Below are 53,885 nucleotides of genomic sequence, written 5' to 3' on the forward strand. Positions count from 1 at the left end.
GGGGCGCAGTCAGAATCAGGGTCGTCAGGATCAATCCCATGCCGCCCTGCTGCATCGCCTGACTGGTCATGCCGTCGCTGGACGCGCCCATCAGCGGGAACTTGTTCACAAGCGCTGTCACCCAGAACGAGGCGGACACGCGAATTACCATGTCCAGTGCGATCGACACCATGGCCGCCAGCACCGCCATCGAGAACATGGTTCCAATGCCGTAGAACAACCATCGCTGGAACAACTGCTTGGTCTGGTCGAAGAGGAGACAAAGAATGAACAAGGGCCCGAACCCAATGAACAACGCCATCGCAACTTCGTAAAGCAACAGCATTGAACCCGCAGTCACGGCTGGGCCACCCGTACCGAGACCAATGAACCACATGGCTCGTGTCTTCTCTTCCTGCAGCCCCGGATCCCCGAGGACCTTGATGCCATCGATGCTGGACAGCGCCACCTGCATCCAAGCCAGGCTCTTGTCGATCTGCTGCTCCGGCTTCTGATCCTTGCCAGTGACAACGTGGGTGATGAGTCCCTTTACATCCTCGGTCAGGAACTCATGAAGATCACGTCCAAACATGCCCATGCTCGTTGCCACAGCAACAATCAGAGCAGCGCGAGCCATGTTCGTCACAAGGATCATCATCGAGTCACGACTGCGCCCAGTGACGATGCGATAGCCTTGGATCAACACCCACAAGGTCATGAGGGTCAGGGCAATACCGCCAACCCACGCCATCATGTTGTCCATCAGGTCGAAACCAAACTTGCCGATCTTGTCCCGCAGGTAGTCCAGGATCAGTTTGAAGAACACGAAATCGCCGACCGACTGGACACGCACCGCGTGCTCCATCAAATCCTGGAAACCGCCCGAAAAATCAAAGTTGGCAATCGACCTGATCGTCATACCCACATTCCCTTGGTAATACCGCTATCGCATGAAGCACCACGCGGATTCGTGGTCCCCAGGTGCCCCATTCCACGCATCAGTCGATGGACAACGCCGTCTTCAGCGCTACCGTCTTGACCAGATCGCTAGCCAGGTTCTTCATCGGATCCCCCTTCAACGCTGCCTGCGCCACGACCTTCTGGTTTGCTTCCATCACCGAGATGTACGCGTCATATGCCTTGATACGCGCCTCAAAATTCTGAACCGACGCATTCATTTCATTGGCGGTCCGCAACGAGTCGTTTGCTACCGCCTCCATATCACCAAGGCGACTGCTACCAAACCGGATCTGGGCGATCGAATCCAGGCTCTTCATGATCGATGGGCCGGTCTTCTGCATGAAATCAACCGCATCGTTGTACTTGCGATTCTGCATCATGCGAATATTCACGCAGATCTGTGTCTGCTGATCCTTCCAGTCACCGTCAGGCTTGAACACGATCGACGTCATCAGGTCCTTGAGCTGGGCACCGGTTCCGCAGGTCTCGGCGATCAGGTATTTCGGAGGTACGGGCGTCAACGGCGTAGCTGCGGGCAGGCCGAAATCATTGACGATGCCCTGGACCCTCACGAGCATCTCGTTGTATTCCTTGATCGTCTGATTCCAGTCACGCAGCCACTGGGTATTCTCCTTCACGAACTGTGCCTTTTCCTGCACTTTGGACTGAAGAGTGTTGAACTGGTTCCAGATGTGCTGCCAAAGCGCAGGACCCGTTTCCTGCACCGGGCCGATGGCACCCGCATTGGTCGCTGAAAGGGCCAAGGCAACGCCGAGCACCTTGGCCATCGGCTTGAGTACCTTGCGGGCGCTGGCCCGACGCTTGACGTTGTTCATGGGGAAACTCCTGTTGTTCTGATTGACGTCCACTTGCCTGTCTCCTGCTCGCACGGCCATCACGCCGCGTCGGAACGGGGTTCCTTCCCCGATCCCTTCCGGTTCCTGTAGAAATCTTCCAGCCACTGCTCCGGGCTGAGCTCGTCGACAGTGACGCGATTGCGTACCGCTGCCGTCTGCAACACCCGATGCATGACATCAATGTTGTCGGTCGAGGCCGAGATCACCGACAGGATGTCGTCCATGCCACGAAGGTTGAGCTGGCAGACGCTGGACGCATGGCCCTGCTTGACCAGGAAGCAGCGCGAGCGCTCGTCCAGGGCGGTCACCACCCTGAACTCGGCCTCGGTCAATTTCAGGCCATCCATGTAGTCGCTCTTGCTGGCATTCGGGTTCGGCAGCAGGATGAGCGTTGCGGTCTGCTCGATCAGGGCGGCGGAGATATCGCTCTTCAGCGCATCTTCCGGGCTCTGCGTCGCGAAGATGCCGAGACCATTCTGCTTACGGATGGTCTTCTGCTTGTTCTTCGCGAATTCCTTCAGGCCACCCTCGCCGTCGAGGATCTTCCAGAACTCGTCCATGACGTAGATCAGCGGACGACCGTCGATCAGCGATTCCAGGCGGTGCAGCAAGTAATTGATCACCGGCACGCGCACTTCAGGATTGTCGATGATGTCGGTGTAGTCGAAGCCGATGATGTTGGCCTTGCTCAGGTCAACGGTATCCACGGGATTGTCGAACACCCAGCCCAACGAATTGCCCGATGTCCAACGGCGCATGCGCGCGTAGAGGCCATCGTCGCCCATGTTGGGCAGGCTCTTCTGGAAGTTGGTCATGCTGCGCAGGTGCATCGGCGTATCGAGCATGCTTTCCACGGCGCGGTAGATATCCTCTTCTTCGCGGGCGCTGTATTCACGCTTGCCGGCCAGCACCTTGATCAGGTCGGCAAGGAACTGCACATTGGCTTCGTTGTTCTCGCACTGGAACGGGTTGAAGCCGTTCGGCGCACCGTTCTCCAGGGCCAGGTAGTTGCCACCGCAGGCACGCACGAAGATCTCCGCGCCGCGGTCCTTGTCGAAGAAGAAGATGGTTGGCGCCGGCTCGTACTTCTGCACCTGACTGAGCAGGAAGTTGATCAGCGCGGTCTTACCGGTACCGGACTTGCCGATCACCATGGTGTTGGCGATCGCCTTCTCACCCAGCGAGTTCTCCGACGGGTGGGTCGCGTGGAAATTGAAGTAGTACGGCTGGCCGTTGGTGGTCTGCAGCGTGGTGACGCAGTCGCCCCACGGATTGTTGTGCTGCTTGCCGGTGGCGAAGTTGTGCAGTGGCGACAGGCCCAGGAAATTCAACGAGCTGACATTGGCCAGTCGGGTGCGGTAGCGCCAGTTGCCCGGCAGCTGCGAATAGAAGGACGAGGTGACCGCCAGGTCTTCCTTGGTCGACACGAAACCCGCGTTGGACAGCTCGGCGCGGGTCGAGGCGACGTTCTGCGAAAGCTTGGCCTGCGTGTCGCCGTAGACCGCCATGATGAAGTGGTATTCACCCAGCACGAAGTTGCCCGACGACAGCTGATCCATGGCCTGGTCCAGCTCGACGATCTGGCTGACCGCCTTGTCGCCGGAGGAGATCATCATGCCCTTGGTGCGGTCGAGCACCTTCAGCGCATCCTGACGCCCCATCGGGCTGAACGAATGGGTGATGACGTACTCGTAGTCCAGATATTTCAGACCGTTGAGGATGCCCGGGTAGGTCCCCTCGGCATACTCCTTGATGTTCAGGATGGCGCCGTAGTGATTGGCACCATTGGGGGTATTGATCGCGAAATCGCCCGTCTTGGCCGAGAACATATGGCGGCTGACCGGCAGGTAATCCTTGATCGGTGCCGACAGCACCGGCACCGGTTCGTCGATGCGATTAATCAGGTAGCCGAACAGCTCCAGCGTTTCCGAGAACACAACGCCGTTCTTGGCTTCATACATGCCCAGGCGGTAGGGCGCGTAGTCGCGGATCACCGCTTCGACGTTGCCGGCGAGTTCCATGAGCTTCTCGACCGCCTGCTCCTGCTCGGCGCGCAGCTTGTCCACGTTCGCCGACTTTTCGACGAAGCGTTTACCCGCCACCACCGGGCGGTAGATCATGGTCAGGTACAGCTCGTTCTGCATGATGCGCTGCGAGGACAGCATGCCCATGTACTGATCTGACACATCCTGGTTGAAACGCTGCTTGTAGCTGCTCTTGCCCTTCAGCGTGCGGCGGCGACGGATATCGTGCACCCAGAAGGCGACGTTGACAAAGTCCGGTGCACGCAGCGTCTGCAGCAGGCGGTTGAACGTATTGTGGCGGTGCTCGAGCTCCCACTCCTCACGGCCGACGAACGGCAGCCCTTCCAGATGCCAGGTCAGCAGGTAGTCACCGCCCGTGGTCTTGACCACGTTCGGGGCAACATGCGACGACAACGGAATGAACTCACTGATGGAGGTGTCAGGGCTGAACATACGACTGCTTCCAAAGAGGTACTGCCAAGGAGTTTCAAGAGACCCGGCGGGCGCGGACGCCCGCCAGGCCGGATCCGGACCTCAATCCATTCGGGCCGGCTTGTCGCGGTAATGGTTGGGGTTGAACACCCACATGCCATCGTGTTCCTGCACGTTGCGCACCTTCAGCTTGAACATCAGGCGCAGGCCCAGTAGCCGGAAGATCATTTCGTCACGCTTGGCCATGTGCCGCATGATGAAGACCGCCACCGGAATGGTGAGCAGGAACCAGAAGTTCGTGTACATGCTGAGCAGCAACAACCCACCTGCCACCATGAAAAATGGCAGGTAGGGGACGCCCAGGAACATCGCTGGACGCGTGCAGCCGCGGAACACGACGTTCTTATGCACTGTAGTACTGGATCACGTGGTTGATCAGGTAGGAGGTGCTGGTGCCACCACCGCACTTGCCGTCGCTGCCATCACCCAGCAGCATGCGCGCGATCTGGCCGGCGGCGCCGATCAGCACGCCACCGATCAGGATCGGGGCGACGTCAGCGATGCGCTTGTGCGCGAAGGCGATCTGATAACCGGCGAAGATCACCGCGATGGTGACCACGGCAATCGAGGCGATGTTCAGCAGGCCGTTGATGTTGTTGAAGAAGCCGCAGACCTTCTTGTCGGTGCCGCCGAAGTCGGTAGCACCGTTGGCGAAGACCTGCGGGGCGAACAGTGCGCCAACGAAGAGCGTGGCCATCAGCAGGGTTTTCAGCGTGCGCTGGGCCTGGACGAGGTCGAGATTGGATCGCTTCATGGATTGATTTCCTTGTTGATGGACTAACACAACTGAATCGGCCAGCCGGGGGACTGGCCGTACCACGACTTCGTCAGAACACGAAGGCCGCATCCCCTGCGGGAATCTGCTGCACCGGAGCGGCCTGCGCCGGTGCGTTGTATGAATTGCCATTGCCGGCCACCGGCAGATTCCGCTCGCTCCAAGGTCGCAACATCACCGGCCCCTCATTGCTTGCGCCGGCAGCACCCGGCAACTGCTGCGGCATGGCCATCGCCTGTGCGCCGCCCTGCTGAGGCAGCTGCTGCGGCATGCCAGGGGCCTGTTGCTGCGGATAGGCGGCGCCTTGGATCTGCTGTGCCTGCGGTTGCATCATCCGGTCCACCGAACCCAGCACCACCTTCGACAGCGCCTGGTCGGCGATGTTCAGCAGGCTGCCCCGCGCCATCGCACCGGTAGATGGGTACACGACATAGGCACGCGCCGGGTCTTCGGAGGGCACGTACACCGGACCACTCGACTGCGCAACGATGCGCGCCTGCGCCGGAGAGGCCAGCTGCGGATGATGCTCGACCTTTACGCTGCGGCGTTCGCCACGGCTGACCACGTCGATCGGCGCAGCCCCATTGCTGGCAAGCTGCTGCCCGCGGCGCATCGAGTCATAGACCTTCTGCACGTAGCCGTGACGGAAACCGGTCTCGAAATTGCCCGAGTAGTAGCAGCTGAACGACTTGCCCCAGTCACCACCGGAGCGCTTGTAGCACTCGGCCAGGATGCGCGAGCCCGCCTGCAGGTTCGGGCACTGCTGGAAGGCCTTCTCGTAGGAATCCAGGCCGTACTTGCCGAGGTTGTAGCGGTTGACCTGGGCCAGCCCGATGGAAAAGTTGTAGCCCTTCTCTTCCAGCATGCGCACCGTCGCCAGCGCTTCGTCCAATGCCTTGGGCTGGCGCACAAGCGCTCCGCCGACCACGCCGATGGCGTAGGGATTGCGCGACGATTCCACGTTGATGACATGTTGCATCACGTCCATCGATACGGCCATCTCCGGGCACGCCATCATCTCCAGTCCTGGCAGCATCCTTCAGCCCTCCTGCCCCTGGGCACGCCCAGGATTGAAGTCGATGCCGGTGATGTAGCGCGAACCGGCATGCGCCTTGATATGCACAACGATGTCGATGGTCATCATCAACAGTCGCTTGATCACGTTGAATTCCAGGCCCGAACCTTCGGTGGAGGCCTTCACCATGAGGGCCAACTGGTCCCAGGTCTGCTCCGGACTGCCCGCATGGCAGCTGGTGATCGAACCCGGGTGGCCCGATGCGCAGTTGCGGATGAAGTAGAACGCCTCGTCACCGCGCAGCTCGGCAAGGATGATGCGTTCGGGCTTCATGCGCAGGCAGGCTTCCATGCAGCTCTTTGCGCTGACGTTGCTGGTGCTCTGCCCACCCTTGGAGTACAGCAGGTGCACCACATTGGGTTGGGTCAGAAACAGCTCGCGTGCGTCCTCGATCGTGACCAGGCGTTCGTTGTCGGGGATATGATTGACCAGCGCTTTCATGAATGTGGTCTTGCCGCTACCGGTCGCACCGGATACCACGATGTTCTTGCGGTACATCACCGCGCGCCGGAAGAACTCGGCGTACTCGCGCTGCTGGCGCAGTTCCAGCAACTCTCGATCCTGCTCGCTGATGCTGCCATCGCTTTCCAGGATCTGATTGAAGAAGCCGTCTTCGTGATACTGGCTGAGCGACTTGGTGTGCTTGGACGGCAAACGGATGGTGATCGACACCTTCCCAGCGTCACACGCCGGCGGAATCACGAACTGCGCACGCTGGCCGGTGGGGAACGTGAGCGACACGACCGGATCGGCATCGGTGATGCGCTGGCCGGTGTTGCTCTCGTTCACCACAGCCGTGCAGAACTGCCGGGCCCGCTCGAAGGTCAGGCCCGGCACATCCACCCGCTGCCACCCCGCCCGGGTTTCCAGGTACAGCTCACCGGGACGGTTGATGCAGATTTCCGTCACTTCCGGGGAAGTCATGTACTCGGCGATGCCCAGCACTTCGTACTGATAGCGCAGGAAATCGCTGGAGACGAGGGCGAGGGGTGACACTTCAGCGTCCATGATCGTTCGTTGGGTTACCGGCGGGGGTGCAGCACGCTCGTGAAGTCGACGTCCTTGGCGACGTACACATTCACGATGGTGCCTTGGTTGATGGTCACGGTCGGCGGGCGACGCTGGCTGAGCGACTCGTTGGCCAAGCGCTCCATGGTGCGCGCCGTGGCGCTCTCATAAGGCGACTGGATGGTCGTGCCGTTGTTGGCCACCGTGGTGGTTTCCGGGCCATGTTCGGCGGCGGCGTACTTGAACGCGTCGGCCAACAGGCTGATCATCAGCGCCGAGGCGATACGGCTACCCCAGTGAGCGCTGTACTGGCCCGGATGGCCTGCGCCACCCAACTGATCAACGCCCGGGCTGGACATCGCCACGTCGATGCCATTCGGAGTGGTGATGCGGTCCCAGATCACTTCCACCCGCTTGCCGGTGGGACCACCGCCGTAGGCACCATAGATCTTGGAGCCCTTCGGCAGCAGCAGATTACGGCCGTTGATCGAGTACACCGGCTCTGTCACCAGGCACGAGGTGTAGCCCGCGATGTCGGTGATGATGCGGGTTTCCAGCACGCAGCGCAGATAGGTGCCACGCACCAGCAGCGCATCGGGGCTGCGGATGTAGCTGGCATTGGACACGTCATCCACGTCGGGGCCACGGCGCACGCGCGCGGGCGCTGCATTCTGCTGGCCGCCCATCATCTGGGCCTGCAGGCGCAGTGTGCGGGTCAACTCGTCTTCCTGCCCTCCCTGCCCTTCGCTGCCAGTGCCGTCGCCGGCGCCAACGAAACCATTCCCCGATGCCCCCATCCGGCGCTCAGCGAGCGTCGGACCGCGCGGTGCTTCACGCTCGCTCATGTTGAACGCAGGTTCCGCACGGGTCGGCTCCGAAGGCGGCGGCAACATCGGAATCGGGTCAACCGGCTGCATCGCCTGGGCCGGACCCGGATCGGTCTGGACAGCATCCGGCAGCGTTGGCGTGCTCGCGCGCGCGACATCCGGCACCTTCGGCGCATCGTCCTTGTCCTGGCCCTTGCGGAACAACAGGAAGCCCATCGCCACCAGCAGCACCACGATACCGCCCAGGAACAGCAGCGCCTTGCGGTTCAGCCGCTGCTCTTCGGCCGAGCGCAGCTGCGGCGCGGCCGCATCCAGATCCGGCGCAGGCTCGGCCTGGGTGGTGCCGAAGTACGGGTTCGACTGCGCGTCCGGGGCACCTTGTGCACCATAGGGGCTCTGGCTCTCGTCGCGTCCGTTGTTCGGGTCGTTTCCGGGAGTGTTCTGCTGGCTCATTTCTTCACGTTCCTTCGCAGGCCGACGACGAAGTCGCCGTGGCGGATGACCAGGTACGGGTAGGTCCCGTGCACGATCAGCGTATTGCCTTCAACCGTGGTGTTGACCACGAAGTCTTCACCGTATTCCGTTTCACGACCGAACACGGCCGGGAAGATGCCGGTCTTGTACTCCGGCGAGTTCGGTAGCTTCAGGTAGGTGAAGCGGCTGTCGTCGTAGGCGTTGACCGGGATCAGCCAGCCCATCTTCTTCGCCCTGCTGGTCGAATAGGAGTAGTTGAAGTTGTACTGGCGATCCTTGGCCAGCTCAGAGCTCAACAGCGGCTTGGCCTCTTCCTCGACCGCTTCCTGGGCGACGCCGAACACGGTGTCGTTCGGATAGACGAAGGCGATCTTGTACTGCACGCCTGCCCGGCGGGCCTGTTCCAGCTGGCGCCAGTCGGTGGCCACCACTTTCAGTTCGAAGATGTAGGAATGGGTCTCGGTGCGCACCATCATGTTGGTGTCGACGTCGACGTTCTTCGGCTTGAGATAGAACACGTTCTCGCGGCGCGTCAGCTCCCAGCCACTGCTGAAGCCGGTGCTGTAGTCGAGGATCTTCTCGTTCGGGCTCAACTCGATCTGGGTGGTCAGGCCCAGGCCGGTGCGAACCGGATAGATGCGGTCCTTCTCGTACTCGTAGTGGTCCACCGCCTGCGCCATCGCTGCTGCTGAAAACAACAGCGACAACATCGACAGCAGCGCCAGCGCGCTTCCCCTGATATTTCGACTACTCATCGGTTGCTTGCTCCATCAGCAGTTCCGGTGGAATTGTTCTGCGCCGGCCTCATGGCCGGCTGTCCGGGCATGGCGTGCCCCGGCGTTACTTGCCCCTGCACCGGCTGACCCGGCATGGGTTGACCCTGTACGGGCTGGCCCGGCATCGCCTGACCCGGCACCTGGCCGTTGACCGGAGCCGCGACCGGTTGGCCGGTGGCAGGATCGATCATCGTGGCCGCAGCCGGATTGTTCGGATCGTAGACGCCCTGTGCCTGCTGCGCGGCCTGTGCAGCCTGCTGCGCCTGCGCCTGCATGGCGCCGTCATCCGGCACCGGGACGCCACGGGAATAGTCGTTGTCGACGCGATACTCGGTGACCTGGAAGGCCAGCGGATTGAGGATACGATCCTGCTCGGACAGCGCGAGGTTCTGGTTGTAGCCGAAGCGCATCGTCACCAGCTGATTGTCCAGGTAGGTGGCAACGCCAGTGCGCTTGTCCAACAGGCTGCGCTGGATGCGCACCGACGCACCGCGGAAGCTGCCGTTCGGTTCGGCGCCCAGCGGCGTGATGCTGAGGATCTTGACCCGGATGGCGCGCTCGCGGCCATACATCACGAACGGGTTCTGCGGGTTGTTGCCGGCATAGCGCACGCGCATGGACTGCGCCACCGGATCGGTGGACATCACGAACACCAGCTCCCAGTCGCGCAGGCCCATTACCGCCGAGTCGTACGATTCACGTGCCAGCACGTACTGGGCGACATTGCTGCGATTGATCGCTTCGTTGCTGGTGATGGTCTCGCCCTGGAACGTGCCACTCAGGCGCGCGACCGTCGCGGTACCCGTATACGCGTCGGCCATCACCAGGAACGGCACCTTCTCTTTCAGCGGCAGCATGTAGTAGTAGCCGCCCGCCAGTGCGAGCGACATCAGCAACGAGCCCGTGGCGACCCACCACGCGCGCCGCTCGCTGCGACGCGCCATGTCGGCCACGGTGATCTCGTAGCTGACCGCCTTGGCGACCGACTGCTCGACCTTGGGACTGTTGCCGGGATCCTTCTTGCGGAACATGGATTCTTCCGTACTGCTGAAACATCAATGGGCATGGAGCCCCTGCGACAGGCGCGGGGAGCAGCACGTTCGATGGTTTCGAGGTGGACTCAGGTGCCGCTGTTGGAATCAGCGCCCTGCGCCGACGCGGTGGGCGTCGAGCCAGCGCTCTGCACAACGATCTGGTTGCCAACAATGGAGACGGAGATGCCTTGCGCCGAATACGCCGAAGTCAGATCGATCACAGCCTGCTGTGCATTGGTGGTGTCGATCTTCGAGACCGCGCCATACAGCGTGAAGTCCGAGTTGAGGCGGTAGTCCAGTGTTCGTCCGGAATCCTTGGCCCAGCGCTCGAGCATGGCTTTGAGCGTGCCATCCATCGGCGAGGCCTGGTAGACGTAGCTGGAGTACAGCGGGATCTCGGTCGTCGCCACGGCAAAGCGATTGACCGGCTTCCAGCGCCCACCGAAATCGGGGGCGGACTTGGTGGCACACCCTGCCACCATCAGCGCCGCGACTGCGGCGATGGAGATTTTCGCGATAAACGCCTGATTCATACGGGCTTCACTTTGACGTACGAAAAAGCAGTCCCGAGCGTTGGTTCCCTGGTCGTCCGGCGCTGCATGGCGCACGCCGGAATCGGGGAGACGCGCTGGCATGCAGCACACCTGCCCCGGCTCCCCTGCAGCCCGAAAGCTGCCAACCAGGTCGCGGGGCCGCCAGACGTTGCCGACGACACACCCGCACACCCTCACCAACGTCGAAACCATCCTTGTTTCCATGGCACAAACTCCTGGCCACCCTGCGTTACAACTTTTGCCATCCAGCACACACTTCTGGATGACGAACACAGAGTTACACAACCACGCGTCAATTCCATGTCAGACAAGTCTGAAAATCTATGAACAGATGCCGAATTTTTGACTCAGGTCACGATTTCATGTCAGTGAATATGAATCCACGTCACAAATTTAGCGACGTGAATTAGACGTTAAGCATCGGAACGTCGACCTTCGGCAGCAGCCTCGACGTGAAATAGCGATCCTTGTAATAGCGGATCTTGTCGCACTTCACCGGATGCGGTATGCCCTCGTAGAGGAATACTTCCTTGTCCGGCCCCATCGCCTTCAGCTCCTGAGGCAGCATCAGTGCGCGCCGCTCCTCGGTGAAGTTGTGGGTCTTCTCGCGGGCATGGGTGACGTTCTTCTTGCGGATGGTGGTGTAGCCCAGCATGTCCGAGTAGTCGTTGGCGTCCTGCTGCTCGCGCGGCGCGTACAGGATCTGCAGCGCGTGGTTGGTGATGATCGTGCGTGACACTTCCCGTCCGTAGGTGGCATCAAGCTGGGACATGCTCTGGATGATCGGCAGCAGGCGGATGTTGTAACCGGCCATGTAGGACACCGCCGAGGCGATGATCTCGACCTTGCCGATCGAGGTGAATTCGTCCATCAGCAACAGGCACTGGTACTTCAGGTCCGGGTTGGACTTGGGCAGTTCCTTGGTGTTGAGGTTGATCAGCTGGCTGAAGAACAGGTTGATGATCAGCCGGCTCTCGGCCAGCTTGTTCGGCTGGATGCCGATGTAGATGGTCATCTTCTTCCTGCGCACGTCGGTAAGCAGGAAGTCGTTGCTGCTGGTGGCCTTGTCCAGCACCGGGTTGATCCAGGGATTGAGCGGCTCCTTGAAGGTGCCGAGGATCGAAGCGAAGGTCTCGTCGGCCTGGGACAGCATGTTGGCGAACGCCGAACGCGCGTTGGCGCTGAGGAACGACCGCTCCGACAAAGCCTTGAGGTACTTCTTCAGGTCGGTGCCGTCGCCCGATGACAACCGGTAGACAGCGCCCAGCGTGGGCGTGCCCGAACCGCCCGGGAATCCGCTGCTGCGCTCGTCGTCCCAGTTCTCGAACAGATACAGGGTGAAGGCCATGAACGCGTTGCGCGCCTGGCTGACCCAGAATTTCTGGTCCTCGGCCCCATCCGGATACAGCATCGCGGCAATGCTCATCAGGTCCGAAACCCGGAACGCCGGATCATCGGACACATAGCTGAGCGGGTTCCAGCGGTGCGTGCGCCGATCTTCGGCGAAGGGATTGAACAGGTAGATCTCCTGGCCCTGGCTGGCGCGCCAGCCACTGGTCAGGTCGAAGTTCTCCTGCTTGATGTCCAGCACCACCAGCGATTCGCCGTACTCCAGCAGGTTCGGGATGACCACGCCCACGCCCTTTCCTGAACGGGTGGGTGCCGCAAGGATCACGAACTGCTGGCCGTCCAGCCGCACCAGCTTGCCGCCATGGCTGCCGACCACGATGCTCTGGCCGGTCTTCTTGAACATGCCGTGCTTGGACAGGTCGGCGCCGGTGGCGAAACGCGCGTCGCCATGCAGCGAGCGCTTGTCCTTCTTCAGCAGCAGCACCAGGCCGGTCACCAGCAGGGCCAGCAGCGGCAGACCGAAGCCCACGTAGCCAGCCCATTTGATCTTGCCCACGAAGGGCGCGACCTGTGGCTGGTCCAGCGCATTGAAGTACTGGTAATAGGTGTTCCAGGTGAACAGCTTGGTATCCAGACCCAGGAACAACAACGTCAGGTAGCCGGAAAACACGAAACCAAGCAGCAGGGTCGCCAGCGTGATGATGGCGATGAGCAGATACTTCTTACTGGGCAACACCCGAATCCTCCATGATGCGCACAAGGGCGCGACGGCCTAGCGGCGGCGCCAGCGCGACGCCTTCTTCCGCAGGTGGTTTTCGTTCTCCAGCCCGGGCTCTTCGCCCTCTTCACGCACCCGTTGCAACAGCAGTTGGCGCGCTTCGGCCAGTGATACCAGGTCGGTCAGACGATCCCCATCGTCGGCGACGACCGCATGGCCGACCACATCGCCCGGAGCGTACACCGGCGCGTAGGACACCGCTACCAGCTGATAGCGGCCACGCGTCTCCAGCACATGCCTGAACTCCTGCATCGACATCCTCCTTGTTCCAGCACTCCACAGCCCCTGCACGCCCATCATGCCGACCGCCGTGTCGTCATCACATGCAGGAGGCCGGCAACAGGGGGCCGCACGCGCTGCAGCACCGAGCCCATGCCCGGCGTGCCGCAATCCCATCGATCAAACACTGATTTACCCCCGGCGTGGCTGCTGCTGTTGCGGTGCAGCAGTACAATGCCCGGCTCCCCGCCCCCATCGCGCCCCCGCATGAGCCCCAACTCTTCCCTGGCTGCGCGGCTGACGCCCCGTCAGCGCACCTTGATCATTCTTGCCCTGTCCCTGGGCGGCTTCGCCATCGGCACCAGTGAATTTGCCAGCATGGGCCTGATGCTGGAGATCAGCCGCGGCCTGTCGATCTCCGAAACCCAGGTCGGTCACCTGATCAGCGCCTACGCCATCGGCGTGGTGGTCGGTGCGCCGATCCTCGCCTTCGTCGGCGCCAGCTTCCCGCGCCGCAAGCTGCTGCTGGCGCTGATGGGCTTCTATGCTGTCGGCAACCTGGCCAGCGCACTGGCACCGAACTACGGCACGATGCTGATCGCGCGTTTCGTCGCGGGCCTGCCGCATGGCGCCTACTTCGGCGTGGCGATGCTGGTGGCGGCGGCGATCAGCCCGGCCGGCCAGCGCGGCCAGGCGATGTCGCGGGTGCTGCTGGGCCTGTCGATTGCGATCCTGGTCGGCAATCCGCTGACCACCTGGCTGGGCCAGCAGCTGAGCTGGCGCACCGCCTTTGCCCTGGTCAGCCTGCTGGCCATCGCCACCGTGACGATGATCGCGCGCTTCCTGCTGCCGGACCCGGACGAAGTACGCACTTCGCCGATGCGCGAACTGCGTGCCTTCAACACCACCCAGGTGTGGCTGGCGCTGGCAATCGGCGCCGTTGGCTTCGCCGGCATGTTCTGCGTGTTCACCTACCTGGCGCCGACCCTGGTGCAGGTCACCGGCGTGGCCGAATCGTGGATGCCGCTGGCGGTGGGCGTATTCGGCATCGGCGCGATCATCGGCAACATCGCCGGTGGCTGGCTGGTGGACAAGTTCCACTTCAAGGCCGCCGCGGTGGTGCTGCTGTGGTCGATCGTGATGCTGCTGCTCTATCCGCTGGCCGCGCAATCGGTGTGGACCATCGGCCCGATGATCATCACCGTCGGCACCATGGGCGCGCTGGCGGCGGTGCTGCAGACACGCCTGATGGACGTGGCCGGCGAAGCACAGACACTGGCCGCCGCCTCCAACCACGCCGCCTTCAATACCGCCAATGCGCTCGGCCCGTGGCTGGGCGGCATGGCGATCAGCGCCGGCTTCAGCCCGGCCAGCACCGGCTATGTCGGTGCGGCCACCGCGATCGGCGGCCTGCTGCTGTGGTGGGTGGCGGTGATGCTGGACAGGAAGCGCAAAGCAGCCGGCGCGGGCAGCCGCTGACCTTCGCGCCGGATCGTCAGCTGCTGCCCGCGCGGCGGCGGCGATCCGGCCGCAGCAACGCTGTATCGCCGGCCGCCAACGTCGGTCGCGCCAACTCACCGCGCTGTACGCGGTCCAGCACCCGCCGCGAGTTGGCCGCGCAGTCGATGCCCTCCGGCCGTGCCTGGATGTCCTCGATCAGGGCCAGCAGATGGGCCCTGCTCTGTGCCAGCCGCAACTGCAGCGCCTCGATGTCGGCCACCTTCTGCTGCAGCATCGTGATCAATGCGTCGTGCTGCCACTGGCCCATGTCTGGCGGCAGCAGGGTGCGTATCTCCTCCAGGCTGAAGCCGGCGCGCTGTGCACCGGTAATCAGCTCCAGCAACAGCACCGCCTGCTCCGGGTAGTCGCGGTAGCCGTTAGCCTGCCGCTGGACCACCAGCAACCCGGCCTCTTCGTAGAAGCGGATGCGCGACGCCGCCAGGCCCGTGCGCCGGGCCAGCTCACCGATCTTCATCTGCCTGAATCCTCGACATCGGAACCTGTTGACCTTCAATCAAACTTGAAGGTTAGCGTAGCGCCATTCCCCTGTCCTGGAGCTGTCCGATGCCGCTGTTCTCGCCCTTGGCACTACCCTCCGGTGCCGTCATCCGCAACCGCATCGCCAAGGCGGCGATGGAGGAAAACATGGCCGACGCCGACCACGCCCCCTCTGAGGCGCTGCTGCAGTTGTACCAGCGCTGGGCCGACGGTGGCGCCGGACTGATCATCACCGGCAACGTGATGGTTGATGGGCGCGCCATGACCGGGCCGGGCGGCGTGGTACTGGAAGACGACCGTCACCTCGACCGCTTCACCGCCTGGGCGGACACTGCCCGCTCGCGGGGCGCGCAGATGTGGATGCAGATCAATCACCCGGGGCGGCAGATGCCTGCCGCACTCGGCCAACCCGCGCTCGCGCCGTCAGCCGTTGCTTTGCAGATGGGCGCGCTGTCCAAGCAGTTCGCACCGCCGAAGGCGATGACCGAGGACGACATCGACGCGGTGATCGCGCGCTTCATCCGCAGTGCCGAGCTGGCCGAGCGCGCCGGTTTCAGCGGGGTGGAGATCCATGCCGCGCACGGCTACCTGCTCAGCCAGTTCCTGTCGCCGCTGTCGAACCAACGCAATGACCGCTGGGGCGGCAGCCTGCACAACCGCGCGCGCCTGCTGCTGGAGATCGTGCAGGGTGTGCGCACGGCCGTGGCGCCCACCTTCGTGGTGGCGGTGAAGCTCAACTCCGCCGACTTCCAGCGGGGCGGCTTCTCGCCGGAGGACGCGCGCGCCGTGGTGGAGATGCTGGCGCCCCTCGGCGTGGATCTGGTCGAACTGTCCGGCGGCAGCTATGAAGCACCGGCCATGACCGGCGCCGCACGCGACGAACGCAGCGTGGCCCGCGAAGCGTACTTCCTCGAATTCGCACGCGAGATCGCCACGGTGGCAACGATGCCGCTGATGGTCACCGGCGGCATCCGCCGCCGCGAAGTGGCAGAACAGGTGCTGGCCAGCGGCGTGGCCATGGCCGGCATCGCCACCGCGCTGGCGATCGAGCCGGATCTGCCGCAGCACTGGCAGCAGGGCCGCGACCCGGTGCCGACACTGCGCAACATCAACTGGCGCAGCAAGCCGCTGGCGGCCAGCGCGCACATGGCCGCAGTGAAGTATCAGCTGGGCCGGTTGAGCCGGCACCGCCCCACCGCGCCCGGTATCTCACCGGCATGGGCACTGCTGCTGGCACAGGCGGCCGCAAAGTGCCGGACCCGCCGCTACCGGCGCTGGATCGGCGCCCGCGCCATCGCACATTGAGCCGCGCGGACTTCTCATCACCGCAGCGATGCTCCACCATCTGCAGGATCGGCGGCACTCCGCCGCCGGTCGCAACTTGGAGATGGAAGCCACGTGGCAGCAGGATCGACCAAGAACCGCGAGAAGCTGCTCGACGACCTGCTCTCGCTGGGCCGCAACTGGGCACTTGCCATCGCCATCGCCGGTGCCGGCGCGGCCGTCCACTACAACGAATCGGTCTACGAGGCCGGGCTCTGGCGTGGCCTGCTGCCCACGCTCTGCTTCCTGGTCGCGATCATCTGGATCGTGCTCAGCATCATCCGCTTCGACCTGACCCTCCAGCAGCACTTCGAGCGCAAGCGCACGCGCTGGCTCAGCCGCCTGCTCTACGTCGTGCTGCTCGGTACCGGCATCACCGCCGTGTTCTTTGTGACCGAACTGGCGTCCAACAACCACATCGCAAGAATGTGCGACGCCGTGGCCAACGAACCGGCCAGCCGGATCCACAGGTCCGCCGAGTGCCAGCGCCTGTATCAGCATCGGGCGGCCTACCGGCAACGGCTGGAGTCGGCCGAGGGCGAGTTCGACTGAAGCCTGCGCCGGCTGCGCATCGCGTGCGCGAAAAACACATGGCGTGGATATGCGGTCGGGCACAGTGGCTGCGCCTCCCTTGCAGCGAACGAACGCCGCCGACATGCACCACCCACCCGCCCCTGCCCGTCACGATGCCATCGCCCTTCAGGCCGGTGTACTCGGCAGTGTGTTGGGCGTGACGCTGTTCAAGGCGATCGCACTGTCCGCACTGGCGGGTGGATCCTTGATGGTGATCGGGCTGTGGCTGCTGGCCTGCGCGCTGCTGGCTGCCTGGGCACTGGCCGCCTGCCTGGCCTGCCTTGCGCTGAGCCGGCGCGTATTCGTGCTGATGCTGGCGCTGAGCATGATGCTGATGATCTGCGTCGCCTGACAGCAGCAGGCGCCGGACTATCGCGCATCTGTTACAGAATAACAAGTGCGATTGGGCGGATTGCGCGCGCCCGTGGTCACAGATTTGAATGCCATGGCCAGCCCGGCACCACCCGAGACCTCCCCATGAACCTGCAGCCCCTGCTTCGCGCCTCCCTCACCGCCGTTGCCCTGGCCTCGCTCAGCGCCTGTGCCACCTATGACGACAGCAACATGCATCAGGCCTGCCAGGAGTCGCCGCATCTGAAGGACCTGCCGCGCGAAGTGGCTGCCCGCGAGAGCCGCTGCAACAAGAGCATGGAAGTGTGGTCGAGCGAGCGCAAGGGCAGTGACAGGCCGATCGACCTGAGCGGCAAGAAGAAGGATCTGTAACCGCACCCGGCGCAGCCCACATCGGCTGCGCCTCCGCGCTGCGGTCAGCCAGCCTCCGGCAGTCCGAACCCACGCTGCAACGCTTGATGCAACCCTGCCTCATCGCCTCCCGCATCGCAGGCCCACGCAACAATTCCATCGGGCCTCACCAGTACCGCCCCCAGGCCCAGCGCATCGTCCACCGCCGAGGCAATGCGGGTGAACGGCTGCCGCCAACGGTCGACGGGGTTGTACGAAGCGCCGTTCTCATCGAGCACAAGCAACACGCCCTGCCCCGTCCTCAGCACCTCTCCCATGCGGCGACCATCGGCCAGCAGGAAGTCCGGCACGCTGCGACCGACCAGTGGATGGCCATCGCCCAGATCAAGCTGCTGCGACACGCCCCAGACTCGCTCGGCCAGATAGGTAGCGCCATCACGGGTGCCAGCCAGATCGGCCATCACCGCCGCCAACGCGCGCGAACCGGCTCCAGGACGCATCAATGCAACCTGCGCGCGCGACCAGTCCAGTACTTTGGCGCCCGTCGGATGCCGTTCCGCGTGATAGCTGTCCAGCAGCGCCACATCGGCATCACCGCGTACCACCCTGGCCAGTTTCCAACCCAGGTTCATCGCATCGCCAATGCCCAGATTCAGGCCCTGTCCGCCCAGTGGCGAATGCACATGCGCAGCGTCGCCTGCCAGCAGCACGCGGCCGTTGCGATAGGCGCTGGCCTGGCGCGCGCCATCGGTCCAGGTGCTGTGCAGATGCAGCGCGGTGATGGTCACGTTGCGGGCAGACACACGCCGCAGCAGGGCCTGCGCAGCGTCCAGATCGAGCTGCGTGCGATGACCGGCACCTCCGTCGAAATCGGCCAGCGCCAGCACGCCCGGCGGATTGAAATTGCACATGCCCTGCGCGGTGTACTGCCGGCCAGGTGTCAGCACCGACGGATCTTCCAGTTCAACCAGCAGCGAATGGCCGGTGAATTCCGGATCGGTGCCGACGAAGCTGAAACCACACTGCTTTCGCACGGTGCTGCGGCCACCGTCGCAGCCGACCAGCCAACGACCGCGCACGGCTCCGCCAGCAGTCTCAATGACCACCTCCGTCTCGCCGGCCTGTACCGCCTCTACCGCTCGCCCGCGTTCGATACAGACACCCAGCGCAATCGCACGTTCAGCCAATACCTTTTCCAGGGCCTGCAGCTCCACCGCCATCTGCGTGCCCACTGGCGTCGGCAGGCGCCAGCTCCAGCGCGTACGGTCGACGTCGTCCAACGCAAACGGAATGCCAGCGAAGTGGCCGCCCAACGCCCGCGGCTGTGCCAGCCAATGGGCGGTGCCGGGCGGCGGCGCGCCCTTGTCGGGCTTGAGCACCTGTGTCGCGGCGACCGCGTCCAACAGGCCGCGCCGATCCAGTGCCTCCAGCGTGGGGGCGTTCAGGCCGCGCAGCCCGAATGGCAGGCGCTTCAACGGCGAACCAGCGGACCCGGCCTGTTCCAGCACCAGCACCGAACACCCGGCCTGGGCCAGTTCGCAGGACAGGAACAAGCCAACCGGGCCAGCACCGGCAATGACGACGTCGTACAGCATGGAGATTCCTTGTGAGCGCCGGGTCGGCGCTCTGGCGGACCGAATGTTACACTCGGTGTACGTTTTCACAAGTGAACCGCCCATGACCCCGCCTCCTGGCCGTCGCGAGCAGCGCAAAGCCGAGACCCGACAAGCGATTTCGGACGTCGCCACCGAGCTGATCATCCGGCGGGGCTTCGAGGCCGTCTCCATGTCCGAGATCGCCGAAGCCGCGGGCGTCTCACGCAAGACAGTCTTCAACTACTTCGCCAGCAAGGAAGACCTGGTGTTCGATCGCGATGAGGAGGCGCGCACGCTGCTGCGCGAGGGCATGATGGCGCGCAGCGGAATGACTCCGCTGGCGGCCTTCCAGTCACTCGTGCGCGAGTTGCTGGAGGCTGGCCATCCACTGCTGCGCATCAATGCCGGCGCTGCCGCCTTCTGGGGCACCGTGGCGGAGAGCCCGGTACTGGTCGCGCACGCGCGACGGCTGCAGGCGCAGTTGACTGACGATCTGGCGCGATTGATGGCCGCCGCTGCCGGCCGGCCCGAACATGATGCCGAAGCGCGATTGGGCGCGGCCATGCTGCTGGCGTCAATGGTGGCGGCCTATGAGAAAGGATTGGCAAGCCAACTGCAGGGCAAGGACCCGCGCGAGGCCATGCTGCAGCTGATCGTGCGCGGCGCCACCGGGGTACTGGTGGCCTTGGCGGGCACCCCATATACGGACCCGGGCGCGCGTCCATAGCGCATTCGGGGGATAGGTTTCGAAGTGTTGCAAATGCTAATCTTTCTCATTTGCAGAAACATAAGCTCTCCCCAATGCCCCTTCCTACGCCCCTGCACCGCGCCCTGTACCTGGCACTGGCTCTGCCCTTGGCGCCCCTTGCCCATGCTGCCGAGCCCCCTACTGCCGCGCCCAAGGACCTGGACAAGGTCGAGGTTCGCGGGCGTGCACAGACGCTGTACCGGGTGGACGATGCCGCGGTCGGCACCCGCACGGATACACCGCTGGAGCTGGTCCCACAGTCGATCCAGGTCATCCCGCGTGAACTGATCGACGACCAGGCGGCGCGTCAGGTAACCGATCTCTATCGCAGCATCAGCGGCATCAGCTATTTCAGCTATGCCGGGGTGACCCTGCGCGGCTTCCGCCAGGAGAACGTGCTGTATGACGGTCTGCGCGGCGATCCCTATGCAGGCTTCTCGGTGCCGCAGCTGTTCAACATCGAGCGCGTGGAGGTGCTGAAGGGCCCGGCAGGTGCGCTGTATGGCGGGGGTGATGCGGGCGGTGTCATCAACTACGTGACCCGCAAGCCCAAAGCCGCTGCCGAGCGCCGCATCGAGGTCCAGCTGGGCGACAAGGACTTCCGTGCCGGATCGATCGAGGGTACCGGGCCGTTGAATGCCGCCGGCAGCGTGCGCTATCGCGCCGGGCTCTATGCCGACAATGAAAAGGGCGTGCGCTGGAACACCGACAGCGAGAGCGTGATCGGCGATGCCTCGCTGGCCTTCGACGTCGGCCAGACCGGCGAACTGGTGCTGCAGTTCACCGACATCACCCAGAACCTTGGTGGCAACCGTCTGCGCGGCGTGCCGGTCAACGATGCAGGCACGTTCCTGACCGACCGCCGCTGGAACCACAACGAGGCCAGCGACTTTCTCGACATGCGCGCCAAGGTGGCACTGGCGCAGTATCGCTTCGCGCCGCTCGACACGCTGGACCTGGACTTCGCCGCCCGCTGGTTCAGCAACAACGAACACCAGATGTACCACGAGCCGATGGGCCTGATCGATCGTGACCGCGATGGCGTGGCCGAGTGGATGACCCGCCAGCTGCGCAACCAGATCCGCGACAACGAAGCATTCACTGCCAACGGCAATGCAGTCTGGCGGGTGACCACCGGCGCGGTGGAGCACAAGGTGCTGTTCGGCGCCGATGTGTACCAGCTGGATGCGGATTTCACCGCACAGACCGCGAACAGCGCTGACCTTGCGCGTGGTGCCGGGCCGGTGCGCAGCATCGACCTGTTCAATCCCGTGTACGGCGCCAGTACCTGGCACGACTACAACCTGGCGGCCCTGCCCTGGCGCAGCACGTCCACCCGCAGCAAGCGCTATGGCGGCTACCTGCAGGACGAACTGGCACTGGGTACACGCTGGCATGTGCTGGCCGGACTGCGCTGGGATGGCTTCAAGGATGAGGACCGCATGGGTGGCAGCAGCGTGGATGGCAACGATCTCAGCTGGCGGCTGGGCAGCACGTTCACCGTGCGCGAGGGCCTGAATGTCTACGCCAACGTCGCCAGTGGTTTCGTGCCGCAGAGTGCCGCCAACCAGAACCCGGCCGCTGGCGGACCGTTCGATGCCGAACGCAGCAAACAGTGGGAAGTGGGCATGAAGTCCCTGCTGGCCGACCGTGTGACCTTGAACATGGCGGCCTACCGGATCGACCGCAGCAACATCGTGCAGGCCACCGGCGAGGTGATTGGTGGCGTGAACCAGTTGGCCGCGCTGGGCCTGGTACGCAGTACCGGCATGGAGCTGGACCTTCTGGCCGACCTCAGCGAGCGCTGGGTGCTGAACCTGACCTACGCCTACAACGATGCGCGGGTGAAGGACGCCGGCCCGAATGGCATCACCAACGCCGCCGGCGACCGATTCGCCAATGCGCCGCGCAACAAGCTGGGATTGTGGACGCGTTATGACCTGCCGGCGATCAACTCCGCCATCGGCTTGGGCGCGGATCATGTTGGCGAGCGCGTCAGCCTGGATGGGCAGACGGTCAAGGCCTACACCGTGTTCGACATGAGCTGGAAGACCACGTGGAGGCAGTGGCAGTTCCAGGCCAACGTCAAGAACCTGTTCGACAAGGTGTACGCGGCCAGTGGCTTCATCGAACGCAACGGGCATTTCCCGGGCGAGCCACGGCGGGTGTATGTGCAGGCGGCCTACAGCTTCTGACGTAGGGTTGCGAACCATGATGGCAGGGGGAGGTGGCAACCCACCTCCCCTCCCGGCATCAGTGCGAGCAGGCCACCAGCATCGAGCGGGTGGCCATCTGGGTGGAGGTGAAGCCGTTCTTGTTGCCCACCGCGATGGCGTTGCCGTCGTCGCCATCCTTGCTGAAGACCACATAGCCACCTGGGCACATCTGCCCGGCCTTTTCGTAGCAACCACTCCAGGAGCTGGAGCCGCTGCAGTCGATGGAGACACCGCGCCGGCCATCGGGGCTAACGGTCATCCTGGCGGTGGTACAGCCACTCAGCGCGGCCACGAACAACAACGGAACGAACAACTTCATGGGTACTCCAGGGGGTTGGGGATCAGCGGAAGGGCGCCAAGGCTGGAGTGCCCGGATTGCGCGAACCTTGCGCCCATGCGGTCTTTCCCGCGTCATTACAGCCTTGCGGGACATCGGGAAGGCACGCCATGTTCACGCAATGTTCCTGTAATACGGTGCCGGCGCGTGCCGAACCGCCCCGCCACGCCCCCTTCCTGCGCAAGCCCTGCCGATGCACATCCTGCTGATTGAAGACGAAGCCGAACTGGCCGCTACCCTGAAGTCCGCCCTGCAGCGCGAGCGCTACGTGGTGGATCTGGCCAACACGCTGGCGCTCGCCCGCGAAGCGGCCCTTTGCGGATCGCACGACCTGGTATTGCTGGACCGCACCCTGCCCGACGGCGACGGCCTGGGATTGATTCCGCTATTGCGTGAGCGCAACCCCGGGGTGCCGATCATCGTGCTGAGCGCGCTGGGGCAGCTGCCGGACCGCATCGCCGGCCTGGATGAGGGCGCGGACGACTATCTGGCCAAGCCCTTCGCACTCGAAGAGCTGTTCGCCCGCATCCGCGCTGCCGGGCGCCGGCCGAGCGGCATGCAGGTGGAACTGGTGAGCATCGGCCGGTTGGTGTTCGATCCGGCATCGGGCGAGGCCAGCGTGGGCGGGCAACGGCTGGAGCTGCCGCGCCGTGAGATACGTGTATTGGCCACGTTGGCCCGGCGGCTGGGCCGCACCGTACTGCGCGAGTCGATTGAGATGGCAGTGTATGGATTCGATGACGGCATCCATTCCAACACGCTCGATTCGCATGTCTCGCGCCTTCGCCGCAAGCTGGCCGATGCCGATGCAGGAGTAGAGATACACGCCATCCGCGGCGTCGGCTATCTGATGCGGGAAGCCAAGTAATGGCGCGTCGTCCATCGCTGAAGCGCCCGTTGATCGTCAAAACGCTGATCTATCAGCTGCTGGCGTTGCTGGTGGCGTTCTTCGCGCTGCTGATGGTGCTGATACGTGCCGACAGCGGTGGCTACTACACCATCCAGACCTTCGCGCCGGTGGCTGCCGACGCGGTGCACCGCGACCGCAATGGCGAACTGTACGTGCAGAACACGCCGGAACTGGCCGAACTGCTGAAGATCGTTCCCGGTGCATGGTTCATCGCCGAGGATGAGCACGGCCACCACGTAACGTTCGGGCCTGTGCCGCCGGCCTATGCCTCGCTGGTAGGCGCACTGGATGGCATCCCCTTTGGCGACCTGCGCGGGCGGGATCGCAGCGATGGCCTGGCAGTCGTGGTCCGCCAGCACAGCGGGCCGGCCGGCAAGCTGACCATCATGGCCCATGGCGAAACCGATACGCTGACCTGGCAGATGGCGCTGGCGGCACACATCATCACCCTGCCGATCTTCCTGCTGCTGGGCCTGGCCACCATCGTCCTGACACCGATCATCGTGAGACGGGCCCTGGCCGGGGTGGAGCGCATCGCCCAGGAAGCCCGCAACATCTCCGCCAGCCGCCGCGGTGTCCGCCTGACAGAAACCGCTGTGCCGGTGGAGATCGCTCCGTTGGTGACGGCGGTGAATGAAGCACTGGAGCGGCTGGACGAGGGGCACGAACGGCAACGCCGCTTCATCGCCGCCGCCGCGCATGAGCTGCGCACGCCCATTGCGATTCTGAGGGTGAAGGTCGATGCGGCCGACGACGCCACCTCGCGCAGCCTGGCCGTGGAAGTGGCGCGGTTGGCGACGCTGGCAGAGCAGCTGCTGGATCTGCACCGCATGGACGAAGACGGGCCGAAGGAAACCATCAACCTGGCGCGGGTGGCCAAACGGGTGGCCGCCGATCTGGCGCCGCTGTTGATCCAGTCGGACAAGACCGTAGCCGTCGCGGTGGAATCGCATTTCCCGGTGCTCGGCGAGACCGGCGCAGTGGAGCGGGTAATTTCCAACCTGGTACTGAATGCTGCCGAACATGGCGGACGCCAGATCATCGTGCGCGTTCAGGGCAGCTGCCTGGAGGTCGAGGACGACGGCGCCGGCATACCGGTCGAACAGCGCGAACGCGTTTTCGAACCCTTCCATCGGTTGCGGCCGCGGCAGACGGGCGCGGGCCTGGGGCTGAACCTGGTGCGCCAGGTGATCGACCGCCACGGCGGCCACGTCACGATTCTGGATGCGCCGGGCGGTGGTGCATTGATCCGTGTCGAGTTTCCATTGCATCCGGGTGTGACCAGCACGCCACCGCTGGAGCACTGAACACATCGCATGCACCTGTGTAACTGGCACCTGTCCATGCGTGGCCGGCAGCGAGGACAGGCAAGGTTGCGGCAATGTTCGCTGGACAGCATCGGGGTGTGGCACCTGCCGTGCCACCGCGTTCCGATCTGACAGGAAGCCTGCATGTGATCCAGGGAGCTCCTCCACCGTCCTCTTCCACGCGCACTGTGCCACCACGGAATTCGCCGGCGCTTACCGCTGCCGCATGGAATCGCCGCCCGCGCACTGGCCGCGCGCCCGGCCTGCAACACTGGCCGCGCTGGCTGCGGACAGTTCCCGATATCGAGCGCGCTGGCGTGTTGATGCGGCTGTTCGGCGCGTTGTTTCTGCTGCTGCCCGGCCTTGCGCTGGTGGCTTCAACGTATCGGCACGCGAGCACCGCGGCAGCGGCGGCCGTGTTCCTGTTCGTTGCCGTGCATGCCGCGCTGCATGGGCTGGCGGCATGGCGGGCGGCAACCCCGCACCCAACGCCACCGCTGCTGCGCGCCCTGGACGGCCGTGCCGCTGGGATAATGATTGCCAGTGCGCTGCTGAACACCATCGGTGCAGGAATGGCGCAGCTGCATGCTTCGACCTTCCTTTGGTTGTTGGCCGGTGCTGGAATTCAACTCTGCGCTGCGCGCATCGCAGGTCACCGGCTGCGAAATGCACTGCTGGTTCTCGGTAGCGCCCTGCAGTTCATCGCCGTGGCACTGCTCGCTCTTCACGCAGCGCGCTGAAACAACGATCGCCCCGCAAGGTTCACGCAACCCAGCGCATCGAGACTCGACGGTCAACCACGTCTGCCACGACAAACGTGCGTTTCTACTACCGCGAGGACCCCCGATGACCTGTCTGATCTGGATGTTGCGCCGATGAGCGCCGTGCCGCGCAAGCGCCGCCGTGCGCTCATCATTGCTGCCGGCCTGCTGTGCAGCGCGCTGATTCTGTTCGTGTGGTTGCGGCCCGCAGCACCTCCGCACCTGCAGGTTGCACCGGTCGCTCGCGGCAACATCGAACAGGTGGTGGAGGCCACTGGCACGCTGAAGCCCTCGCGACTGGTAAGCGTGGGTGCACAGGTCTCCGGCCGCATCGATACTCTGCATGTAAAGCTGGGCGACAAGGTGAAAGCCGGCGATCTCATTGCCGATATCGATTCGCGCACTCAGCGCAATGCATTGCTGAGCGCGCAGGCCGCGCAGCGCACCGCGCGCGCCAACCGCGATGCACTGGCCACCGACTTGCGCCAGTTCGAGCTGACACTGCATCGGCAGCAGCAACTGGCGGCCTCGCAACTGGTGGCCCGCGCCGACTTCGATGCAGCCAAGGCCAAGGTCGATGCCACTCGGGAACAAATCGCTGCGCTGGACGGTGAAGTGACGCGCCGACAGACCGACGTCGATGTCGCACAGACCAATCTGGAATTCACCCGCATCACCGCCCCCACCGACGGCACCGTGCTGGCCGTGGTCGCGCGCCAGGGGCAGACCGTGAATGCGGTGCAGAGCGCACCGACCATCGTGATGCTGGGCAACCAGGACGTGATGACGGTGTACGCTGAGATCTCCGAGGCCGACGTCGTACACACGTCTGTCGGGCAGGAGGCATTCTTCACCATTCTTGGTGATGCTGGCCGCCGCTACAGCAGCACGTTGCGGGATATCGCGCCAGCGCCGGAATCGATCACCAACGAAGACAGTTCCAGCCTCGCCGCACCGGCGGTGTCGGGTGGCAGTCGCACGGCCATGTACTACAACGGCCAGTTCGACGTGGACAACGCCGATGGCCGCCTGCGCAGCTACATGACCGCGCAGGTTCGCATCGTGCTGGGCCGCGCCAACGACGTACTGATCATTCCCTCGGCCGCATTGGGTGCACGCGCCGCCGATGGCAGCTACAGCGTGCAGGTACGCGGTGCCGACGGCCGCGCCAGCACGCGGCGCATCACCACCGGGCTGGATGACCAGATCCAGGTGGAAGTACGCGACGGGCTGAAGGAAGGCGAACAGGTCGTGCTGGCGCAGGCCAACGTCGAAGCCACCAACGCGCCTGCACAACCCCAATGAGTACGACCATGAACGAGCCACTGCTGCGCGTTCGCGGCGTACGCCGTGAATTTGCCGCGGGCGAGCAGACACTGGTGGTACTCGACGGCATCGACCTGGATATCCACGCAGGTGAACTGGTGGCCATCGTAGGCCAGTCCGGCTCAGGCAAATCCACGCTGATGAACATCCTGGGTTGCCTGGATCGCCCCTCCGCCGGCGTCTATCAGATCGCCGGGCGCGAGACCGCGCAGATGTCGCCTGATGAACTGGCCGAACTACGCCGCGAGCACTTCGGCTTCATCTTCCAGCGCTACCACCTGCTGACCGATCTGACTGCACTGAGCAATGTGGAAGTGCCCGCGATCTACGCCGGCATGCCTGCCGAGGCACGCCATGCGCGTGCGGCCACGCTGTTGTCGCGGCTTGGCCTGGGCGAGCGCATGCAGCATCTTCCTGGTGAGCTGTCGGGTGGCCAGCAGCAACGCGTTTCGATTGCACGGGCCCTGATGAATGGTGGCGCGGTGATCTTCGCTGACGAACCTACAGGTGCGTTGGACACGCATTCCGGCAAAGAAGTGATGAAGATCCTCGGCGAGCTGCATGCCGAGGGCCATACCGTGGTGCTGGTTACGCATGACATGGCCGTGGCCGAGCATGCGCAGCGCATCATCGAAATCCGCGATGGGCGGATTGTGGGTGATCGTGCCACCGGTACTGGTCTGTCAGCGGGCGTGGCGACGCCAGCCGTGCCCCAGCCTGCGGGCAACAGCGGCTGGCAGGTCTGGCGGGACCGTTTCACTGAAGCCTTCCGCATGGCACTGCGCGCGATGAACGCCCACCGCATGCGCACCTTCCTGACCATGCTCGGAATCATCATCGGCATTGCTTCGGTCGTGGCGGTGGTAGCACTGGGCACCGGTGCACGGCAGGCCATCCTGTCCAACATCTCCTCGTTGGGTACCAACACGATCGAGATCTATCCCGGTTCCGGCTTTGGCGACCTGCACTCGGCGCGGGTGGAAACACTCACCCCCGGCGACAGCGTGACCCTGGCCCGGCAACCCTTCGTGGACAGCGCCACCCCGGGTGTTGCCACCAGCGGCACCGCCCTGCGCGGCAACCGCTCTGCCAGTGTGCAGGTGCAGGGCGTCAGCGAGCAGTACTTCCGCGTGCATGGCCTGAAGCTCGGCGAGGGCGCCTTCTTCGGTCCACCCGGCGTGGCCGGTTATCAGCAGGTTGTGGTAATCGACGCCAATACCCGCGCACGCTTCTTCGCCGCGACCGACAATCCGATCGGGCAGACCCTGCTGCTGGGCAACGTGCCGGTACGCGTGGTGGGTGTGGTGAAGAAGGACGCCGGCGCGGCCGGCGATGCCTCGTTGCTGCGGGTGTGGCTACCCTACACCACCACCATGGCGCGCATGCTGGGGCAGAGTCACGTGTCCAGCATCACCGTACGCGTCTCGGATGCGATCAGCATGGAAGCGGCTGAGCAGGCCATCGCGCGACTGCTGACTCGCCGCCACGGCAGCACCGATTTCTACATGAGCAACAACGCGCAGATCCGTAGATCCATTGAACAGACCACCGGCATCCTGACCATGATGATCAGCTCCATCGCTGCCATCGCACTGGTGGTGGGCGGAATCGGGGTCATGAACATCATGCTGGTCTCGGTGACCGAGCGAACCCGCGAGATCGGCGTGCGCATGGCGGTGGGCGCGCGCCGCAGTGACATCCTGCAGCAGTTCCTGATCGAATCGGTGCTGGTCTGCCTGCTCGGCGGTGTACTCGGCATCGGCGTGGCCCTTGCGTTGGGCGCGGTTCTGGAGCTGGCCGATGCTGGCTTCAGCCTGGTGTTCTCCGTCAATTCGATTCTGGCAGCCTTCGCCTGTTCCAGCCTGATCGGCGTTGGCTTCGGATTCCTGCCGGCACGACGTGCCGCACGGCTCGATCCGGTGGAGGCGCTGGTCCAATAGCCAGTGCATCCCCCTCCAGTGACAGCAGGTTCGCGCAATGTCCGCGGTGTGTACTGCAGCTACCAAGAAATTCCGCACAGGAGCTGGACGATGTTTCCTAGAACAGAAAGAACCGCGCTACTGCTGGCAGCTGCTGCGCAGCTACTGGTGCTGATGCCCTACTCCAGCGACGCCCATGCACAGCGTGGCGACCGCTACAGCCCGCACTGGAGCCAGGACTACCGCGATCGGGAGCGCGATGCGTGGGAGCGGCGCGAACGTGAGCGGGATCGTGAGCGGGAACGCGAGCGCCGGCACGACGCCAAGACCGCCGGCGTGGTGGTGGGCGTGGTAGGTGCAGCGGTGGTGGCCGGCGTAATTGCCGCTGCTGCCAAGCGCGAACGTGAAGTCCGCGAGCGCACCGACTACTGCATGAACCGCTACGGCAACTACGACCGCCGCAACGATACCTATCGCGGCGCCGACGGCTACACCTACCCCTGCCGCTGATTGACCCTCAACAAGGACAAACACCCCATGACCAGAACTGCTCTGTTGATTGCCCTGTGCGCTGCCCCATTACTGGCCGAGGCCGCACCGGCCGATCCGAAACAGGCCTACATCGATTCCACGTTCACCGCGATGGATACCAACAAGGATGGACGCGTCGACAAGCCCGAGTACGCAGAATTTCAGCAGGGCCGTTTCAACAAGCAGGCCGATTCAATCGACGCCGCATTTACCGCGATGGACAAGAACAAAGACGGAAGGATCAGCAAGGAGGAAGCCATCGTGGTGCCGGAGATCGCGAAGTACTTTGCGGGCCTTGACACCGATGGTGATGGCTATCTGTCACTGAAGGAAATGCAACAAGCCATGGTGGCCGCTCAGACTGCAGACGCACCAACAAAGTAAATCCAGGGCGGGGCGCTGAAGATGGATGCCCATCCGGACGCGGTGCGGGTTGAACACACCCTCTTCCCACGTTAGCCTCCGAGATGCCCAAGGAGGGCTATCAACGGAGTGAAGCATGAAGATTGGATTCAAGCTGTCTGTTGCTATTGCGGCTGCTGCACTGACCCTGGGAATCGGCAGTGCCTCCGCGCAGTCCCGCTGTACCCCGTGCTACACCGCCTACGAGGCTTGTCTGGCGGCGGGCAATGGCGAGAAGGTGTGCTATCCGGCGTTTGCACGTTGCCTGAGAAACAGCGGCTGCACCATCCCGTAAGTCACGCGTTGCCGTGATGTGTGCCGGCCCCCATTTTTGGGGGCTGGCACTGGTGCTTCTCGAAAGGTGCCCCTCGCTCCTCACGGTATCAGTCTGCATTCCAGCTGGCCGGCCAAGCCGAGCATGCACGCAGAATACCCATCCGCCATATCGGTAGCACAATGCGACCGGCACATTTGCGCAACAGCGTGCGGACCCGGTACTGAGCTCCCTGACACTCTTTGCCGTTCTTTGCAGCGCCACCCCTGCGAGGCAACAGCACCAGGCGGAAGGCCGTTCCAATTCAGGTATCCTTGCGCGCAGTCAGCCACGCCTTCATGCGGCCACTGCAGTGCAGCATCGACGTTGCCGACGAACACACGATTCACCATGGATGTTTCAACGTAGTCACAGGGGAAAATGGATGAAGAAGTTCCTGTTCGCGGCGATCCTCGCCGTGTCGCTGGTAGGTTGCACCACCAATCCGCCGCTCAATTTCTCGGTCCCGAACGTCGGGGTCAGCAGCAAGAAGATTGACGGCGAGTTGAAGTCGTTGACGGTCACGCTGGCACGTCCGGATGAAGCCAAGGGCAAGATCCCCGCGCAGGCCCAGCACGAAGTGCCGCAGATGTGGCAGAACGCGTTGACCGAAGCGCTGAACAAGATGGCGGTGTTCCGCGACGACGCGCCGGTGAAGTTGAGCCTGTCGGTGAAGATCCTGGCGATCGACATTCCCAGCTTCGGTGCATCGATGACCACCAAGACGATCGCCCGCTACGAGCTGATCGATCGTGCAACCGGCAGCATCGTCTATACACAGGATGTCAGCGCGTCCGGCGAAGTTCCGTTCAACTACGCCTTCGCAGGCGTGATCCGTGCCCGCGAGTCGATCAGCCGCTCGGCCCAGAACAACATCGCCCAGTTCCTGCAGGCTCTGGAGACAGTGGATATTTCCAAGCCGATGTTCCCCAACAAGCAGGAAGCGCCGTGAAGCGCCTGCTGCTGGCCGCATCCGCTGCTGCGATGCTGACCGCGTGCGCACCGAATGTGCGCACGGACAGCTACTCCATCGGTTCGGTGGGACAGGTCAATCGAACCGTCAGCGGCACGGTCATCAGCGTCCGTGCGGTCAGTATCGACGGCTCACAGGGCGGCGGTGCCGTTGCCGGCGCTGCGGCTGGCGGGGTGGCCGGCTCCACCATCGGTGGCAGTGACCAGGCAGCGGCCATCGGTGCCATTGGCGGCCTGGTGGTAGGCGCGATTGCCGGTGCGGCCTCCGAACGCGCACTCTCGCAGGCCAAGGGCCTGGAATACGTAGTGCAGACAGAGAACGGCAATCTGATGACGGTTGTACAGGGACCCGATCCGGTATTCAGCACCGGTATGCGGGTGCTGGTGCTGTATGGGTCACCCTCGCGGATCATTGCCGATCCGCGCCAGGCAAAGGCGGCCCCGTAAACCCAGCGATGCCCCTTTCAGGGGGCATCGTTCTGCTGCGCTGGGATTTCAACCCATCCGTACCGCGTGACTCTCGCGAGCCAGCACTTCGATATCCTGCTGGCGCTGCATGACCGCCTACCGCCGCTCCAGGCTGGCGGCTTCCGTCTGCTGCAGCGACTGCACAACCGGCGCCTGCGCTTCCACACCCGTGGGCAATCGGGTGTCAACGGAACAGGAACCGCATCGCAGCCCTTCACTGAGCGAGGCAGCGCTCCACATACGCGGCCTGCAGTACCGCTGCTATTGCTGTGGCCTCCGGAACGCCCCCCGGATGCACGGGCCATGACGACGACGCCCGGCGCTCCGCTTCAGGTTTCAGCCGTTGCTATCCGTGCGTCCATGGCCGCGATAGGTTTCACCCCACTCGCGCATGGCCAGCAGCACCGGAACCAGCGTGCGCCCGAACTCGGAAAGCTCGTATTCCACCTTCGGCGGCACTTCCGGGTACACGTGGCGGATCACCACCCCGTCGGCTTCCAGTTCCCGCAGCTGGCTGGTCAGCATGGACTGGGTAGCGTTGGGCACACGCCGCGTGAGCTCCATGAAGCGTCGCTTGCCTGTCATCAGGTGGAACAGAATGACCGGCTTCCACACGCCGCCCATCACCGACAGCGTGACTTCCACCGCGCAACCGCTCTTGCCGTCCCAACGCCTGCTACGCATGCATACTCCGGAAAACCATAGTACCTACGGAAAATCATCGTTCTTGTTGCGATAGTGGTGCGAGCCTAGCATGGGCTCATCCATTGAACGTGAGACCGCACCATGAGTTTCAAGGCACTGCTGACCCGCAAGACCAACGACGGCGTTTCCACGGAGCTGGTCGATTTCGATGAAGCCAACCTGATGGATGGTGACGTACTGGTGCAGGTCGAGTATTCCACGCTGAACTACAAGGACGCGCTGGCCCTCACCGGCGCGCGCCCGGTGATCCGGACGTTCCCGTTGATCCCTGGCATCGACCTGGCTGGCGTGGTGCTGGACTCCGGCAGCGTCGACTTCAAAGCCGGCGACCGCGTTGTGCTCAATGGCTGGGATCTCAGCATGGGCCACCACGGCGGCCTCGCCCAGCGCGCCCGTGTTCGCGGCGAATGGCTCAACAGGATTCCCGCCAACCTGAGCACCCGCGACGCCATGGCCATCGGCACCGCCGGCTACACCGCGATGCTGTGCGTGCTGGCGCTGGAAGATGCCGGCGTGATGCCGGACAAGGGCGATGTGCTGGTGACCGGCGCCAACGGTGGCGTCGGCTCGATTGCGGTGGCGATCCTTTCAAAGCTGGGTTATCGCGTAGTGGCTGCCACCGGGCGCCCGGAACACGCCGAGTATCTGCACAGCCTGGGCGCCGCCGAGATCATCGACCGCGCGCAGCTTTCAGAACCGCGCGAACGGCCGGTGAGTGCCGAGCGCTGGGCCGGCGTGGTGGATGTGGCAGGCGGCCCTACCCTCGTCAACGCCATTGCCGAGACGAAGTACCGCGGCGCAGTGGCCGCGTGCGGGCTGGCGCAGAGTGATGAGCTGCATGGCTCGGTGCTGCCCTTCATTCTCCGCAACGTGACGCTTGCCGGCGTGGATTCGGTGAATGCGCCGCAGGCCGTCCGCCAGCGCGCGTGGGATCGTCTTGCCACCGACCTGGACCCGCAGAAGCTGGAAAGCACCGTGCAGCTGATCGGGCTTGCCGAGGTGCTGGACGTCTACGACCAGATCATTCCGGGCAAGGTGCGTGGGCGGATTGTTGTGGATGTGAATGCGTGAGCAGATCGTCTGGATCCACTGCATCTGATGCAGTTTCCATGCTGCGGCGAATGGTGAACACGCAGTGAAACGACGCGGGCGGCGGTGACCTCAAGCCAACGCCGCTCGCATACGCTCGGGTTCCCATCGCTACTTGGACACCTGACATGCCAATGACCGCGTTCGCACTTGCCGCTGCGCTTTCGGGCCTGCCCGACATCACCTGGGAGCGCGAGCGCGCCGAGGATGCGCACCAGCTCATGCTGTGCCAGATCCATCGCGATGCGCTGAAGCAGAACGAGGGCAAGGACGATGCCTATCCGCGTGCCAAGGCGGTCTGCGATCTGCTGGCGCGCGAGTACAAGGACAAGTGGGATTTCGATGCGCAGGACGCGCTGGCCGCTTCGGCGGTGGATCTGGATGAGCTGATCCGGCGCGGTGATGTGGTGGAGGTCCCGCCAACGAAGCAGGATCGCGCCTACGAGTGACGCCGTGCCTGCAGGCAAGGCAGCACGCATCGTCAAGGGCCCTTATCATGTGGGCTCAAGGGCCCAACAAGCCCTATTGACGCTTGCAAGGCAGTATCTGGATGTCTATGGAATGGTGCCCCTCGGGCTGGGGCCGACGCGTGACTCGTTCGCCCCATTGGTCGCTGCGGCTTGATGGCGAGTATGTTGAACTCAGTGTGTCCGGCCAGCAGTTCCGGCAGCGCGTGGATGAGGACCAGCAGGTGCAGATCCATCCAGGGGTCTTCTGGTCACGGGTCGAGCTGCAGACCGGCGATGCCGCTGGGCTGTGCGTAGACGGGCTCCCCAACGGACAAGCATCCCGGCTTGCTGCGGCCCTGAAACACATGCTCTTTGCGCGCACCACGCGTGGGCGCAATGCCTTGTTTGACAGCGTTCTGCAACAGATTCAGTCGTGGTTGAACGACGCGGACGCCCTCATCGATCGAGGCAATGCCGGCCGCCGCTGGATCACCCACGAGCAGCAGCAGGCGCTGCTGGCGAAGCGCTCCGCCCTGCCCCTGCAGCCGCTGGAGCTGGAGCAGCTGTTCCGCGATGAGGACGTGCATGAAGATCTGCATGCGGACAGCCATCGCGCAGCGCTGGACGTCCTGCGCGACTGGAACCTGGATTGGCCCGCTGCCTGGGCCGAAGCCAACGAGGCCATGACCCGGCGCGAGCTGGTGTTGGCCAAGGATTTCCTGGACCGGGTCGAGAGTAGACCGCTGACCGAGGAACAGGCCCGCGCCGTCATCTGCTTCGACAACCGGGTCCAGGTCGTGGCCGCGGCCGGCTCAGGCAAGACCTCCACGATGGTCGCCAAGGCCGCTTATGGCATTGACCGCGGCTTTGTCGAACCCGAACGCATCGTGATGCTCGCCTTCAACAAGGATGCCGCCAGAGAGCTTGAAGAACGCGCACAGCGTTCCTTCGACCGATTAGGCATGGGCGACATCACGATTGAGGTACGGACCTTCCATGCACTCGGCCTGGCCATCATCGCCAAAGCCACGGGGCGCAAGCCCGATATCCCGGAATGGGCCATTGACGCCACGCTGGGCTTCAACAAGCTGGCCGAACTGGTGGACGACCTGAAGGATCGCTCGACCCACTTCCGCACCCAATGGGACATGTTCCGCCTGGTATTCGGGCGCGACCTGCCGCCATTCGGCGCGGAAATGGAGGCCGACGGCTACGAACGCGATGGCACGCCCTACATCCGCACCCTGCAGGGTGAGCGGGTGAAGAGCCTGGAAGAATGCGTGATCGCCGACTGGCTGTTCTACAACGGCGTGACGTACGACTACGAGCGACGCTACGAATTTGATACGGCGACCGACACCCACCGCCAGTATCGCCCCGACTTCTATTATCCGGGCGCCGGACTGTATCACGAGCACTTTGCGCTGGATGCCGATGGACAGCCGCCGAAGCACTTTGCCAACTACAGCGAAGGCATGCACTGGAAGCGCCAGCAGCATGCAGCGCGCGGCACCGCGCTGGTCGAGACGACGTCGTTTGGACTGCGCACTGGACATGCCCTGCAGGATCTTGCGGAGCGACTTGGCGCGTCTGATGTCGAACTCGACCCGAACCCGGACCGCGAATTGCCCGATCAGGGCGCCAAGCCGATGCCGGATGCAGACCTGATCGGCTTGATGCGCACCTTCATTGCCCACGCCAAGAGCAACTGTCTGACGCTGGACGATATGGCCGCGCGCCTGCGGCAGATGCCCGAAGATCAGTTCAAGGAACGGCATCGACGCTTCCTGGAGATCGCCAGCCCTGTTTTCCAGGCCTGGGACAACGCACTGGCTGACGAGCACGGCATCGATTTCGAAGACATGCTCAACATGGCGGCCGGGCTGCTGGAACAGGGCCGCTATGAATCGCCCTACGAGCTGGTGATGGCCGATGAATTCCAGGATGCCTCGCGCGCCCGTGCACGCCTCTGCCGTGCATTGGTAAGTCAACCAGGGCGCTACCTGTTTGCGGTAGGCGATGACTGGCAGTCGATCAATCGCTTCGCCGGTGCAGACGTTTCAGTGATGACCGGATTCCGCCAATGGATGGGGCATGGCCAGGTACTGAAACTGGAGCAGACATTCCGCTGCCCGCAGGCGCTATGTGATGTTTCCAGCCGCTTCATCAACCGCAACCCCGCGCAGATCGTCAAGGAGGTTCGTTCCACTGCACCGGCAATGGGCCCGGTGCTGCAGGCGTTCCAGATGAATCGGCGTGAGGAGCTGCAGGATGGCGTTCGCCAGTACCTCACCAAGCTGCATCAGCAATTGTTGTCCGGGGCGGTGCCACAAGGGCGCAATGGACGCGTGACGGTGTTCATCCTGGGGCGCTACCGCGCCGATCGCAGCGCGGTGCCACCGGATTGGAAGACAGCCTTCGGCAGCACGATGGATGTAGAGTTCCTTACGGCACATCGATCGAAGGGACGCGAAGCGGACTACGTGATCCTGCCGGGGATGATCCACCGAGGCTTCCCCAGCCTACGGCCGGATGACCCGGTGCTTTCGCTGGCGATGCCGGATGGCGACACCTATCCACTGAGCGAAGAACGGCGGTTGTTCTATGTGGCGCTGACGCGAGCGCGACGGTCGGTTGCGATGTTCACCCTGCAGGGCAAGCACTCGCCGTTCCTGGATGAGCTGGTGAAGGACGGGGCAGTAGAAGTGACCGCGATTTCAGGCGCGGCCATTTCGGAAGAGCGCTGCCCGGTGTGCAAGGTGGGCGTGTTCGTGGACCGCAATGGACCGCATGGGGCTTTCCGGTCGTGCTCCAGCTATCCGTTGTGCCATAACAAGCCGAAGGATGGGCGTCGCGGGTAGCCGTCCAGGATCTGCCATCCGTTCGAACGCGCAGACACCGCATCTCAGCGGTGGGCGGCCGGCTGTAGCGGGCGGCAGGGCTGCCAACTCCCACTTTCCCACAAAGAGAAAGCCGGCACTGGGCCGGCTTATGGATCTTTTCCAACGCCCGCATCAACGCTTTGAGCACAGTTTTCTCAAGCTCAGCACGATGTCCGCAAAGCCATACAGGAAAGGCGCAGCGAGAAGCGCGGAGACGCCTGATCCCAAAAGCCAGGGAACAATGCCAGCAAGCGCCAACGCGATGCTGATGACGCCAACCGCGGCCGACAAACCTCCGACCGTCTGGATGACAAGCGGCAGCGTCTCACTCTCTACTCGTGACCGTTCTGCCGACGCCGGGTCCACCGCATCCATTTCACTCATGATCAGTCCTGTCCGTGAAACCTGAATACTAGCTCAGTGAACGGCGTTTTGTGCTGGCGCCCCAAGGATACGGCGCAAGTAGAGTCCGCGTGAAACAGCGGGATCGCAACGGTCCGAAACGATTTCTCGATGCTGTGCCAGGAGTTTCTTGCTTCCATCCCTGTCCTCAGCTGAAGACAGCTGCACAGGTAGAGACGCCTGAGAAAGCAAGAAGGCCCCTATCTCTAGGGGCCTTCTGGAATCCTGGCGGAGAGAGTGGCCGATTTGACACTCTCACAATCTCTCAGGGAGTCCAGAAACCTAGGCGTATCAACGCCTGAGACTCCACACCCATACCATCGAGTCTCGCGGAATCGGGACCCCAAACATGGGGCGAACTGTGGGGCACTATTGATGGCAAGACCGACCAATCGACTTAGCGCGCGCGCCGTGCAGACCACGACCAAGGTAGGCTATCACGCAGATGGCGGCGGCCTGTACTTGCTGGTCGGACCAACCGGCTCAAAGTCCTGGGTGCTGCGCTACCAGCGCGCCGGCAGACGCCGGGAGATGGGGCTGGGGCCCACGCAGCTGGTCAGCCTGCAGGAGGCTCGTGCATCAGCTCTCCAGCACCGCCGCCAGCTGCTCGCGGGAGATGACCCAATTGAGGCCCGCCGAATGAGCCGGTCAGCCGGCACCACCTTTGGCGATGCGGCAGATGCCTATATCGCCTCCCACCGCGCCGGCTGGAAGAACGAGGCCCAGGCCGAGCAGTGGGAGCAATCCTTACAAACCTACGGACCGGCGCGAGATACGCCAGTCGTGAACGTCGATACTCCCCTGGTCATGGCATGCCTGCGCCCCATCTGGACCGAAAAGACGGTGACAGCCACGCGCGTGCGCGGACGTATCGAGCGCGTGCTTGACTGGGCGAAGGTCCACGGGCACCGCGACGGAGACAACCCGGCGCGTTGGCGCGGCCACCTGGAGAACCTGCTTCCCAAGCCCACCAAGGTGACCAAGCCCAAGCACCATGACGCGATGCCTTACGCGGATGTGCCTGCCTTCATGGCCACCCTTGCCGGGCGAGAGGCGCGCAGTCGACGGGCGCTGCAGTTCGTCATCCTGACCGCAGCCAGGACGGCCGAAGTAACTGGCGCGGATTGGCCAGAATTCGACCTGGAACACCAACTGTGGACCATCCCCGCCAGCAGGATGAAGGGCGGCCGGGAACACATCGTGCCACTGACCAACGCAGCGTTGGCGATCCTGGAACCACTGTCCCGCAAGGAGCCACCGTTCGCGTTGTCCGAGAACGCGATGCTCTACCTGGTGCAGAAGCCCGCACCGAAAGGTCTGGGGTTGCCCTTCACCGTTCACGGCTTCCGATCCAGCTTCCGCGATTGGGCAGCAGAGACGACTGACTACCCAAACGAAGTGGTGGAGATGGCCATGGCCCATGCCATCAAGAATAAAGCGGAAGCGGCCTACCGTCGGGGGCAGCTTCTCGACAAACGTCGCCCCCTAATGGATGCTTGGGCGAAATTTCTTCAGGGATGAACAGCATGATTGCCAAGACGATCTATCTGGCCAGTCCAGCCGCCACCTCCACCGAACTGTCAATCTTGGACGTCGTGTCCATAATTTCGGCCTGCATTGCAATCTTGGCCGTTGTTCTCACGTATTTCACCCTTCAACAACAGCGTCAACACAACATCCGAATGGCAAAACCTCATGTGGAGATCGACGTTGGGGTAAATTCCCACATTGTTAGACTGACCAATCACGGCTACGGCGTTGCAAAAATCATCGAATTCACTGCAGACAATCGAGAGAGAAAATTCAGCTTCCTTTCTGTGCCCGATCTAGAAATGTTCTGCAACTGGCTGGCGTCTGATCTAGAGGGGGGACCAGTCAAGCTAGATCGAAATTGTCTCCGCCAAGGAAGTTATCTTGCACCGAACTCCTCGATCGACATCATCTTTGCCAATCCCGAAATCAAAGACGAACAAGCGACAGCTCTAATGGACAAAGTCACTTCAGTGGTATTCGAGCTACATATTTCTAGCATCTACGATGAGATCTACACTGAAACGTACGCTCCCAGCATGTAGTGCGTGCGAAATCGGCTTGGTTGTCGAGCGACTGCCTCCACAAAAGAGTTATTAATTCCTGCGAACTGAAGATTCCGTTCCCCTCACCCTCATTGAGTCCTTTGAATCGGACTTCTCATATTCGGCGGCTTACGCGGTTCGAGTGCTGCCTTGATCCGCTCGATCTCCTTCGCGCCAGCCTCAGCCAGGCGCCGTGCCTGTTGCTGCTGCTCACGGATCGGCGGCAGGCCTGGCAGCGGTTCTAGCGGCTCGCTCGCCGTGCTGTCCAGCAACCGGGCCACGGCCACACGCAGGCGCAACTCGGGGTAAAGCCTGGCCGCACACCATCGTTCGGCGTAGCGTTTGCCCCGGGCGATGCTGGCCGCTGGTCTGTGGGAGGACACCAGCCCCCTGCTGCCCGACGGCAACCTGGGCACCTTCACCATCATCACCGGCGACGGCAGCGGCGTTTCGGCCGACATCCACGACCGCATGCCGGTGTGGCTGCAGGCCGGCCAGATCGATGAATGGATGGCGGCGCGGATGAACAACGCCATCGCGCGCGCGTCGAGCTCAGTGTGGCCATCCACTTCCATGGTGGGGGTGTCGATCACCGGCCCGGCCTCGCCGTCTACCAGCGTGGCGATGGCGCCGCTCAGGCCCGGGTCGATGCCGAAGGTCAGGCTGCGCGCCATGGCCGCACCCTCCCCCAGTACTGATCGAGCGCGGTGTTCTGCAGGTCCAGCAAGTAGTCGTCGTTGCCGATCTCCTGGCGGAACCGGCGCGGCTGCTTGGCGTAGGACGGGCCGAACAGGCACTCGCAGGTTTCCGCATCCATACCGCCGAAGGGCTGGCCGCGGTGCGACCACGGGTTCAGGCCGATGGTGAAGTCATGGCCGCGCCGCTTCTGGCCGTGCCTGCCGCCCACGGTCAGGTGGTGCACCTCGCATGGGACAGGATCATCACCAAACGAAATGCCCAGCGCGTGCGCGACGATGCAGCCGATGTCCTTGATCGCGTCCATACGCTGCTGCTGCTCGACGGTGGGCTTGCCGGTACTGCGTCCACGCTTCATGCTTCCCCCCAATTCATGGAGGAAACGGCATGTCTTGTGAGTGGGTGGGTTGGTGTGGTCTCTCGGCTTCCGAACAAGCCGCTTGGATTCAGGCTGGAGGCTCCATTGCGGCTCTGATCGTGGCGGTTGGCCTCGGGTACTGGCAATGGAACGAGGCTATGAAGTTGCGCAAGGAAGACACGGCGCTGCGGGAAAAGAAGGAGACGGACATCGCTGTCAGCCTCACAGCCAAGCTCTTCAAGGCCATCAAACAGTTCAAGGACAAGGTGGACGCCGCCCATAAAACGTACTACACGCGTGATCCACTTAAAACAGAGTGGCAAATGCCAATCCTTGCTGTCCCAGAGGATCTCCGCGAATCCAACTCGCATCTTCATGAGATGGGCGAACCCGGGACGGCTCTGAACAAAGCCATCTACCACTGCACCGAAATGAGGCAGTACCTCTCCAACAATGGAGACTACCTGCTTCACAACAGCAATACGCCGCACTACGAGACACACATCAATGCGGCCAAGAAATACGTTGATCTCGCTTATGAGGCTGCAAAACAGCTGCTTGCCTGAAATGCTCATGCTGCATACCTCTGCAGTCGCTTCGGCGCGCCTCTGCGGACGTGAGGCTGGACCTGTGCGACGACTGCCTCAGCAGAGTCTCCAAGGCCATCAACGCGGCCTGCGTGGAAGTTCGCGCCGAAATCGCCAAGGCCGCAGGGGAAGGCGCATGACCCACCACCGCCACGACCGCCGGCTGCCGAAGCGCACCGAGGGCTTCGCCTGGGGCCGGTCCATCGACAAGGTGCTGGGCGGCCACGTCCTCACCTACCGCCTGTTCCGCCGCGACCTGGCCAGAAAGCTGCACATCGAGACGCGGATGTTCCAACTCACCGACTAACGCCGGCACATTGCGCTTCAGCTGCTGATCGCGCGCCGCGAGCTGCGTAAGAAGGTCGACGACATCGACTTGGTGGCGCTGGAGATGGCGTCGTGAAAGCCAAAACGCTATTCCCCGAGCAGTGCAATTTCGCCCGAATAATCGATCACCTCACCTTTGACAAATTCGTTAAAGGCTTCAGCCAACTCGAGAGAGACCCTCAGCATGGAAACAATCTGATTCCGAAGCGACTCGAGGTTCTTGGTGTCTCCCTTGTAACCAACGATATCGTAACCACCGGCCATGTCTTCTACCCGAAGCATACGACTGTCTACTTTCCTGGCCGACACTCCGATGTTTCGAATCATGCCCATCATCGATGCAAGGCGAGCACCGACTTTATCCGGAAGATTGTGAATTTGGTCGAACGCTCCTTCCGCAGCAGGAAGGAATGCCGCCTCCATATCGCCAATCACCGCGTTGAATTTGGTGTCCCCGGCAATCTTGTGAAGCTTCATTGGCTCCACAGCAGCGTCATAATCTCGAAGCAACGCCCCCAGCCTCATCGGCAGCACGGCAATCTCCACCTCAAGAAGGCTGCCGAGAATACGCGCGATGTTCGCTTTCAGCGCTACGGCTTGGTCGTGCTGCTGCTCGGCGATGTCTTTCGCATCTTTCGCAATCTTCGCGGCATCCTTAGACGTTCTGTTGGCGGCGGTGGCCACCAAGATTGTGCCCACCGCAGCCCCAATGCCTACTATCACTGCAGCCCAATCAGCAATGTTTCCCCAATCCGCTTCGAGTGGACAGAACTCAATAGCCATAGACCCTCCCTGTTGAGACAGATTTTGCCACGGGGACGCCGCGTAGAGGGGGCTCCATGGCTGACCAGCTGCTCACCGCTGCACCATGGAAAGGCAGAGGCGTCATCGACCAAGATCTGGCAATCAAGATCGCCGGCGCCATCATTTCGCAGAGACTGGTTAAGGGATGGGTGTGTTCCCCAGCCGGGCCGAACCCACTGGGATGATGTGCCGGCCCTTCCCCGCGCACACGAACATGTGAGTTCGATAGGACTTCTCCCCCACGAAGCGAGACACCGGCTGCACCAGGTAGTCGGCCCAAACTCGGCACCGCCCCAGAACCTCGCGGACGGGGCTCCCGAGCCGGGCCGTGTTCGCCCGCGCCGTGTCGAGGCTGAGACTGTCGCCCTGCCCGTTTCGACTGCCAGGCAGATTGTTGGCCATATAGATGGCATACGCAGCCACCACCGCAACCACAACCCAATAGATCACCGCGGCAATGCCCTCGTAATGAGGGACCGGGTAGATGCGCACGTCGCTGCCGTGGTCGATCCAGGTGCTTGCCCAAGCCCCTGGCTCAACCGGCGCGCCGTCCACCTCCAGCTCGATCGGCTGTTCACCCTCTCCGGTGTACCCACGCACGTTCGCCCGCAGCCAGCCATCCACCGTAATCCGGCCATGCTGGTGGGTTTCCAGAGCTTCACCCGGCATGCAGGAAGGAAACACGCGGATCACGCGTAATACTCCACACGATTGAAGCGGCGCTCGAAGCGCGCCACAGGCAGGACGGTCACGTTGCGGCCGTCGTTACATTCGAGCGTGCACATGCGGCCATCTACCTCTACCAGCACGGCAACGTGGGTCACCATGCTGCCCTCGTAGCAGAACGCCAGCCGCTGGTTCTCCAGCAGGCGGACGCCGCATGAGCGCCGCCCTCGCCCACCACTCCAACGCCCAGCGCGCCGCAGCGGCGGCTGGCATCGTCGCCCGCGCCGGGCGCCGATGGGGCCTCCTCCCCAACCAAGTCATCGCCGCCGCCAGCTTCGCCGCCACTGCCGTCCTGCGGCAGGGCAAGAGCGCTGCAGGCGCTGTCGCCGCCGCTCGCCGCGCGGCGCGCGGCGCGCGCGCAGGCAGGTGCTGCATGAGCGCGCCCACCATTCCGAGCTTCGCCATCATCGAAGTGCCCGGCTGCGGCAACCGCGCCGCCGCCGAGCGTGTACTGCACGACGTGCAGTTCACCGCCACCGTGCGCCAAGAGCGCCACGACTACTACGTGGTAGAAGCCGAACGCTGGGAACATCTCACCGCGCACAGCGCGTACTCCACCAGTAGCACGAGCGTCCGCGGATGAACGCCAAACTTAGCTTTTCTCTGCTCTATACACCTGGCCTAGCGCCAGATGTTCTCGACGGACATTCGAGCAAGCGCCTTACCACAGCGCTTGTTCGCATTTGCTACAGCTTTCTCCGCCGCTTCCAAGACAACGATGAGCCGCTCCCAAAAAGCGGTCCAGGTATCTTGGTCGACCGATCCTGGCCGCCCAAGTGCGGCAATGAAATGTCGCGCATCCTCAACAGAAAGTATGGATCTCGATATATCCGCCGCAAGCAGACTATCGACCTCTGGATACTTACTCAGGTCCACTTCTGCCCTGCTCAGATCTTCCATTTCCTCTGCGAATTTCTGCACATCCTTCCGCAAGGAGAGATCCGCTTGCAGAAGTTCGCGAGCCCAGAAAATCCCATTGCGCTTCTCTTGCAATGGATACTCCTTCTTAAACCTCATGAGCGCGACGCCCGCTCGTGCAACTGCCCGCGTATACGCCACAGCGAAAACGGCACTCACGCGTTTTCGTACGAAGTGACGCCTAACAGCTGGTCCGAAGAGTGCCAGGAGCACACCGGCCATAGTTCCGACGCTTGCCAAGGCATCCCAGTTAAGACTGCAGGTACTGCTCAGCATCCAACATTGGCTTACTCCATCCAGCATGCTCATTCTCTCTCCCCCCAAACGGCTGACCAGCATCTGCCATGGCTCCAGCGCGCGCGGAGATCATCAATGGCTGACCAAATGAAAACTTCTGCAAATATGGTGACGTGGCGTTCCCACTTCAATGGAGACGCGCTTCTGCTAAAAGCCCAAATACTCTTTCACACCGGCAATTTCACCGTAGGGTTCATCGCCCCCACTCAGACCATCTGCGATCAGCAAGCCATGGGCTTCAGCAGCCTCTTTGCTTGCAAAAAGCACACGGGGCCCCATGCAGGACACCTCTTGCTCACCGTTACTTACAACAACGCTCTCGATTGTTGCGCCGTCGGGCCACTCATTCATCTCGATCCTGTAGTTCCATCCGTTGACTATCCCGATGATGGGAGCCATTGGCCGATCGGGGATGCTCTGATCCATAGATGTCCTCCTGAATATCGAGAAATAGTCTACAGCTTGCTAGCAATGAAGACGCGTGCCATCGGTAGTGCTCAATGATCTACGTCGGAGACTGCCTGGAAGTGATGCGCGGCATGGCCGACAACTCGGTCGACGCCATCGTTACCGATCCTCCCTATGGCCTGTCCTTCATGGGCAAGTGCTGGGATTACGAGGTGCCCAGCACCGAGATATGGGCCGAGTGCTTGCGTACTTTGAAGCCTGGCGGGCACCTACTGGCCTTCGCTGGCACCCGCACGCAGCACCGCATGGCCGTCCGCATCGAGGATGCAGGCTTCGAGATTCGAGACATGATCGCGTGGGTTTACGGCAGCGGTTTCCCGAAGTCATACAACGGGCCCTGGGGCGGAACCCCGCGCGTGATCCAGCCGGAGAAGCTGCACGAGTTCAGTGGACGCGTGTGCGTCCGCTGCGGCGACAGCGAGGATTGGGCCGGCCCGGATTGTGAGCCGCTCGTCCAGAAAGTCGACCCGCGCAAGCGCCTACCCGTCGAACCGAGCTGGTTCCTCGAACCCCTGAAGTGGATCCGGGACGCCGGCCCGGCTCCGGTCAGCGCGCACGAACGCCGCCGCAGGGCCACCGAAGCCACCTTCCTGATCGAACAGCTCGAAGCCCACATCGAGGAGTGCAACAAGCCATGACCCAGGAACATATCAGTCACCCGGAAGGGTTGCCGAACTGCGCCGCCGGCCACCGCGCGCGCCACATCCACGACAAGCGCTGCGCCTCCGCCGGCGGTGGCCACCTGGTCGAGTGCGCCTGTAGGTCGACCAGCAAGCATGCCGACGCAGAGAGGGCCATCGCCTCATGGCGGCGGCTCAATCGCCCCGCGCGCAGCGCGCGCCAGGCGCCGGCACCGACAGTCGGCGACAACGTTCTGCAGTTCCAGCTTGGGCTGGCCGACCGTCCTACGAAGGCTCGCCGCATCGGAGGGCATCATGGGCGCGGCTGAAAGACTGGAAGAAGCTGCTATCGCTCGATCGAGTGCGCCAGATGACCGGCATGGGCACCACCTTCATCTACGGAGAGATCAAGGCTGGCCGCTTCCCGCGTTCTATCCGCATCGGTCGCCGCGCACTCTGGATACAATCCGAGGTGCAAGGCTGGGTTCGGCAGCAGATCGCGCAGAATCGACCTTTGCAGGTGGATGGGTAGGCGGGCGGGTAGCAAAGGCTATAGAAACGAAAAAGCCCCTATTTCTAGGAGCTTTTTGCAAAGACTGGCGGAGAGAGTGGGATTCGAACCCACGGAAGGTTTGACCCTTCGCCGGTTTTCAAGACCGGTGCCTTAAACCGCTCGGCCATCTCTCCAATCGGGTCCCGGTCGCCCGGGCAGCGGCGTATTCTCGCACGTGAAGGGCATTTGCCCAAGACCACCCTTGCCCCCGCCCTTCGCATCCGGCACGGTGGGGCCTTCACTGCAATCGGAGCCCCCATGGCCCACCTCGACCTGGCCAACCTGCGCACTACCCTGCTGGACGACACCCAGCTGGCCGCAGTGGCCCTGCATCGCACTTTCGCTGGGCACCTGCCGGTCAGTAGTGGGCATCTGGTGGTCTGCGATCCGCTGGTCCAGGCCGAGGCGCCTGCGCTGGCCGACTACACCGCGCCGCTGGGCCGGCATCCGGTGGAGATCATCGTGCACAGCGGCCGCCCGGCGCTGGCCGTGGTCTGGTTCAAGCCCCGCGAGGCCCTCATTGCGTCTGCCCTGCACTGGCAGATGGCGCGCTGGACCACGCAGGACCTGACCGGACTGGATGAGGACAGCTTCATCGGCTACCCGGTCGACGCCGGCATCGGCTGCTTCATGGACACCGACACCCAGCAGGCACTGCTGGCCCTGATCGAACGGGCCGATGGCGACGAAGGCAGCGAGTGGTCGGATGCGCTCATTGACCATGATGGCCTGGACGAAGGCGCCGAATACCGCCCCTGGGGCGACGACTCACCACACGGCCTGGTCGTATTCACCAGCGGCTGGGGCGACGGCGTTTACCCCAGCTACTGGGCGCTGGATACGTCCGGCATTCCGGTCGCTCTGGTCACCGATTTCCTGTGCATCCAGGGCGGAGACGGGCGCGACGAGCGCGAAATCGCCGATCAGGCCTATCGCGACAACCTTCCACCTGAAGAAGCGGAAGCGCTGGCGCGGCTGGTGGAGGCCGTGGAGCGGGACGACGCGGATGCGCTGCGCGACCTGTTGAAGGATGCGCCGCAGCGCGCCAATCAGATCGAACCGGACTGCGGCGGCACCGCGGTGTTCGAGGCGATCCGGCTGGACCGTCCGCAGGCATTGCGGGTACTGCTGCAGGGCGGCGCATTGCCGGCGATGCCGGAGCGCCTGCACATGAGCAAGGTGACCAGCTACCTGGACTACGCGCGCTTCCTGAAGAAGCCACGCAGCGCGGAGCTGATAGCGGTGCTGGAGGCACCGGTCATTGCAGCCCAGCCAGCACCGCAGGCAGCCCCGCGACGCAGCTTCTGGGACCGATTGTTCGGGCGGAAGTGATCGACGCCCGGAAACAGCAACGCCGGGCATGGCCCGGCGCTACCGTTGATGTCCCTCAGCCGGCATCCACCGCCAGCGCACCCAGTGCACTGGCCTTGATCCGCTCCTTGGCCTTCTCGCAGGCACCATCGCAATGCAGGCGCGAGGCCTCCAGCTGCGGCGGCAGATGTTCGGCCAGGAAGTCGATGAACACGCGCACCGCCGGCAGCAGGCCACGGCGCGAGGCGAACACGGCATGGCACACGCCCTGCGGCAGCGACCAGTCCGGCAGCACCACTTCCAGCTCGCCATTGCGCACGGCATCGGCGCACACGGTTTCCGGCAGCATGGTGATGCCGAAGCCGTCCTTCACCATGCTCTGCAGCAGCGGGAAATCGAAGCCGGCCACGCGCGGCTGCAGGTCGACCCGGCGCACTTCGCCTTCCGGACCATGCAGTTCCCAGCGCTGGCGTGCTTCGTCTTCGCTGATGCTGAGGGTAACGTGCTGGGTCAGCTCTTCCGGGTCCTTCGGCCGGCCAGCGCGGTCCAGGTACTTCGGGCTGGCCACCAGCAGTTCCTGCACCTGGCCGAAGCTGCGCATCACCAGGCTGCCGTCGTCGTCCAGGCGCGAACGCACGCGCAGGGCCACGTCGTAGCCTTCATTGATGATGTCCACGCGGCGGTTGCTGATGTTCAGCTGCAGGCGGACCTTCGGGTACTGCTCAAGGAACTTGGGCAGCAGCTTGGGCAGCTGCATCTGCGCCAGCGACACCGGCACGCTGGCGCGCACCACGCCGCGCGGTTCCGCACTGAGGCGGTCGACCACTTCGCGCGCGGCCTGCGCCTCGGCCAGCATCGTCTGGGCGTGGCGGTGCACGCTGGTGCCAACGTCGGTGACCGCGAAACGGCGCGTGGAGCGCTGCAGCAGGCGCACGCCCAGGTCGGTCTCCAGCTGGCTGATGCGGCGGCTCAGGCGCGACTTGGGGATGCCCAGCGCACGCTCGGCGGCGGCAAATCCGCCGTGGTCGACCACCATCGCGAAGTAGTACAGATCATTCAGGTCATGCATGCCCGAGTTCCATATCTAGAACAATACGTGGCATTCAATCACCTTTATTCCGCCTTTGCAACAACCTATCGTTCTCTCCGTCGGCGGGGCCTACCCGCTTCTTCCTTCCAGAACATAGGTGACTGCCATGAAGCTTCTGCATCTCGACGCCAGCGTGCTTGGCGAGAATTCCGTCTCCCGCCACCTGACCGCCGCCGTGGTGGCCCGCTTCAAGCAGCAGGTCGAAGGCCTGCAGGTCGATTATCGCGATCTTGACGCCAATCCGGTACCGCATCTGCGCAGCAGCTCGCTGGCCAAGGCGGACGCGGCCGAAGCCGCCGATGCTGAACAGGTGCTCGAGCAGTTCCTTGCCGCGGACATCGTGGTGATCGGCGCGCCGATGTACAACTTCAGCATCCCGTCCACCCTGAAGGCCTGGATCGACCGCGTGGCCGTGGCCGGGCGCACCTTCAAGTACACCGAGAACGGCCCGATCGGCCTGGCCGGCGGCAAGCGCGTGATCGTGGTCAGCAGCCGCGGCGGCATCTACACCGATTCGCCGGCCGACTTCCAGGAACCGTTCCTGCGCCAGACGTTCGCCTTCTGGGGCATCAACGACATCGAGTTCGTGCGTGCCGAAGGCATCGCCTACTCGCCCCAGCACCGTGAAGACGCCATCGCCGGCGCGCTGGCGGCCCTGCCGTCGCACGAAGCGGCCGAAGCCGCCGCTGCATAAGCGTTCCAGCGTTCGGCGCTCCTCTCTCCTCGTCTGGGCGCTGAACGCGGGCCGGGATCCCCTCCCCCATCCCGGCCCACCCTGGCGGCCCCGCTGTGCGGGGCCGTTTTTTTTGGTGCCTGGTCTGAGGGCCTGCGCTATCCACGCATGGCGTGGATCTACTGATGCACGCGCGGTAGATCCACGCCATGCGTGGATGCGGCGCCATGCGCGGGGTTCTACAGGGGGTTAGGCTGGGGTCATGAACTACATCGTGACCACTGCGCACCGCAGCGAATTTCCGCACCCGATCACCCTGCGCCGCGGCCAGGCACTGGTGGTGGGCGAACGCTATGCAGGCCCGGAGGGCTGGGAGGACTGGTTCCTGTGCGAGGCCGAGGGGCAGCAGCCCGGATTCGTGCCGGCACCGGTGATCGGTCGCGATGCGCAGGGTGACGCGTTTGCCACGGAGGATTACTGCGCGCGGGAACTGGATGTGGATCCCGGCCAGCTGCTGCGTGGGCAGCGCACGCTCAATGGCTGGACGTGGTGCATGCCGGAGACCGGCGAACCGGGATGGGTGCCGTTGGAGAAGCTGCGGGCCATGCGGTAATCGCGGGGTTCATCCACGCATGGCGTGGATCTACTGAGGCATCGGTGAATTCATGCCGGGCGCGTGCAACATCCTCCAGTAGATCCACGCCATGCGTGGATTCGGTGCCGTGCAAGCATGGCACCCACCAGAGCCACAGCAGTGCCATGCAAGCATGGCACCCACCCGATCAAGGAATCAGGCGATGGTTTCCAGGCCGCCCATGTACGGGCGCAGCGCTTCCGGGACGGTGATGCTGCCGTCGGCATTCTGGTAGTTCTCCATCACCGCGATCATCGCGCGGCCGACGGCCACGCCCGAGCCGTTCAGGGTGTGCGCCAGTTCCGGCTTGCCGGTGGCCGGGTTGCGCCAGCGCGCCTGCATGCGGCGGGCCTGGAAGTCACCACAGTTCGAGCACGAGGAGATCTCGCGGTAGGTCTCCTGCGACGGCAGCCAGACTTCCAGATCGTAGGTCTTGATGGCCGAGAAGCCCATGTCGCCGGTGCACAGCAGCACCTTGCGGTACGGCAGGCCCAGCTTTTCCAGCACCACTTCGGCGCAGCGGGTCATGCGCTGGTGTTCGGCGTCGCTGTCTTCCGGGCGGCTGATAGAGACCAGCTCGACCTTCTCGAACTGGTGCTGGCGGATCATGCCGCGCACGTCGCGGCCGCCGCTGCCGGCCTCGGCGCGGAAGCACATCGAGTGGGCAGTCATGCGCAGCGGCAGGCGCTCGGCGTCGACGATCTCATCGCGCACGATGTTGGTCAGCGGCACTTCCGAGGTCGGGATCAGGTAACGCGTGGAGTCGCCCACGGCGGTCTTGAACAGGTCGTCCTCGAACTTCGGCAGCTGGCTGGTGCCGCGCAGCGAATCGGCGTTGACCAGCAGCGGCACGTTGGTTTCCTCATAACCGTGCTCGCCGGTGTGCAGGTCGACCATGAACTGGGCCAGCGCACGGTGCAGGCGCGCGATCGGGCCGCGCAGTACGGTGAAGCGCGAGCCAGACAACTTGGCCGCGGTCTCGCCGTCCAGCCAGCCGTTGCGGGCGCCCAGTTCGACGTGGTCGAGCACCTTGAAATCGAACTGGCGCGGGGTACCCCAACGTGCCTGCTCGACGTTGTCGTTCTCGTCGGCACCGGCCGGCACGTCATCGGCCGGCAGGTTCGGAATGCCCATCGAGATCGCTTCGATCTTCTCGCGCAGCTCGTCCAGCGCCACTTCCGAGGCCTTCAGCTCGTCGGCGAAGGCAGCGACCTCGGCCATGATGGCCGAAACGTCCTCGCCCTTGGCCTTGGCCTGGCCGATGGCCTTGGAACGGCTGTTGCGCAGGCTCTGCAGCTCCTGGGTCCGCACCTGGATGCGCTTGCGATCGGCCTCCAGGGACTCCAGGGCAGACACGTCGAGCTCGAAGCCGCGGCTGGTGCGCAGGCGTTCGGCGAGGTCGGCGGGCTGGTGGCGGAGCAGGGCTGGATCAAGCATGGCAGGTGTCGTGGTGGGTATCAGGGATGGGATTATCGCTTGTTATACGGATTTCTGCCGCCCGGTTCATTCCCGCCGTGGCAGAATCGAGCCATTCCGTACTGGTCCGGTCCATGTCTGCACCCCGCTCGTCGTCCGCCAAGTCGTTCATTGTGCATATCCCGCGCAACGCCCTGAAGATCGCCGGCATCGCCTTCGGCATGGGCGTGCTGCTGTTCGTGCTGGTCTGGCTGACCGGCCGTGACAAGGAGTTCTTCCGCGCCGACCCGGCTGCGCAGACCCCGCAGGAAACCGCCCAGGTCGAGCCCCTGCCGGAACCGTTGGCCGCTGCCGCCGGTTCCAGCGACATGCCCGATGCCAAGCCTGCCCCGGTCGAGGAAGAAGCGCCGAAGCTGGTCGAAACCGCCCCGCCACCGCCCGCCCCGATCGCCGAGCCGGCCCCGGCCACCCCGGGCGCTGCGCCGGCCACGACCGGCAACAGCCAACCGATGCCGATTGCCGGTCAGTCGCCGCCGCCGTCGTACCCCGCTGCCGCCCTGCGCGCCGGCGAAACCGGCACCGTGGTGGTACGCGTGGATGTAGACGCCACCGGCTATCCCAACAACGCCACGGTGATCCAGCGCAGCGGTTCACGCGACCTCGACCGTGCCGCCACCGACGCCGTACGCCGTTGGCGTTTCACCCCCGCGCAGAGCAACGGCCAGGCCGTCCCCGGCAGCATCGAAGTGCCGTTCGACTTCAAGACGCAGTAACTGAACGCTTCCCGGCAGGCAAACTGAACCCTGCCGGTGGCGTTGACGCAGCGCTGACACTTCTCGTCCATGGCTCGCGCAACACTTCCCACGTCGTCCATTGACGGAAGGAGTTAGCGATGACTGCCACCACCCACGAAGACCTTCATTCGCCGCAGCTGCAGGAAGATTCCAGCCTGCAGCACAAACCCACGTCACCCTGGATGTGGATCGCGCTGATCGTGGCGATGTTTGCGGCCGCCCTGCTCTGGCTGCGTCATTCCAACCAGGAAGATGTGGCCCCGGCGCCGGTCGGTGAGCGCATGTTGCCAGCCCCCGAGCAGGCCGCGGTGACGGATGCAGCGGCCCCTGCCACGCGCCAGGCAGCCCCGGCTACTGCTTCGCGGAAGGCCGCGCCGGTAGTGCGCAATCGTGAGGCCCGCCCGCTGGCCAGCAACCGCATGCCCACCTACCCCGCCGCTGCGCTGCGTAGTGGCGTGCAGGGCAGCGTGATCGCCAGCCTGAGTGTCGATACCCGCGGCAATGTCGCCAACGCTGGGATCGTTTCGCGCAGCGGCGAGCGCAGTCGCGACCTGGATCGTGCGGTGCTGAACACCGTGCAGAACTGGAAGTTCCAGCCGGCGATGCACGAAGGCCGTGCCATCGCCAGCGTGGTGCGGGTCCCGGTGGATTTCCGTACCGAGCAGCGTTGATCGCGGACGAGGGGTTCGTGATGTTTAGACGGAGGCTTCGGCCTCCGTCCTTTTATGCGGAAAAGCGTGCCAACCAAGGTTGGCACCTACCGGGTGAGGTGAGCGTGCCAACCAAGGTCGGCACCTACCGGTGATGTGAGCGTGCCAACCAAGATTGGCACCTACCGTTCAATGCAATCGCCCGGCACGGCCCGGCGGACGCGGTGCCGCTCAGGCCAGGTTGAACCCGGCGCTACGCGCCAGGCCGTCGAAGTCCGGGAAGGACGTAGCGACGTTGGCGACGTCGTTGATGCGTACTTCGCCATCGCTGATCTGGCCGGCAATGGCGAACGCCATGGCAATGCGATGGTCGCCGTGGCTTTCGATGGTGCCGCTCCCGAGGCGAACGCCGCCATGCAGGGTGGCGCCGTCTTCGGTTTCGTCCACCTGCATGCCCAGCGCGCGCAGGCCGGTGGCCATCGCAGCGAGACGATCGGATTCCTTCACCCGCAGCTCGGCCGCACCACTCACCACGGTCTGGCCTTCTGCGGCGGCGGCGGCCACGAACAGCGCCGGGAACTCGTCGATCATGTCCGGCACCAACGCTTCCGGAATGCGCGCGCCCTTCAGCGGGGCGTAGCGCACCACCAGGTCCGCCACCGGCTCACCGCCCTGCTCGGCCGGATTCTCTTCAGTGATGTCCGCACCCATCAGGCGCAGCGCGTGCAGCAGGCCGGTGCGACGCGGATTCAGGCCGACCTGTTTCAGTCGCAGCTCGGAGCCGGGAATGATGCTGGCGGCGACCAGGTAGAACGCGGCCGAAGAGAAGTCGGCCGGCACCACGATGTCCGTGGCGCGCAGGCGCTGGCCGCCACGCAGGCGCGCCTTGCCCGGCGAGAATTCGATGTCCACGCCGAACGCCGACAACATGCGCTCGGTGTAGTCGCGGGTCGGGTGCGGTTCGGTCACGCTGGTTTCACCCTGCGCGTACAGACCCGCCAGCAGCACCGCCGACTTGATCTGTGCACTGGCCACCGGCGAGGCGAAGTCGATGCCGTGCAGCGACTGGCCGCCATGCACCTGCAGCGGCGGCGTGCCGTCATCCTGGGTGTCGATCTTCGCGCCCATCTGCGACAGCGGGCCGGTGACGCGCCGCATCGGGCGGCCCGACAGCGATTCATCGCCGATCAACGTGCAATCGAAGGCCTGGCCTGCCAGCAGGCCGGCCAGCAGGCGCATGCCGGTACCGGCGTTGCCGCAATCCAGCGGTGCGCTGGGTGCCTGCAGGCCGTCGATGCCGACGCCATGCACGATGCGCTGCGACGGGCTGGGCGTTTCGATGCGCACGCCGAGCTGGCTGAAGATGCGCGCGGTCGCGCGGGTGTCCTCACCTTCCAGGAAGCCCTCGATATGCGAGGTGCCATCGGCCAGCGCGGCGAACATCACCGAGCGGTGCGAGACCGACTTGTCGCCGGGAATGGTCAGGCTGCCCTGCAGCGGCTGGCCCTTGCGGGCGATCCAGTGTTGCGCGTTGCTCATCGTTCGATCATTCCGTAAACACCGGCAGCGCCGGTGATGCATCAGGGAGCGGCGGCTGTTGCCGCCGCAGCAGCAATCAGGGCACGGCCACCGGATAGGAGCCCAGCACCTTGATCTGCGCCGAGTGCGCTTCCAGTTCGGCCAGCGCAGCCTGCATCGGCGCGTCGTCGATGTGGCCGGCCAGGTCGATGAAGAAGCCGTATTCCCACTTGCCGTGGTGCGACGGCCGCGACTCGATG

The 53,885-nt window shown here is 63.7% G+C and carries 61 protein-coding genes, 1 tRNA gene and 1 pseudogene (1 of these 63 running past the window's edge); 34 read left to right on the forward strand and 29 right to left on the reverse strand.

The genetic code is table 11. The features are described 5' to 3' along the window. From AC13FN_RS15975 to AC13FN_RS16035, 13 genes are all read right to left on the reverse strand, one after another. Positions 1-898 (reverse strand): TrbL/VirB6 family protein (locus tag AC13FN_RS15975; protein WP_482993497.1); only part of this gene is annotated, 898 nt, incomplete at its 3' end. Positions 899-977: 79 nt separating this feature from the next. Then, positions 978-1,775: a hypothetical protein gene (locus AC13FN_RS15980; RefSeq protein WP_054172017.1), complete on the reverse strand. Its 798-nt coding sequence runs from the start codon at positions 1,773-1,775 to the stop codon at positions 978-980. A 59-nt stretch (positions 1,776-1,834) separates the two neighbouring features. After that, complete coding sequence (locus tag AC13FN_RS15985) at positions 1,835-4,273, reverse strand: VirB4 family type IV secretion/conjugal transfer ATPase (protein ID WP_482985010.1); 2,439 nt, start codon at positions 4,271-4,273, stop codon at positions 1,835-1,837. Between the two features lie 81 nt (positions 4,274-4,354). Beyond that, positions 4,355-4,663, reverse strand: a complete 309-nt coding sequence (locus tag AC13FN_RS15990; RefSeq protein WP_100049996.1) for a VirB3 family type IV secretion system protein — start codon at positions 4,661-4,663, stop codon at positions 4,355-4,357. After that, positions 4,656-5,066, reverse strand: a complete 411-nt coding sequence (locus AC13FN_RS15995) for a TrbC/VirB2 family protein (RefSeq protein WP_049436633.1) — start codon at positions 5,064-5,066, stop codon at positions 4,656-4,658. Before AC13FN_RS15995 ends, AC13FN_RS15990 begins: the two co-directional genes overlap by 8 nt. Positions 5,067-5,139: 73 nt before the next feature. Beyond that, complete coding sequence (locus AC13FN_RS16000; protein ID WP_159360323.1) at positions 5,140-6,123, reverse strand: lytic transglycosylase domain-containing protein; 984 nt, start codon at positions 6,121-6,123, stop codon at positions 5,140-5,142. A 3-nt stretch (positions 6,124-6,126) separates the two neighbouring features. Further along, complete coding sequence (virB11, locus tag AC13FN_RS16005) at positions 6,127-7,170, reverse strand: P-type DNA transfer ATPase VirB11 (protein WP_049398229.1); 1,044 nt, start codon at positions 7,168-7,170, stop codon at positions 6,127-6,129. A 14-nt stretch (positions 7,171-7,184) separates the two neighbouring features. Beyond that, positions 7,185-8,450: a TrbI/VirB10 family protein gene (locus AC13FN_RS16010; protein ID WP_482985009.1), complete on the reverse strand. Its 1,266-nt coding sequence runs from the start codon at positions 8,448-8,450 to the stop codon at positions 7,185-7,187. Next, positions 8,447-9,226 (reverse strand): TrbG/VirB9 family P-type conjugative transfer protein, encoded by a 780-nt coding sequence (locus tag AC13FN_RS16015; protein WP_019338166.1) that lies wholly within the window; start codon positions 9,224-9,226, stop codon positions 8,447-8,449. Before AC13FN_RS16015 ends, AC13FN_RS16010 begins: the two co-directional genes overlap by 4 nt. Then, positions 9,223-10,278 carry a VirB8 family type IV secretion system protein gene (locus AC13FN_RS16020; protein ID WP_054172019.1) on the reverse strand — a complete coding sequence of 352 codons (1,056 nt, stop codon included), beginning with the start codon at positions 10,276-10,278 and terminating at the stop codon, positions 9,223-9,225. The genes AC13FN_RS16015 and AC13FN_RS16020 overlap by 4 nt, the downstream gene beginning before the upstream one ends. An 89-nt stretch (positions 10,279-10,367) precedes the next feature. Next, positions 10,368-10,814 (reverse strand): hypothetical protein, encoded by a 447-nt coding sequence (locus AC13FN_RS16025; RefSeq protein ID WP_010484845.1) that lies wholly within the window; start codon positions 10,812-10,814, stop codon positions 10,368-10,370. A gap of 427 nt (positions 10,815-11,241) precedes the next feature. Then, a complete protein-coding gene (locus tag AC13FN_RS16030) occupies positions 11,242-12,921 on the reverse strand; it encodes a type IV secretory system conjugative DNA transfer family protein (protein ID WP_049436638.1) in 1,680 nt (559 codons plus the stop codon). Between the two features lie 36 nt (positions 12,922-12,957). Continuing rightward, a complete protein-coding gene (locus AC13FN_RS16035; RefSeq protein WP_029379975.1) occupies positions 12,958-13,215 on the reverse strand; it encodes a hypothetical protein in 258 nt (85 codons plus the stop codon). Positions 13,216-13,449: 234 nt separating this feature from the next. Here AC13FN_RS16035 and AC13FN_RS16040 point away from each other — a divergent pair, with 234 nt between their 5' ends. Continuing rightward, entirely contained in the window at positions 13,450-14,661 is a 1,212-nt protein-coding gene (locus AC13FN_RS16040; RefSeq protein ID WP_180836297.1) for an MFS transporter, read from the forward strand. Positions 14,662-14,677: 16 nt separating this feature from the next. Here AC13FN_RS16040 and AC13FN_RS16045 read toward each other — a convergent pair whose 3' ends face one another. Continuing rightward, positions 14,678-15,157, reverse strand: a complete 480-nt coding sequence (locus AC13FN_RS16045) for a MerR family transcriptional regulator (protein WP_054172022.1) — start codon at positions 15,155-15,157, stop codon at positions 14,678-14,680. 89 nt (positions 15,158-15,246) lie between these two features. Here AC13FN_RS16045 and AC13FN_RS16050 point away from each other — a divergent pair, with 89 nt between their 5' ends. From AC13FN_RS16050 to AC13FN_RS16065, 4 genes are all read left to right on the forward strand, one after another. After that, positions 15,247-16,485 (forward strand): NADH:flavin oxidoreductase/NADH oxidase family protein, encoded by a 1,239-nt coding sequence (locus AC13FN_RS16050; RefSeq protein WP_478415063.1) that lies wholly within the window; start codon positions 15,247-15,249, stop codon positions 16,483-16,485. Positions 16,486-16,578: 93 nt separating this feature from the next. Continuing rightward, positions 16,579-17,055, forward strand: a complete 477-nt coding sequence (locus AC13FN_RS16055) for a hypothetical protein (protein WP_197578485.1) — start codon at positions 16,579-16,581, stop codon at positions 17,053-17,055. Positions 17,056-17,158: 103 nt separating this feature from the next. Further along, complete coding sequence (locus AC13FN_RS16060) at positions 17,159-17,428, forward strand: hypothetical protein (RefSeq protein WP_054172025.1); 270 nt, start codon at positions 17,159-17,161, stop codon at positions 17,426-17,428. 125 nt (positions 17,429-17,553) lie between these two features. Next, positions 17,554-17,799 (forward strand): hypothetical protein, encoded by a 246-nt coding sequence (locus AC13FN_RS16065; RefSeq protein ID WP_054172026.1) that lies wholly within the window; start codon positions 17,554-17,556, stop codon positions 17,797-17,799. A 44-nt stretch (positions 17,800-17,843) separates the two neighbouring features. On the opposite strand, the gene AC13FN_RS16070 is transcribed toward AC13FN_RS16065, so the two are convergent. Next, positions 17,844-19,373, reverse strand: coding sequence for an FAD-dependent monooxygenase (locus AC13FN_RS16070; protein ID WP_482985008.1), 1,530 nt, complete (start codon positions 19,371-19,373; stop codon positions 17,844-17,846). Between the two features lie 82 nt (positions 19,374-19,455). Between AC13FN_RS16070 and AC13FN_RS16075 the strand changes: the two genes are divergently transcribed. Continuing rightward, on the forward strand, positions 19,456-20,100 hold the full coding sequence (locus AC13FN_RS16075) for a TetR/AcrR family transcriptional regulator (protein WP_054172028.1): 645 nt from the start codon (positions 19,456-19,458) through the stop codon (positions 20,098-20,100). 74 nt (positions 20,101-20,174) lie between these two features. Beyond that, positions 20,175-22,316 carry a TonB-dependent siderophore receptor gene (locus tag AC13FN_RS16080; protein WP_482985007.1) on the forward strand — a complete coding sequence of 714 codons (2,142 nt, stop codon included), beginning with the start codon at positions 20,175-20,177 and terminating at the stop codon, positions 22,314-22,316. A gap of 58 nt (positions 22,317-22,374) precedes the next feature. On the opposite strand, the gene AC13FN_RS16085 is transcribed toward AC13FN_RS16080, so the two are convergent. Continuing rightward, on the reverse strand, positions 22,375-22,656 hold the full coding sequence (locus AC13FN_RS16085; RefSeq protein ID WP_482985006.1) for a hypothetical protein: 282 nt from the start codon (positions 22,654-22,656) through the stop codon (positions 22,375-22,377). Positions 22,657-22,867: 211 nt separating this feature from the next. Between AC13FN_RS16085 and AC13FN_RS16090 the strand changes: the two genes are divergently transcribed. The 10 genes from AC13FN_RS16090 (at position 22,868) to AC13FN_RS16135 (ending at position 31,562) form a co-directional block, all read left to right on the forward strand. Continuing rightward, positions 22,868-23,542 (forward strand): response regulator transcription factor, encoded by a 675-nt coding sequence (locus tag AC13FN_RS16090; RefSeq protein WP_049436683.1) that lies wholly within the window; start codon positions 22,868-22,870, stop codon positions 23,540-23,542. Beyond that, complete coding sequence (locus AC13FN_RS16095) at positions 23,542-24,891, forward strand: sensor histidine kinase (protein WP_482985005.1); 1,350 nt, start codon at positions 23,542-23,544, stop codon at positions 24,889-24,891. Before AC13FN_RS16090 ends, AC13FN_RS16095 begins: the two co-directional genes overlap by 1 nt. Positions 24,892-25,214: 323 nt before the next feature. Next, positions 25,215-25,631, forward strand: a complete 417-nt coding sequence (locus AC13FN_RS16100) for a hypothetical protein (protein WP_482985011.1) — start codon at positions 25,215-25,217, stop codon at positions 25,629-25,631. Between the two features lie 135 nt (positions 25,632-25,766). Further along, positions 25,767-26,957 carry an efflux RND transporter periplasmic adaptor subunit gene (locus AC13FN_RS16105; protein WP_482985004.1) on the forward strand — a complete coding sequence of 397 codons (1,191 nt, stop codon included), beginning with the start codon at positions 25,767-25,769 and terminating at the stop codon, positions 26,955-26,957. Then, the gene (locus tag AC13FN_RS16110) at positions 26,954-28,918 is read left to right on the forward strand and encodes a MacB family efflux pump subunit (protein ID WP_482985003.1); all 1,965 of its coding nucleotides are present in this window, start codon (positions 26,954-26,956) and stop codon (positions 28,916-28,918) included. The genes AC13FN_RS16105 and AC13FN_RS16110 overlap by 4 nt, the downstream gene beginning before the upstream one ends. 90 nt (positions 28,919-29,008) lie before the next feature. Beyond that, on the forward strand, positions 29,009-29,407 hold the full coding sequence (locus tag AC13FN_RS16115; protein WP_482985002.1) for a hypothetical protein: 399 nt from the start codon (positions 29,009-29,011) through the stop codon (positions 29,405-29,407). Positions 29,408-29,434: 27 nt separating this feature from the next. After that, on the forward strand, positions 29,435-29,812 hold the full coding sequence (locus AC13FN_RS16120) for an EF-hand domain-containing protein (protein WP_482985001.1): 378 nt from the start codon (positions 29,435-29,437) through the stop codon (positions 29,810-29,812). Between the two features lie 115 nt (positions 29,813-29,927). Further along, positions 29,928-30,125, forward strand: coding sequence for a hypothetical protein (locus AC13FN_RS16125; RefSeq protein WP_032128612.1), 198 nt, complete (start codon positions 29,928-29,930; stop codon positions 30,123-30,125). A gap of 403 nt (positions 30,126-30,528) precedes the next feature. Continuing rightward, positions 30,529-31,095 (forward strand): putative periplasmic lipoprotein, encoded by a 567-nt coding sequence (locus AC13FN_RS16130; protein WP_049436690.1) that lies wholly within the window; start codon positions 30,529-30,531, stop codon positions 31,093-31,095. Continuing rightward, positions 31,092-31,562: an outer membrane lipoprotein gene (locus AC13FN_RS16135; protein WP_279915009.1), complete on the forward strand. Its 471-nt coding sequence runs from the start codon at positions 31,092-31,094 to the stop codon at positions 31,560-31,562. Before AC13FN_RS16130 ends, AC13FN_RS16135 begins: the two co-directional genes overlap by 4 nt. A 357-nt stretch (positions 31,563-31,919) precedes the next feature. Here AC13FN_RS16135 and AC13FN_RS16140 read toward each other — a convergent pair whose 3' ends face one another. Further along, complete coding sequence (locus AC13FN_RS16140; RefSeq protein WP_049436691.1) at positions 31,920-32,267, reverse strand: winged helix-turn-helix transcriptional regulator; 348 nt, start codon at positions 32,265-32,267, stop codon at positions 31,920-31,922. A gap of 102 nt (positions 32,268-32,369) precedes the next feature. Here AC13FN_RS16140 and acuI point away from each other — a divergent pair, with 102 nt between their 5' ends. From acuI to AC13FN_RS16155, 3 genes are all read left to right on the forward strand, one after another. Further along, positions 32,370-33,359: an acrylyl-CoA reductase (NADPH) gene (gene acuI / locus AC13FN_RS16145; protein ID WP_262102211.1), complete on the forward strand. Its 990-nt coding sequence runs from the start codon at positions 32,370-32,372 to the stop codon at positions 33,357-33,359. A gap of 146 nt (positions 33,360-33,505) precedes the next feature. Further along, the gene (locus tag AC13FN_RS16150; RefSeq protein WP_005410147.1) at positions 33,506-33,826 is read left to right on the forward strand and encodes a hypothetical protein; all 321 of its coding nucleotides are present in this window, start codon (positions 33,506-33,508) and stop codon (positions 33,824-33,826) included. Positions 33,827-33,933: 107 nt separating this feature from the next. Then, entirely contained in the window at positions 33,934-36,687 is a 2,754-nt protein-coding gene (locus tag AC13FN_RS16155) for a UvrD-helicase domain-containing protein (protein WP_482985000.1), read from the forward strand. A gap of 153 nt (positions 36,688-36,840) precedes the next feature. Here AC13FN_RS16155 and AC13FN_RS16160 read toward each other — a convergent pair whose 3' ends face one another. Continuing rightward, positions 36,841-37,092: a hypothetical protein gene (locus AC13FN_RS16160; protein WP_313297744.1), complete on the reverse strand. Its 252-nt coding sequence runs from the start codon at positions 37,090-37,092 to the stop codon at positions 36,841-36,843. Between the two features lie 393 nt (positions 37,093-37,485). Here AC13FN_RS16160 and AC13FN_RS16165 point away from each other — a divergent pair, with 393 nt between their 5' ends. The 3 genes and pseudogenes from AC13FN_RS16165 to AC13FN_RS16175 all read left to right on the forward strand — a co-directional run. Then, positions 37,486-38,631, forward strand: coding sequence for a tyrosine-type recombinase/integrase (locus AC13FN_RS16165; protein ID WP_482984999.1), 1,146 nt, complete (start codon positions 37,486-37,488; stop codon positions 38,629-38,631). Between the two features lie 5 nt (positions 38,632-38,636). Further along, positions 38,637-39,185: a hypothetical protein gene (locus tag AC13FN_RS16170; RefSeq protein ID WP_482984998.1), complete on the forward strand. Its 549-nt coding sequence runs from the start codon at positions 38,637-38,639 to the stop codon at positions 39,183-39,185. A gap of 354 nt (positions 39,186-39,539) precedes the next feature. Further along, positions 39,540-39,656: pseudogene (locus AC13FN_RS16175) on the forward strand (SOS response-associated peptidase); the annotation flags it as partial. Positions 39,657-39,843: 187 nt separating this feature from the next. Here AC13FN_RS16175 and AC13FN_RS16180 read toward each other — a convergent pair. Then, complete coding sequence (locus AC13FN_RS16180) at positions 39,844-40,239, reverse strand: Ref family recombination enhancement nuclease (RefSeq protein ID WP_482984997.1); 396 nt, start codon at positions 40,237-40,239, stop codon at positions 39,844-39,846. A gap of 158 nt (positions 40,240-40,397) precedes the next feature. Here AC13FN_RS16180 and AC13FN_RS16185 point away from each other — a divergent pair, with 158 nt between their 5' ends. Together AC13FN_RS16185 and AC13FN_RS16190 are read left to right on the forward strand one after the other, a co-directional pair. Beyond that, positions 40,398-40,805 carry a hypothetical protein gene (locus AC13FN_RS16185; RefSeq protein WP_482984996.1) on the forward strand — a complete coding sequence of 136 codons (408 nt, stop codon included), beginning with the start codon at positions 40,398-40,400 and terminating at the stop codon, positions 40,803-40,805. Between the two features lie 157 nt (positions 40,806-40,962). Further along, positions 40,963-41,133 (forward strand): hypothetical protein, encoded by a 171-nt coding sequence (locus AC13FN_RS16190; protein ID WP_482984995.1) that lies wholly within the window; start codon positions 40,963-40,965, stop codon positions 41,131-41,133. A 107-nt stretch (positions 41,134-41,240) separates the two neighbouring features. Here AC13FN_RS16190 and AC13FN_RS16195 read toward each other — a convergent pair whose 3' ends face one another. The 3 genes from AC13FN_RS16195 to AC13FN_RS16205 form a co-directional block, all read right to left on the reverse strand. Next, complete coding sequence (locus AC13FN_RS16195; protein ID WP_482984994.1) at positions 41,241-41,936, reverse strand: hypothetical protein; 696 nt, start codon at positions 41,934-41,936, stop codon at positions 41,241-41,243. 159 nt (positions 41,937-42,095) lie between these two features. Further along, positions 42,096-42,650, reverse strand: coding sequence for a hypothetical protein (locus AC13FN_RS16200; protein WP_482984993.1), 555 nt, complete (start codon positions 42,648-42,650; stop codon positions 42,096-42,098). Further along, positions 42,647-42,784: a hypothetical protein gene (locus AC13FN_RS16205; protein ID WP_482984992.1), complete on the reverse strand. Its 138-nt coding sequence runs from the start codon at positions 42,782-42,784 to the stop codon at positions 42,647-42,649. Before AC13FN_RS16205 ends, AC13FN_RS16200 begins: the two co-directional genes overlap by 4 nt. A 53-nt stretch (positions 42,785-42,837) precedes the next feature. Between AC13FN_RS16205 and AC13FN_RS16210 the strand changes: the two genes are divergently transcribed. Further along, entirely contained in the window at positions 42,838-43,266 is a 429-nt protein-coding gene (locus AC13FN_RS16210; RefSeq protein WP_482984991.1) for a hypothetical protein, read from the forward strand. A gap of 38 nt (positions 43,267-43,304) precedes the next feature. Here the strand turns inward: AC13FN_RS16210 and AC13FN_RS16215 are convergent, their stop codons facing one another. Next, positions 43,305-43,760 carry a hypothetical protein gene (locus AC13FN_RS16215; protein ID WP_482984990.1) on the reverse strand — a complete coding sequence of 152 codons (456 nt, stop codon included), beginning with the start codon at positions 43,758-43,760 and terminating at the stop codon, positions 43,305-43,307. A gap of 285 nt (positions 43,761-44,045) precedes the next feature. Beyond that, on the reverse strand, positions 44,046-44,324 hold the full coding sequence (locus AC13FN_RS16220; protein WP_482984989.1) for a hypothetical protein: 279 nt from the start codon (positions 44,322-44,324) through the stop codon (positions 44,046-44,048). 74 nt (positions 44,325-44,398) lie between these two features. Between AC13FN_RS16220 and AC13FN_RS16225 the strand changes: the two genes are divergently transcribed. Genes AC13FN_RS16225 through AC13FN_RS16235 form a run of 3 tightly spaced genes read left to right on the forward strand, consistent with a single transcriptional unit; the run spans position 44,399 to position 45,518 of the window. Beyond that, positions 44,399-45,004: a DNA methyltransferase gene (locus AC13FN_RS16225; RefSeq protein ID WP_482984988.1), complete on the forward strand. Its 606-nt coding sequence runs from the start codon at positions 44,399-44,401 to the stop codon at positions 45,002-45,004. Then, positions 45,001-45,315, forward strand: a complete 315-nt coding sequence (locus AC13FN_RS16230; RefSeq protein ID WP_482984987.1) for a hypothetical protein — start codon at positions 45,001-45,003, stop codon at positions 45,313-45,315. Before AC13FN_RS16225 ends, AC13FN_RS16230 begins: the two co-directional genes overlap by 4 nt. 50 nt (positions 45,316-45,365) lie before the next feature. Beyond that, the gene (locus AC13FN_RS16235) at positions 45,366-45,518 is read left to right on the forward strand and encodes a helix-turn-helix transcriptional regulator (protein WP_482984986.1); all 153 of its coding nucleotides are present in this window, start codon (positions 45,366-45,368) and stop codon (positions 45,516-45,518) included. A 65-nt stretch (positions 45,519-45,583) separates the two neighbouring features. On the opposite strand, the gene AC13FN_RS16240 is transcribed toward AC13FN_RS16235, so the two are convergent. Beyond that, positions 45,584-45,673, reverse strand: a tRNA-Ser gene (locus AC13FN_RS16240). Between the two features lie 124 nt (positions 45,674-45,797). Here AC13FN_RS16240 and AC13FN_RS16245 point away from each other — a divergent pair. Next, a complete protein-coding gene (locus tag AC13FN_RS16245) occupies positions 45,798-46,871 on the forward strand; it encodes a DUF4241 domain-containing protein (protein ID WP_482984985.1) in 1,074 nt (357 codons plus the stop codon). 55 nt (positions 46,872-46,926) lie between these two features. On the opposite strand, the gene AC13FN_RS16250 is transcribed toward AC13FN_RS16245, so the two are convergent. Next, positions 46,927-47,919 (reverse strand): LysR family transcriptional regulator, encoded by a 993-nt coding sequence (locus AC13FN_RS16250; protein ID WP_049429058.1) that lies wholly within the window; start codon positions 47,917-47,919, stop codon positions 46,927-46,929. Between the two features lie 127 nt (positions 47,920-48,046). Between AC13FN_RS16250 and AC13FN_RS16255 the strand changes: the two genes are divergently transcribed. Beyond that, on the forward strand, positions 48,047-48,634 hold the full coding sequence (locus tag AC13FN_RS16255; protein WP_279915225.1) for an FMN-dependent NADH-azoreductase: 588 nt from the start codon (positions 48,047-48,049) through the stop codon (positions 48,632-48,634). A gap of 241 nt (positions 48,635-48,875) precedes the next feature. After that, positions 48,876-49,226, forward strand: coding sequence for an SH3 domain-containing protein (locus AC13FN_RS16260; protein WP_482984984.1), 351 nt, complete (start codon positions 48,876-48,878; stop codon positions 49,224-49,226). Positions 49,227-49,403: 177 nt separating this feature from the next. On the opposite strand, the gene serS is transcribed toward AC13FN_RS16260, so the two are convergent. Further along, entirely contained in the window at positions 49,404-50,684 is a 1,281-nt protein-coding gene (gene serS, locus AC13FN_RS16265; protein ID WP_006452392.1) for a serine--tRNA ligase, read from the reverse strand. A gap of 113 nt (positions 50,685-50,797) precedes the next feature. On the opposite strand from serS, the gene AC13FN_RS16270 reads away from it, so the two are divergent. Both AC13FN_RS16270 and AC13FN_RS16275 read left to right on the forward strand, forming a co-directional pair. After that, positions 50,798-51,436: an energy transducer TonB gene (locus AC13FN_RS16270; protein WP_482984983.1), complete on the forward strand. Its 639-nt coding sequence runs from the start codon at positions 50,798-50,800 to the stop codon at positions 51,434-51,436. A gap of 119 nt (positions 51,437-51,555) precedes the next feature. Then, positions 51,556-52,128 carry an energy transducer TonB gene (locus AC13FN_RS16275; RefSeq protein WP_482984982.1) on the forward strand — a complete coding sequence of 191 codons (573 nt, stop codon included), beginning with the start codon at positions 51,556-51,558 and terminating at the stop codon, positions 52,126-52,128. Positions 52,129-52,338: 210 nt separating this feature from the next. Here the strand turns inward: AC13FN_RS16275 and aroA are convergent, their stop codons facing one another. Further along, a complete protein-coding gene (aroA, locus tag AC13FN_RS16280; protein ID WP_054172086.1) occupies positions 52,339-53,646 on the reverse strand; it encodes a 3-phosphoshikimate 1-carboxyvinyltransferase in 1,308 nt (435 codons plus the stop codon). Positions 53,647-53,722: 76 nt separating this feature from the next. Further along, positions 53,723-53,885 carry the end of a prephenate dehydratase gene (pheA, locus tag AC13FN_RS16285; RefSeq protein WP_460132982.1) on the reverse strand. 1,031 nt of this gene lie beyond the right edge of the window, so only the last 163 of its 1,194 coding nucleotides appear in the window; its start codon lies off the right edge, out of view; the stop codon is at positions 53,723-53,725.

Source organism: Stenotrophomonas sp. 115C5 (assembly GCF_056861055.1).

Coding starts and splice junctions, on each gene's coding strand:
- AC13FN_RS15980 (WP_054172017.1), bottom strand. CDS start 1,775: ATGAACAACGTCAAGCGTCGGGCCAGCGCCCGCAAGGTACTCAAGCCG.
- AC13FN_RS15985 (WP_482985010.1), bottom strand. CDS start 4,273: ATGTTCAGCCCTGACACCTCCATCAGTGAGTTCATTCCGTTGTCGTCG.
- AC13FN_RS15995 (WP_049436633.1), bottom strand. CDS start 5,066: ATGAAGCGATCCAATCTCGACCTCGTCCAGGCCCAGCGCACGCTGAAA.
- AC13FN_RS16000 (WP_159360323.1), bottom strand. CDS start 6,123: ATGCTGCCAGGACTGGAGATGATGGCGTGCCCGGAGATGGCCGTATCG.
- virB11 (WP_049398229.1), bottom strand. CDS start 7,170: ATGGACGCTGAAGTGTCACCCCTCGCCCTCGTCTCCAGCGATTTCCTG.
- AC13FN_RS16010 (WP_482985009.1), bottom strand. CDS start 8,450: ATGAGCCAGCAGAACACTCCCGGAAACGACCCGAACAACGGACGCGAC.
- AC13FN_RS16015 (WP_019338166.1), bottom strand. CDS start 9,226: ATGAGTAGTCGAAATATCAGGGGAAGCGCGCTGGCGCTGCTGTCGATG.
- AC13FN_RS16020 (WP_054172019.1), bottom strand. CDS start 10,278: ATGTTCCGCAAGAAGGATCCCGGCAACAGTCCCAAGGTCGAGCAGTCG.
- AC13FN_RS16025 (WP_010484845.1), bottom strand. CDS start 10,814: ATGAATCAGGCGTTTATCGCGAAAATCTCCATCGCCGCAGTCGCGGCG.
- AC13FN_RS16035 (WP_029379975.1), bottom strand. CDS start 13,215: ATGCAGGAGTTCAGGCATGTGCTGGAGACGCGTGGCCGCTATCAGCTG.
- AC13FN_RS16040 (WP_180836297.1), top strand. CDS start 13,450: ATGAGCCCCAACTCTTCCCTGGCTGCGCGGCTGACGCCCCGTCAGCGC.
- AC13FN_RS16045 (WP_054172022.1), bottom strand. CDS start 15,157: ATGAAGATCGGTGAGCTGGCCCGGCGCACGGGCCTGGCGGCGTCGCGC.
- AC13FN_RS16050 (WP_478415063.1), top strand. CDS start 15,247: ATGCCGCTGTTCTCGCCCTTGGCACTACCCTCCGGTGCCGTCATCCGC.
- AC13FN_RS16060 (WP_054172025.1), top strand. CDS start 17,159: ATGCACCACCCACCCGCCCCTGCCCGTCACGATGCCATCGCCCTTCAG.
- AC13FN_RS16065 (WP_054172026.1), top strand. CDS start 17,554: ATGAACCTGCAGCCCCTGCTTCGCGCCTCCCTCACCGCCGTTGCCCTG.
- AC13FN_RS16070 (WP_482985008.1), bottom strand. CDS start 19,373: ATGCTGTACGACGTCGTCATTGCCGGTGCTGGCCCGGTTGGCTTGTTC.
- AC13FN_RS16075 (WP_054172028.1), top strand. CDS start 19,456: ATGACCCCGCCTCCTGGCCGTCGCGAGCAGCGCAAAGCCGAGACCCGA.
- AC13FN_RS16080 (WP_482985007.1), top strand. CDS start 20,175: ATGCCCCTTCCTACGCCCCTGCACCGCGCCCTGTACCTGGCACTGGCT.
- AC13FN_RS16085 (WP_482985006.1), bottom strand. CDS start 22,656: ATGAAGTTGTTCGTTCCGTTGTTGTTCGTGGCCGCGCTGAGTGGCTGT.
- AC13FN_RS16090 (WP_049436683.1), top strand. CDS start 22,868: ATGCACATCCTGCTGATTGAAGACGAAGCCGAACTGGCCGCTACCCTG.
- AC13FN_RS16095 (WP_482985005.1), top strand. CDS start 23,542: ATGGCGCGTCGTCCATCGCTGAAGCGCCCGTTGATCGTCAAAACGCTG.
- AC13FN_RS16100 (WP_482985011.1), top strand. CDS start 25,215: ATGCGGCTGTTCGGCGCGTTGTTTCTGCTGCTGCCCGGCCTTGCGCTG.
- AC13FN_RS16105 (WP_482985004.1), top strand. CDS start 25,767: ATGAGCGCCGTGCCGCGCAAGCGCCGCCGTGCGCTCATCATTGCTGCC.
- AC13FN_RS16110 (WP_482985003.1), top strand. CDS start 26,954: ATGAGTACGACCATGAACGAGCCACTGCTGCGCGTTCGCGGCGTACGC.
- AC13FN_RS16115 (WP_482985002.1), top strand. CDS start 29,009: ATGTTTCCTAGAACAGAAAGAACCGCGCTACTGCTGGCAGCTGCTGCG.
- AC13FN_RS16120 (WP_482985001.1), top strand. CDS start 29,435: ATGACCAGAACTGCTCTGTTGATTGCCCTGTGCGCTGCCCCATTACTG.
- AC13FN_RS16125 (WP_032128612.1), top strand. CDS start 29,928: ATGAAGATTGGATTCAAGCTGTCTGTTGCTATTGCGGCTGCTGCACTG.
- AC13FN_RS16130 (WP_049436690.1), top strand. CDS start 30,529: ATGAAGAAGTTCCTGTTCGCGGCGATCCTCGCCGTGTCGCTGGTAGGT.
- AC13FN_RS16140 (WP_049436691.1), bottom strand. CDS start 32,267: ATGCGTAGCAGGCGTTGGGACGGCAAGAGCGGTTGCGCGGTGGAAGTC.
- acuI (WP_262102211.1), top strand. CDS start 32,370: ATGAGTTTCAAGGCACTGCTGACCCGCAAGACCAACGACGGCGTTTCC.
- AC13FN_RS16150 (WP_005410147.1), top strand. CDS start 33,506: ATGCCAATGACCGCGTTCGCACTTGCCGCTGCGCTTTCGGGCCTGCCC.
- AC13FN_RS16155 (WP_482985000.1), top strand. CDS start 33,934: ATGGAATGGTGCCCCTCGGGCTGGGGCCGACGCGTGACTCGTTCGCCC.
- AC13FN_RS16160 (WP_313297744.1), bottom strand. CDS start 37,092: ATGAGTGAAATGGATGCGGTGGACCCGGCGTCGGCAGAACGGTCACGA.
- AC13FN_RS16165 (WP_482984999.1), top strand. CDS start 37,486: ATGGCAAGACCGACCAATCGACTTAGCGCGCGCGCCGTGCAGACCACG.
- AC13FN_RS16170 (WP_482984998.1), top strand. CDS start 38,637: ATGATTGCCAAGACGATCTATCTGGCCAGTCCAGCCGCCACCTCCACC.
- AC13FN_RS16180 (WP_482984997.1), bottom strand. CDS start 40,239: ATGAAGCGTGGACGCAGTACCGGCAAGCCCACCGTCGAGCAGCAGCAG.
- AC13FN_RS16185 (WP_482984996.1), top strand. CDS start 40,398: ATGAAGTTGCGCAAGGAAGACACGGCGCTGCGGGAAAAGAAGGAGACG.
- AC13FN_RS16190 (WP_482984995.1), top strand. CDS start 40,963: ATGACCCACCACCGCCACGACCGCCGGCTGCCGAAGCGCACCGAGGGC.
- AC13FN_RS16195 (WP_482984994.1), bottom strand. CDS start 41,936: ATGGCTATTGAGTTCTGTCCACTCGAAGCGGATTGGGGAAACATTGCT.
- AC13FN_RS16205 (WP_482984992.1), bottom strand. CDS start 42,784: ATGGTGACCCACGTTGCCGTGCTGGTAGAGGTAGATGGCCGCATGTGC.
- AC13FN_RS16210 (WP_482984991.1), top strand. CDS start 42,838: ATGAGCGCCGCCCTCGCCCACCACTCCAACGCCCAGCGCGCCGCAGCG.
- AC13FN_RS16220 (WP_482984989.1), bottom strand. CDS start 44,324: ATGGATCAGAGCATCCCCGATCGGCCAATGGCTCCCATCATCGGGATA.
- AC13FN_RS16225 (WP_482984988.1), top strand. CDS start 44,399: ATGATCTACGTCGGAGACTGCCTGGAAGTGATGCGCGGCATGGCCGAC.
- AC13FN_RS16230 (WP_482984987.1), top strand. CDS start 45,001: ATGACCCAGGAACATATCAGTCACCCGGAAGGGTTGCCGAACTGCGCC.
- AC13FN_RS16235 (WP_482984986.1), top strand. CDS start 45,366: ATGGGCACCACCTTCATCTACGGAGAGATCAAGGCTGGCCGCTTCCCG.
- AC13FN_RS16245 (WP_482984985.1), top strand. CDS start 45,798: ATGGCCCACCTCGACCTGGCCAACCTGCGCACTACCCTGCTGGACGAC.
- AC13FN_RS16250 (WP_049429058.1), bottom strand. CDS start 47,919: ATGCATGACCTGAATGATCTGTACTACTTCGCGATGGTGGTCGACCAC.
- AC13FN_RS16255 (WP_279915225.1), top strand. CDS start 48,047: ATGAAGCTTCTGCATCTCGACGCCAGCGTGCTTGGCGAGAATTCCGTC.
- AC13FN_RS16260 (WP_482984984.1), top strand. CDS start 48,876: ATGAACTACATCGTGACCACTGCGCACCGCAGCGAATTTCCGCACCCG.
- serS (WP_006452392.1), bottom strand. CDS start 50,684: ATGCTTGATCCAGCCCTGCTCCGCCACCAGCCCGCCGACCTCGCCGAA.
- AC13FN_RS16270 (WP_482984983.1), top strand. CDS start 50,798: ATGTCTGCACCCCGCTCGTCGTCCGCCAAGTCGTTCATTGTGCATATC.
- AC13FN_RS16275 (WP_482984982.1), top strand. CDS start 51,556: ATGACTGCCACCACCCACGAAGACCTTCATTCGCCGCAGCTGCAGGAA.
- aroA (WP_054172086.1), bottom strand. CDS start 53,646: ATGAGCAACGCGCAACACTGGATCGCCCGCAAGGGCCAGCCGCTGCAG.